Genomic DNA, 57,157 nt, shown 5'->3' with positions numbered 1-57,157 from the left:
AAATTAATTTCTGTTTGGTTAAAAACAAATCAAAACCCTGAAAATAGAATAAAATTTCAACATTTGAGTCATGTCACACCAATACGTTGGAAAAACTACAACCATATACGTAAGATCCATGTGTCTATTTTGTTAACGGTAGACCTATTTTTTCTTAAACCTAAAAGTTGTATTCCAATATGAGTTCAAACAAATCGACCTTAATGATTGTCGCCTTAGCTGTTTTGGGCGGAATCATCTTTTCGCAGGTAGCAATCTCTCCTGCTTTAAGTTTTGTTCTGGGTGTTTTTGCTTCCGCTTTTATTCTTAAACTTTCCAACACCAATATTGAGCAAGACCAATCAAACGATCCATCAACTAAAACACTTTATGTAGGTAACTTGCCTTATAAGGCCAATGAATCTCACGTGAAAGAGCTGTTTGCCAAACACGGTGAAGTTTTTGCTGTTCGCTTAATGAAAGATAAACGAACAGGTAAAAGACGAGGATTTGGTTTTGTTGTGATGGCCGCTGCGGATGCGCAACCTGCAATAGAGGCACTTAATGAAAAGGATTATATGCAGCGCACATTGAAAGTTCGTATCGCTAACGATCCTAAATCTCAATCGGATAATATTGAACAGGGCTAAAATCAAGTTCATGTAATGCGATATTCAGCGCTCCCTCTTCCCATGGGGGAGCACTTGAGAAAATCTCTCTTGTTCCGCTCCCATCTAACCCTGCACTCACTTTATCTTTCAGCAAGTCCATCACTCGACGAGCAATCGCCTCTCCTGAATCCACCAGCGCCACATTGCCAGACAGCACCTGCTGTATTTCTTGTTTAATCAGGGGGAAATGGGTACAGCCTAATACAGCGACATCAACCTTGTTGTCGATCGGAGTAAGAATTTGCTTTAATTCCACGAGATCGATCGGTTTGCCACGCAGCTTTTCTTCAGCCATATCCACCAAACGAGTAGAACCTAGTAGCTCTACAGGTTTGCTTTGCGAGAAATCACGGATCAAGTCATGGGTATAAGGACGAGTTATCGTCGCCGGAGTGGCAATCAGTCCAACGGCTTTGTTAGCAAGACTCGATGCAGGCTTAATAGCAGGGACCACTCCAACAACGGGAACGGATAGCTTGGCACGCAGCGTGGGTAGAACAATGGTACTGGCAGTATTGCAGGCAATTACAACCAAATCGATTTGATGCTGCTCAACTAAAGAGGAAACCAACGTATTAACACGAGCAATAAGCGTCTCATGCTCTAGCTCACCATAAGGATAAGCGGCATTGTCAAAGATATAGAGGTAATCAAGCTGAGGTAATTTTGCCTGTATCTCTTTATAGACAGACAGACCACCGACACCAGAATCAAAGATTAAGATTTTTGCTTGTTGCTGGGACACTTGATTTGCTCATTACTTTACGACTTGGCAATGATACTCGCTGTGGCTATTTTGGCAAACATTGCGCTTGATAACGTTGATGAGTAAAACGCTCTCCTCGCTCCTGATGAGTTAGCTTTAGCTCAATCCTACCTTTATAGCTGCGAGTCTCTGTTACCAGTGTATGGAACTCTCCATCTTCACCGCAAAGGTCAACACCATTTGGTAAGCTATCGAGGAAGGATTGGCTATACCACTGGCCACAGTAGTCAGGCGTTAATCCATTACCATCTGTTGTCACAACCAAGGTTTTGATCCCTCGTTGTAGAATCTCTTGCGCTAAGTCTTCGCTTCGCTGCCCTAGTAGAGGAAACACACACTTCCACCCTGCAGGCTCGATAAAGCTACGACGATAGGCCTCAATACCATTACAGAACATATCGCCAAACGCGACACCATCAATCGCAAGGCCGCTCTCTTTTAGCGCCTTAATAATCGTCGATTGATAAACTTCATTGGGTGGAAAAGCTTGCGGCATTTCTATCTTGATCAAAGGTAACCCTAACAGCTCTGCCTGCATATCAAGCACAGGAACAGGAGTCGCTTGGAAAGGGACTTCATCTTTGACATAGGTCGTGTATAGACCCACCACTTGATACTCTTCGCTTTCAATCAACCTTTCTAAGGTCAAAGTCGAATCTTTACCGCTCGACCAGCTAATAATGACGTTCTTTTTCATAGTTTGCTTATATAGATAAATAAAAACCGCCCGAAGGCGGTTTGAGGTAATTAAAAGTGGTAAGCACCTGTTAACATTAATTTACGACCATCTCCTGGATAATAAGCTCCCCAGTGATTTGCATTTGCTGCATACTTTTTATCAAATGCATTATCAACACGTAAACTCGCTGACCAAGTATCTTTAGTATAGTTAATCGCAATATTATTCAGCCAGTATGCTGGTAGTTTATCCAAGCTATTTGATGTATCGCCATCTTTATATCTAGTGCCTGTGTACACGCCTTCAACAAAAATCTGCCAATCATAACTAATATCATAAGTGACAAATGCTCGACCTGTATTGCGCGCAACCCAAGGTAGTTGTTTACCTTTATTATCACCGCTAGAAAATTCCGCATTGATTAGACTGTATTCTACACCAAGTAGCAGATCTTCTAGTACGTAAAAATCACCACTTACACTCACTCCATTGCGTTCAGATTCGTCAGCATTCACATTAGCACCGTTAAAGCTGCCACCTATAGGTTTTGGAGCACTGCTATCAAATACAATCTCGTCTTCCAACTGTAGATTAAACACATCAACCTTTACGCTATAATCTGCCTCAGACAGCCCCCAACCCGCTTCAATTGATTTACCCTTTTGAGGTTTAAGCCCCATAACTCCAGGAGACGTGTAAGCTTGCTCATCAATTTTAGCAAACCTAAAGTTCGTCTCTCCTCTTAGGTAAATTCGTTGTGATTCATTAATTTTGTAATTTAAACCCAATTCATAGGCGTCTTGAGATTCAGATAGCTTCTCTGTGCCTGGGTAAGTAGCACGATCATAGAGCTTATCTTCTACAGTGCTGTATCGTGCACCTGTTGTTAGCGTTAACTTCTCAATCAATGGATAATTCAGTTGACCATATACACTGTAGTTACTCTGTTCATTCGATCTATCCGTTGAAGAAGACTTATAAGAATGGTCTTGATCAGCACCTTCAAGACCTAACAAGATGTTGCCTTGACCAACATCGTTAGAGAGTTCTCTCTCTATTTTAAGCGCACCAAATAGCTGCTTACTCTTTTTGGTTGTTGCGCTACCCCAAGCGGAGCCGGAGCCAGACGTATTATCATAGATAACATCAGCCCCAATAACCCAATCACTATTTAGGTTGCGCTTGTATCCTGTACGCAAAGCTTTTGTAATATCATGAGAGTAGTCGGTAGGATTTGGTGAACTTGCTTGCGTAGGGTCTTGATTGTACTGCTCTTCAGTTAGAGAGCCTGCATATTGACGGTTATTATCATAGTAGCTGGCTTCTGCAAAAAACTCAGTGTCATCCTGCATATAGTTTATACGACCTAACAGTACACCCGTTTCACGCTTATTGTGCTCGCGGTAGTTGTCGCTGTTATCTTGGCTTGCACTAAAGAATACACTCCACTGATCGTTGAGCTGCTTAGAAGCATCAAGGCTACCCACAACAGAGTCAAAACTACCCACGCTAACCGAAGCATTACCACCGTCTTGGCGACCACCTTTAGTGATGATGTTAATCACACCACCTACTGCTTGATCACCATAAAGCACACCAGCACTACCCGATAACACTTCTACACGTTCAATTTGAGAAACCAGAATAGAGCTTAACTGTGGAGAAGACAGATCCTGTTTATTCAAACGACGTCCATCAACTAGAATTAAGGTGTTATGAGCAGCTTGCCCGCTAGTAAATCCTCGCAGAGAAAAAACAGGCCCACTATTGGTATCAGAAATCTGAATTCCAGCTCTGGCACGTAACAAAGTATCTAGACTCTTGGCACCACTGGCAGCTATATCATCTGAAGTAATAACAGTAACGTTAGCCGGAATATCTTCAATTGAATTATTGAAATCGCTCTTAGCTAAAACCACCATAGTTTCATCAGAAGATGCTTCTTGGGCATAAGAAAAGGAGGCGTGCGGAAGTAGCGATGCCACAGCAATCGCTAGAATAGATCGGTTCATTTTTATAATCCTAAATCGCGTAAGTCCTACCGAGCATGGAGCGCTTGCTTCCAGTACCACTGCTCAGCTGCTGGCAGGTCTTCGGACTTAAGAGCTCGGCATTGCCACCTACTCACTCGACTTCCCACATAGTCCTCTATGCAGTGTCATTTGAGTTTTCGTTCTCTTTTACCGCTGCGCGTCAGTTCTGGATTTACACCAGATTCCCTTTTCAGCCATCTATACATCTAGAAAGCACCAGCTAGGCGCAGATGTTATTAAGCTATGGATTATTTGTCCAGAGCATAATTGGGATTTATATCTATATGATATAGCGAGTTGCACCGCCAAAGTGCGATTTACACACTATCTTTAAGGCATTGGTAGGACAAGACTGGACATAGCGCTGAGATTGAATAAAATCTGCGCTCTTAAATTAAATACAACCTCGACAGATACCAACCTAAGGCAATAATCATGGCGACTCTTGATGTAAACCCGCAACGCTACCAAGAACAACTGGCTGAGAAGATCGACCGTCTCAATGAGATGTTCGCGCCTTACCAAGTACCTGAGCTGGAAGTATTTGAATCTCCAGAACAACACTACCGTATGCGTGCAGAGTTTCGCGTTTGGCATGAAGGTGAAGACCTTTATTACATCATGTTCAACCAAGAGACTCGCGAGAAGTACCGTGTCGATCAGTTCCCGGCGGCAAGCCGTTTAATTAATGACTTAATGCCATTGCTTGTGGATGCAATGAAAGACAATGACTCATTGCGCCGTAAGCTTTTTCAAGTTGATTTTCTTTCGACGCTAAGCGGAGAAATCTTAGTGTCGCTGCTTTACCATCGTCAGCTTGATGAGGAATGGACTGACAATGCGAAAGCGCTAAAACAACGTTTGAATGATGAAGGCTTTAACCTCAACATCATCGGTCGCGCACGCAAGATGAAGATTGTTCTCGATCGTGACTACGTGATTGAAAAGCTCGATGTTAACGGTAAGCCATACATTTACCAGCAAGTAGAAAACAGCTTTACCCAACCAAATGGTAAGGTTGCAGAGAAGATGCTGGAGTGGGCAGTAGATTGTACTCAAGACAGCCCGGGTGACCTACTTGAGCTTTATTGTGGTAACGGAAACTTCTCGCTTGCTCTGGCGCAAAACTTTGATCGCGTACTCGCAACAGAGCTAGCTAAACCTTCCGTTGTTTCTGCGCAATACAATATCGCAGCCAACAAGATTGATAACGTGCAGATCCTACGCCTTTCAGCAGAAGAGTTTACTGAAGCTATTGAAGGCAAGCGCGAGTTCCGTCGTCTGCAGGATGCGGGTGTCGACCTTAAGAGCTACAACTGCAATACCATTTTCGTTGATCCACCACGTGCAGGTATGGATATCGATACCTGTAAGATGGTGCAAGGCTACGAGCGTATTATGTACATTTCGTGCAACCCAGAGACACTGAAAGAAAACTTAGATGTGCTGTGCGAGACTCACAAAGTGACGCGCTTTGCTCTATTCGATCAGTTCCCATACACCCACCATATGGAAGCAGGCGTACTACTGGAACGCAAAGTTTAACCATTTAGAACAAATAAAAACGAGCCATTAGGCTCGTTTTTTGTATCCATTAACTAAGCTGACATTACGACTCAGCTTTTGGTTTCGCTGGAGCTGTTAAGAAGCCGAGCTTTTTCGCTACCCAAAGCAGCAAACCAAGCGTAATAAAGATTGCTAGCATGTTAGAGCCCGAGTCTGGGTACTGAGCTTTAACAAATGCTGAGTGACCAAATGCACCGACGAAGAAACACGCCAGACCCACTAACGGGATATCTTCAGATACAGGGTTACTTAAGTACTCTCGGTAAAGTGCTTGCACTGACAGCACAAGCGCAATCAGTGGAAAAATTGAGAAAGGCACATCACTCATGGTTAGCCATGACAACATAGCATCACCACACATACCCGCAATTAGAGCCAGTACCAGTGTTTTCTTCTCAGAACCATGATTAACTTGGTTTGTTTCATTCGACATTAATCTATCCCACCTTTTAATCGGTTACGTTCACGTTCTTTGCGATACCAGAAAGCCCCTTTGGCTATCATTCGCAATTGCATAATTAGACGTTCGGCAAGTTCATCGCGTTCACGTCGATTTAAATCTAAAGCTTCCGCGCCAGAGCTGAATACCAATGTGACCGACGCCTCTGCTTGCGTGAAAGCTTCATCTCGGGCCATACCAGTACTGATCAGGTATTCTGTCATCTCGGCGACAAAGTGTTGCATCTCACGAGCAACGGCTGTACGAAATTCAAATGAGGTTCCCGAACGTTCACGTAATAATAGTCGGAAAACGTTGGGGCTACTTTCGATAAACTCCATAAAGGTCTCGACCGAAGTGCGGATCACACTGCCCTCCTTGACAATGCGTTGGCGAGCTTGACGCATTAGCTGACGCAGCAACAAGCCCCCTTCATCAACCATGGTCAAACCTAGCTCATCCATATCTTTAAAGTGACGATAGAATGAAGTTGGAGCGATACCCGCCTCTCGTGCGACTTCACGCAAGCTCAGGTTGGAAAAGCTTCGGTCAGCACTTAACTGACTGAATGCAGCGTCAATCAAAGAGCGACGCGTTTTCTCTTTCTGCTGAGCACGGATTCCCATGGATTTCATAGTTATTTTTCTATTTTTCTAACTTCGATAGCCATTAATATACAACGATTGCCTTAAGGAGATAAGCCATAATCTTGTGCTTTGCTGACCGAGTGGCAATTAAACCGAGTTGAGTTGAGAATTCAATCTTTTCCACCCTAATAAGAGACATACGACATACCCTTTAATCTATTTGCTTGATTCTCCGTGATCTCGCCGACTGTCTAGTATGCTTTAGGTGTACGCCCTAACGGAATCAGTTAAAATCTCGCTAAAGCAATGTTAAGAATCTATAACAAGGAAGAAACTATGGCCCAGAGCAACCACTTTGATGTAATCGTTATTGGTAGTGGCCCCGGAGGCGAAGGGGCAGCGATGGGATTAACCAAAGCGGGCTTAAATGTTGCCATTGTAGAAAAGGAAAGTAGTGTCGGTGGTGGCTGTACTCACTGGGGTACCATCCCTTCAAAGGCTTTACGTCATGCAGTAAGCCGAATCATTGAGTTCAATAACAACCCTCTGTTTTGTCACAACAACACTAGCCTACATTCGACGTTTTCCAACATTCTCGGTCATGCCAAATCGGTGATCGATAAGCAGACGAGACTTCGTCAAGGCTTCTATGATCGTAACCAGTGCTCGTTAATTTTTGGTACGGCTCGCTTTATCGATAAATATACCATTGCCGTGATGCAAAGTGATGGCACAGAAGAGACCTACAGCGCCGATCGTTTTGTTATCGCGACGGGCTCTCGCCCATACCAACCAGACAATGTCGACTTTATGCACGAACGTATTTATGACAGTGACTCGATTCTGAGTCTTAAGCACGACCCTCGTCATATCATCATTTACGGTGCAGGTGTTATCGGCTGTGAGTATGCATCAATTTTCCGTGGTTTAGGTGTCAAAACAGACCTAATCAATACCCGAGATCGCCTGCTTGCCTTCTTAGATAATGAAGTTTCAGATGCTTTGTCTTACCACTTCTGGAACAGTGGCGTTGTGATTCGCAACGATGAAACGTTTGAGAAAATTGAAGGAACAGAAGATGGTGTCATTGTTCATCTTGAATCCGGTAAGAAAATGCGTGCCGACTGTATCCTTTACGCCAATGGCCGTACAGGTAACACAGACAAGCTTAACCTCACTGCGGTTGGATTAGAGGCAGACTCTCGCGGACAGCTAAAGGTCGATGGTAACTATCAAACCGAAGTTGAACATGTTTATGCTGTTGGTGACGTGATTGGCTACCCAAGCCTAGCAAGTGCCGCTTACGACCAAGGGCGTTTTGTTGCACAGGCGATCACCAAAGGCAAAGCAGACGGCAACCTTATTGAAGATATTCCAACGGGCATCTACACCATTCCAGAGATCAGTTCTGTGGGTAAAACAGAGCAAGAGTTAACAGCCGCAAAAGTGCCGTATGAAGTTGGGCGCTCTTCTTTCAAACACTTAGCTCGCGCTCAAATCGCGGGGAAAGATATTGGTAGTTTGAAGATTCTTTTCCACCGCGAAACGAAAGAGATCCTTGGTATTCATTGTTTTGGTGAGCGCGCAGCGGAAATCATCCACATCGGCCAAGCCATTATGGAACAGAAAGGGGAAGCGAATACCATCGAGTATTTCGTCAACACCACTTTCAACTACCCAACTATGGCCGAGGCTTATCGCGTAGCAGCACTTAATGGTCTTAACCGTTTGTTTTAAATAAGCCACCAGCTAAATATAGCAAAGCCGCAACTCAATTAAGTTGCGGCTTTTTAGTTTCATCAATTATTGATTCAGGTACGTGGCATGAAACTCAAGATGCTGATCAATAAAGCTCGAAATGAAATAGTAGCTGTGGTCATAACCTGACTGCATTCTAACTTCAACGTCAGAGTCATGGGTTTGCGCTGCGGCAATCAATGCTTGTGGCTTTAGTTGCTCAACCAGAAAGTTATCCGCATCGCCTTGGTCGACTAAAATCGGCAGCTTTGCTTGCGCCTGCTTTAATAACTCACTGGCGTCATACTCTCGCCAAGCCTCAAAGTCATTACCTAGGTAGGAATTAAACGCTTTTTGCCCCCAAGGACACTGCATAGGATTAGTGATCGGACTAAAGGCAGAAATCGAACGATACTGCTGCGAATTTTTCAGCCCTATAGTCAGCGCGCCGTGTCCGCCCATACTATGCCCTGCAATAGACTTAATCGACGAAACTGGGAAGTTAGCTTCAATCAAAGATGGCAGCTCTTGAGTGACATAGTCATACATATGATAGTGACGAGACCAAGGTTCTTGGACTGCATTAAGATAAAACCCCGCCCCCTGTCCTAGATCGTAACCTTCATCATCTGCGACATCTTCACCTCTAGGGCTAGTATCTGGCGCAACGATGGCAATACCTAATTCAGCAGCCCGGCGAAACGCCCCTGCCTTTTGCATAAAGTTTTCGTCGGTGCAAGTTAGGCCAGATAACCAGTATAGCACAGGAACGGGTTTGGCTTTGGTTGCGTTAGGTGGCAAAAAGATTGCGAAACGCATGTTGCAGTTTAGAACGTCAGAGTCATGCATGTACTGTTTGTGCCAACCACCAAATACTTTGGCTTGGCTTACGTTTTCAATGGTCATAACCACCCCAGATTAAAAATTCAGAAGACAACAACGCCCTTGTATCAGGGCGTTGTGTTTATCTATTTAGCTCAATTACTTATCCATATGAAGAACGGTACGGATTGATTCACCTTTGTGCATCAACTCAAACGCTTCATTTACGTCTTGCAGACCCATGGTATGAGTAATGAATTCTTGTAGACCGAACTCACCTGCCATGTAGCGATTTACGATTTCTGGAAGCTCAGAACGACCTTTAACACCACCGAAAGCGCTACCACGCCATACACGACCAGTTACGAGTTGGAATGGACGGGTTGAGATCTCTTGGCCTGCGCCGGCAACACCAATAATCACTGATTCACCCCAACCTTTATGACAACACTCAAGTGCTTGACGCATCACATTAACGTTACCGATACACTCAAATGAGTAATCTACGCCGCCGTCTGTCATTTCAACGATAACCTCTTGGATTGGCTTATCGAATTTCTGTGGGTTAATAACATCTGTAGCCCCCAGTTGTTTGGCTAGGTCAAATTTACTCTCGTTGATATCAATACCGATTATACGGCTTGCACCCGCCATACGCGCACCAATAATGGCAGATAGGCCGATACCACCTAGACCAAATACCGCAACGGTGTCGCCTTGTTCTACTTTTGCCGTGTTAAGCACTGCGCCCATGCCTGTTGTCACACCACAACCTAGAAGACAAACTTCTTCAAGCGGAGCTTCTTTATTTACTTTAGCTAGTGAGATCTCTGGAAGAACCGTGTACTCAGAGAAAGTAGAACAGCCCATGTAGTGGAAGATGGTCTCACCGTTAATAGAAAAGCGGCTTGTGCCGTCTGGCATTAGACCTTTACCTTGGGTTTCGCGAACGGCCTGACATAGGTTAGTTTTACCCGACTTACAGAACTTACATTCGCCACATTCTGCCGTATAAAGTGGGATCACGTGATCGCCAACTTCAACGCTAGTGACACCTTCGCCAACCATTTCAACGATACCGCCACCTTCATGACCCAGAATTGAAGGGAAGATACCTTCTGGGTCATCGCCAGATAGGGTGAATGCGTCAGTGTGACAAACACCAGTAGCTACGATGCGTACTAGCACTTCTCCTGCTTTAGGAAGTTGTACATCAACTTCTTCCATTTTCAGCGGTTCACCAGCAGCCCACGCCACCATTGCTTTTGATTTAATGTGAGTTTGACCAGGATTGATTTCAAGCGCCATTGGATGCTTCCTTTATATTTTATGTATATAGGGACGTCATAAGCGTAGTTGAGGAACTCACACTGCGCTGCGTCGTTTTGTTGCTGAGTATTTTAGGCACTAATAGAGATTTGATAATCCCATCATTTTGAAAATCATTTTTACGCATGCGTAATAATGTTAATAAAGATAGAAAAAAGCCGAGTACGGAGACTCGGCTGGTATCTTTTACTTAGGCGAGAAAAGTGTTTCTCCGCCACTGGAGGGTTAAGATTATCGCTAGGGTTAACCCGCGCATGGCCATGAAACTCAACATTGCTAGCCACAGAGCGTGATTACCTAAATCCATCGATAAGTAGAAAATCGCAAAAAAAGCACAGGTTGATAAGAACATGCTGTTACGCATCTCTTTACCTTTTGTTGCACCAACGAAGATGCCATCGAATAAAAAGCACCACATCGACACTAGCGGCATGGCAATCAACCAAGGCAAATACTCCATCGCCAATGCATGAACTGCCTCAATATCAGTGATCAATCCGATCAGATTCGATCCCATCAGACCAAATGCTAAGGTCAGTAATCCACAAATGACCAAGCTCCAGAAAAAAGTACCAATCAGCGATTGATTGAGCTGCTCTCGGTCTTTCGCGCCAATGGCTTTACCGACCATGGCTTCCATCGCGTAAGCGAATCCATCCATGCCGTAAGAAATCATCATCAGAAAGCTCATCAGCACAGCATTCGCAGCAACGATTTCGTCGCCGAAACTCGCTCCTTGAAAGGTCATAAAGGTAAATGTGGCTTGCAAGCAAAGTGAACGTAGAAAGATATCTCGATTGAGCTTAACAAAGCGACTCAATCCGTTGGTGGTGTCTTTAATCAAGTTCAACACTGACGGTAGGCTATCCCGGGTCCATTTACGCCATACGCAAATAAGACCAAAGCTCATTCCGGTGTAATCAGCAATCACAGAAGCCAATGCCGCGCCCTCGACTTTCCAACCTAATCCGAGCACAAATAGTACGTCGAGAACGATGTTGGTCACGTTAGCGATGATCACCATCCACATCGGTGCTTTGGCGTTTTGCGTACCTAATAACCAACCGAGCAAGACGAAATTAGCCAAGGCGGCAGGCGCACTCCAAGCTCGGATAGCGAAGTACTGCGCGCCATAGTGCTTTACCTGTTCACTGGCGTCACTAAAGCTAAATACCAACTGCGCAATAGATTGATGGAAGAGAAGAAAAACGGCAGCAAAACCAAGCGCCATTGTCATGCCTTGGGTGAAGACCAACCCAAGTTGATGTTTGCTCTCTGCGCCATAAGATTGGGCAGCAAGCCCAGTGGTCGACATACGCAAAAAGCCTAGCAGCCAAAATGTCACGCTGATCATAGTACTGCCCAACGCAACACCGCCGAGATACCACGCATGTTCGAGGTGACCGATGACTGCTGCATCCACCAGTCCAAGTAATGGCACTGTGATGTTGGAAAGCACCATAGGAATAGCAAGCAACAAGACTTGCTTATGCACGGTGCGGTTAGAAAGGGTTTGAAGAATTTGCACGTTGTCACTCTGACTAGAATTGAGTGACAAGTGTAACGAGATTACCAGCGAAGCTGAACCAATACCGGCGTTAATCTTTGCTTTAAAAAGTTCATCTTAGTCAGCCAGCGTTGCCATAGTTTCCAGCGACCACAATCGCGATCAAGCGGAGAATAGGTTTTCGCCCAGCGTGCCCAAGGCAAATAGCCTAACATAGCATCGCCCGGTGCGCTGTACCCGTGAGCATATTGCCCCGCGCCCATTTTCTGCCCTAGCTTGGAATGGCTGAGATCGCCTGCTAATACAACGCAAGCTCGTGCTGAGTCAAAGTGGCAACCTAGCGCTTGAATGAATTTGGCCACTTGCTGCTGACTACAATCAAGCAAAGCGTGTTCACACACTATCATCACAGGCGTTTTTTCTGGAATAGGTAACTGCTCTAACCAACTGACATCATCAACGCTACCGCAAACATGGTGATAACGCTCACTACTGTGAAACAGTTTCTGACGCCAGAGCAAATTTTCTGTCACATCGAGCTCTAACCAGTTGCATCGGCCGTTATCAACACGATAAAAACGCGTATCCAACCCTGCACCAACATTGACGATCCAACCATCTGGATTACGTTTGATAAAAGCAGAAACCTGCTGATCGCACAGCTGAGTAAGCGTAACGTGAAGGAGTTGTTTTTGGTCAATATCACCAGAAAGACATTCTGGTGCTAAATGGCAGCGCTGACAGGCACGCGCTGCAATCGGGTCGTAGACTAATCCATTATCAACTAAACTTTCTCGGCTACGAAGCCATAATGGTTGCAATAAATTAGCAGGGATTTGATAGCGATGTTTAGCTGATGTGTGATCGACGGCCATTATCATCTTCCTTCCGTAGCCAGAGCAAAGATGATAATGAATATCAGTTACAAAATCAACAAGTGAGAATGAATCTCAAACAGAGTCGGTTACATCCAATCTGTGTTGCGAATAATGCCTACCGCTAGACCTTCAATCGCTAGGTGCTGACTAGTCAGATCCACTTTAATTGGCTCAAACTCTTCGTTCTCAGCATGAAGCAGTACTGTCGAACCTTTACGCTCTAGACGTTTAACCGTTACGTCATCGTCAACACGTGCAACGACAACCTGACCATCACGTACATCTTGAGTTTTATGCACTGCAAGCAAGTCGCCATCCATAATACCGATGTCTTTCATACTTTCGCCATTTACACGCAGTAAGAAGTCAGCTTGAGGCTTGAACATACCCGGGTCAACTTGGTAATGAGTCTCGACATGCTCCTGAGCAAGGATTGGCTCACCCGCCGCAACTTGGCCGATAAGAGGCAGTCCTTCATCATCATTGGCAGCATCTTCAAGTAGAATACGGATTCCACGAGAGGCACCAGGAATAATTTCAATCGCTTGCTTACGTGCAAGGGCTTTAAGGTGTTCTTCAGCAGCATTTGCTGAACGGAAGCCAAGTTCGCGTGCAATCTCAGCACGTGTTGGTGGCATACCAGTATCTTCGATTTTGCTTTTGATCAGATCAAAAACTTGTTGTTGGCGGGGCGTTAACGGCTTCATAAGTCACCTGTCTTTTTATACAGTTAACTGTGAGTATATCCAGTAATTGTTCAAATGAAAAGCCAATTGCTTGTTTTTTAGCGAGTTAGCAATTTACACATCGATCGCGTTAAAAAAACAGGATCTCTAGCCAGATATAACCGGTTAATAGCATGGTCACCATTACAGCAGCCGAGCCAATATCTTTCGCCCGTCCGGCAAGTTCGTGGTGCTCCGTTCCAACTCGGTCAACGACCGCTTCAATCGCACTATTAAACAGTTCAGCGATCAATACCAACACTACTGTCGCGATCAGCAATATTCTCTCCCACTGACTGTCACCAATAAATAAAGCCGCCGGAATCATGAGCGCGGCTAACACGACTTCTTCTTGAAAGGCCGGCTCGTGTTTAAATGCAGCCTTGATACCTTGGCAGGAGTACTGCGTTGCGTTTTTAATCCGTTTAAATCCGTGGAGTGTTTTGTCTGGCAAGTTAATTTCTCTTTATTAATTATCTCGATAGCTTGATGACTTAAAAATTGACGTTTTCCTAATCAATAATAAGTAAAAGGTTCGACCAGTTTCTGTTATCCTTGCCCGCTATAAAAATACACGCTTGGACGCATTCCCAGTTCTATAGTTAGAGAAATGGAAATGTGCTTATGCAAACCATCTATTTTTGAGGCTAAGAACCTTATGTCTTCTGGACGAATGTTATCGCGCACCTTACTAAAACTGCCTATGTCAGTGTTAGTTAAAGGGACCACAATTCCTTCAAATCCTATTGAAGATCATAGTATTGATGTAAACAAGCCTATTATTTACGCTCTGCCATATCGCTCAGCTGTTGATCTCCTCGCGCTGCAAAAACAAGTCATTGCACTTGGTTTACCCGACCCGCTAGAGCCAGTCGAAATCAACGGCAAAGCATTTAACCGCTACGTATTTACCTCTGCTCGCCAAACCGTAATGGACAGCGATCAAGATGTACCTAGCACATCAGTGACGCTTTTCTCTGATCTGCTTGAACTGCACAAGTTTGATTCAGAACTCGATGTGCAAATGATCCCTGCAACGGTCCTTTGGGGACGTAAGCCAGGTAAAGAATCGCAGCAAAAACCCTACCTACAGTCTTTAAACGGTCCACAAAAAGCCAAAGCTGTTTTGCTCTCTGGTCGTGACTGCTTAGTGCGTATTAGCCCTGTGGTTTCTTTGCGTTACATGGCGGATTCACATGGCACAGATGCTTCAATTGCTCATAAGTTGGCGCGCGTGGCACGTATCCACTTTTCTCGTCAGAAACTAGCTGCTTCAGGGCCTAACTTGCCAAGTCGACAAGCACTATTTAATCGTCTGATGAAATCAAAAGCGATTGAAAAAGTTATCGAAGACGAAGCAAAGTCTAAAGGTGTACCAATTGAGAAAGTGCGCAAAGAAGCGCATGCCATCATGGATGAGATTGCCGCAAACTTCTCTTACTCCTTGATAAAAAATGGCGAACGCCTACTCGGCTGGTTGTGGAATCGTATTTACCAAGGCTTGAACATCACCAATGCCGCTACGGTACGTAAACTTGCGCAAGATGGTCACGAGATCGTCTACGTGCCTTGTCACCGCAGCCATATGGACTATTTGCTGCTTTCTTACGTGCTTTACCGAGAAGGCATGGTTCCTCCACACATTGCGGCAGGTATTAACCTTAACTTCTTCCCTGCGGGACCTATCTTCCGCCGTGGTGGCGCGTTCTTTATTCGCCGTAGCTTTAAAGGCAATAAACTGTACTCGACTATCTTCCGTGAGTACCTAGCAGAGCTGTTTGCTAAAGGCTACTCAGTAGAGTACTTCAGTGAAGGCGGACGTTCGCGCACCGGCCGCTTACTACAAGCGAAAACAGGCATGCTGGCTATGACAGTCCAAGCTATGCTACGTGGTCTAAATCGCCCAGTGACACTGGTTCCGGTTTACATCGGCTATGAGCATGTTATGGAGGTAGGGACTTACGCTAAAGAACTACGTGGTAAGCGCAAAGAAAAAGAAAATGCCGGCCTAGTGCTGCGCACGATTCGCAAGCTACGCAACTTTGGCCAAGGGTACGTTAACTTCGGTGAGCCAATTCCGCTTAACCAATATCTGAACGAGCATGCGCCGGAGTGGACTAAAGATATCGACCCTATGGGTGCAACCAAACCTCAGTGGCTCAACCCAGTTGTGAATGGTTTAGCCACCAAGATGATGACACACATTAACGATGCGGCTGCGACTAACGCACTCACATTATGTGCAACCGCCCTACTCGCTTCACGCCAACGTGCACTGTCCCGCGATAGCTTAGTCAATCAGATCGATTGTTACTTATCGATCCTTAAGAATGTGCCTTACTCTTCAACCTACACGGTGCCTGAAGATGATGCCCAAGCGTTAGTTAAACATGCCGAGACACTGGATAAGTTCCTTATCGAGACAGACAGCATGGGTGAAATCGTGTCGCTGGATCGCAATCAGTCGATTCTGATGACCTACTACCGCAACAACATCATCCATTTATTGGCGCTGCCGTCGTTAATCGCTCAAATGTTGGTTCGCCATCAGCACTTGTCATTAGAGCAGATCAAGCAAAATGTGGCTCTCGTTTATCCATTCTTAAAACAAGAGCTGTTCTTAAGTATTGAGGAAGGGAAGCTCGGTGAACTGACTGAGGCGTACATCGAAGAGATCGCTCACCAAGGATTAGTGACCATCGATAGCGAGCAAAATGTGGCGATTAACCAAGCGAACAACCAAGTCTTAGTTCTGCTTGGTCGCACCATTACCGAAACACTGCAACGCTATGCGATTGCACTTAACCTGTTAGTGGCAAACCCAGAGCTGGGTAAAGCCGACTTAGAGCTTAAGAGCCAAGATATCGCGCAACGCTTAGGTCGTTTACATGGCATTAATGCCCCAGAGTTCTTTGATAAGGGCGTTTTCTCTGCACTGTTTACGACATTGAAACAACAAGCTTACCTCGACAATGACGGTAACTGCGATAGTGACAAGAGCACAGAATTAGCCAACCTGCTTTACTCTATGCTCTACCCAGAAGTTCGCCTAACCATCAAAGAAAGTATCTGTCAGGCGACAGGGACTAAATAGAACCAATTAAGTACGAAAAAGGGCATCCAGTGGATGCCCTTTTTGTTTACCAGAAAGCAATAAACAAGCCTATGGTGACAATCATGCCGACATAGTTGTTATTGAGAAATGCCTTGAAGCACAAGTCTCGCTCTCGATGTCGGATAAGATGCTGCTGAAACACAAATAAAGCGCCAGCAATCAGCAAGCTCCAGTAGTAGCTTGCACCAAGCTCAAACCAAATCCCGACGTACATCAACATGGCAAGAGTGGCGAGCTGCAAGACACCAATCACCATTTTATCTAACCGACCAAACAAGATTGCCGTCGATTTAATGCCAATTTTCAGGTCATCATCCCTATCTACCATGGCATATTGGGTGTCGTAGGCGATAGTCCATAGGGCATTAATAGTAAAGATAAACCATGTCATCATGGTGACTTCGTTCGCCTCGGCAGCCCAAGCCATAGGAATTGACCAACTAAAAGCGAGACCAAGAAACAGCTGTGGCAGATGAGTATAGCGCTTCATAAATGGGTAAATGAACGCGAGGAAGATGCCAACAAATGAGAGCTGAATGGTTAACGCATTCATACTCAGCACAAGTAGGAACGAACTGATCGCTAAGACTAAAAACAGCCCGATAGCTTCTTTAGAGGTCACTCTTCCTGATGGTAACGGGCGTAGCTTAGTGCGCTTTACATGACCATCAACTTTACGGTCGGCAAAATCATTGATTACGCATCCAGCCGCTCGCATAAAGATAACGCCAAGAACAAAAACAAATAAAACTTTTAAACTCGGTACACCCTCAGCTGCAATAATCAACGCCCATAATGTCGGCCAAAGCAATAATAAGGTCCCAATCGGCTTATCCATACGCATTAACTGCCAGTAAGCGACTGCTTTATCTGCCGTCATTTTAAACGCTCTCCTTTGCATAAATTGGCGCGGTCGGCAGAAAAAGCTCTGCCACTAACATAGGTTTACGATTCATCCATAGTCGAGAACGACGCGCAAGCAGCTGCTTGCCATCCAACTCAACCAGACCAACTTGCAAAGCATCGCGTTTAACATCATTGGCACTGAACACCGTCAAGCCTAACGGTATTTCACCTTGGCGAGCTAAATCATACTCTTGGCCTTGCATTGAAGAATGCGGAATTAAGGTTCGACCCAATACCCACGGCTCTCCATCTCCTTTCAGCACCACCTTTCTCAACAAGCATTCTTCTAGTGCCAGCAGTTCTATTTCCTGCGTATTTAGCTTTTCAGCTCGAATCACTTTATTATGCAGAAGGTCGACACTTAACGTTTGGCAATAAGACTCTAATAAACGTGACAACGAGCCCTGTTCTAGCAGCCATTTTTTTGCACTTTGCGTAGGAAAGCTAAAATGCTCTGGTTGTTGCCATTCAACTTGGCGAAGAGCAGATAAATAAAGCGCAGTTGGTTGATTCATACTAATATTCAATAAGTAGCCTTATCAGCGTACAATAAAGCTTCAATCTCAAAAGTTAACCACTACAATGAGTGCTTAACGCATTTTTATTACAAATAGATGCTCTATTGTAACAAGACTCAGGCGATTCGAGTATCGTGATTGGAAGAAAGAAAAGTTATAAATATGATTAAACGTTACCTAGCCCAAATATTTATCGCTTTGGGTTTACTTATCAGCCTACCTGTTTTAGCCGAAGAAGAAGGTGCTCCGAAACTTGCCTACTTTACGCTAGAGCCAGATCTCACCACCAACTTCTATACCAAAGGCAAGAAACTTGGCTATATCCAAGTTCGAATCGATATTATGGTTGCTAATGAAGCGGACCTTGGCGTGATCGAACTGCACCAGCCATTAATTCGCGACGCTGTGATTGAACTGCTTGGTAAACAGTCAGAAGATACCATTACCTCCCTGGCGGGGCGTGAAGATTTACGTAAGACCTTAGTTGAGCAGCTCAACGCGACGCTGTTACCCGAAACAGGCAAAACCATTATCGCTGACTTACTGTTTACCAAATACTTGTATCAGTAATGTGTACTAGCTAATCAAACGGCGCTTATCGCGCCGTTTTTTTATTGCTACTTTTTCGCTCGGCTTGCATCGAACAAACCCAGAGCCACACCAGATAACAGACCAACTAAATGGGCTGTATTGGCAATCGCCATATACGGCTGAACAAAACCAAGCACCAACCACACCAGCATAAAACCTATCATAGGTTTAGGCATACTGAGTCCAAGTTGTGGCGCTTTGTAGCCCAACATCCATAAGTAGCCAACCAGTGCATAAACCACACCAGATAAGCCGCCAAAGTTAGCGCCTTCAACCCAGTATTGCCCCGCCCCTGAGAGCGCAGCAGAAACTACAAACAACTGCAGTAATTTGCCCGAGCCGAGCCTTTGCTCAATATCACCACCAAGCTGCCACCACCAGAGTAAGTTAAAGGCGATATGCATGACAGAAAAGTGAAGAACGGCATGGCTTACCCAGCGCCAAAGTTGCCATTCTTGTCCTGCAAATGCTGGGAAGTGCAAAGCGGCAAACACCCCTTTACCAGAGCCAAGTTGCTGCATGGTAAAAATCACCAAACAGATCACCATGACAGATAATGTTATCGGCCCAGCTTTGGCCTTAATCATGGCTAACATACTTGGCGATTGATAGGTAAAGTGATTCTTGCGGCTTTCGGCCATATCCCATGACGCCGCTTGATATTTGTTGGCATTCGGGTCGGATAAAAACTGCTGCAGCTCTGACTCCGCCTCTATTTGATGCTGGCTATCGGTCAACCACAATGCAAACTGCCCTTCTCCCTCCGGCATCATCTGAATATCTATCTGGCGCGAGGCCATATAGTCGATAAATGCTTGTGCCATACGTGGATTATTGAGGGAGATGAGTCGATACATAAAGCTATCCTAAGTTGGATTCTGTCGGAAGTTCGGCTCTTTGCCATGCTTCAAAGCCGCCATCAACACTATACACCTGCTCAAAGCCTTGGTTAACCAAATACTGTGCTGCACCTTGGCTGCTAATGCCGTGATAACACATCACCAACACAGGTTGTTCAAACTCCACGTCGTCCATAAAGGTGACGATCGTATCGTTGGTCAAATGGAAGGCATCTTTGGCGTGAGACACAGCAAAGGATTGAGGGTCGCGAATATCCACCATTCGTGCTTCTCCTTGCTCAAGAAGATTTTGCGCACTACTCACATCAATATGCTTAAACTGATCCATGAACTTTCTCTTTTATATCGTAATTATCTAACGCCATTGTAACCTATCCAGTGGTCAACAAGTACACGAGGGTAGTAAGGTTATCCACCAGCGATCATAAATCCACCAACTGTGGATAAATCTGTGGATTGCGTTGATAAAGTATCTCGATGATTTTTGATCCACTATATGTAGTGATGATCATTATTTTATTGTGTGTAAAAGCAAAACTATCCCCACGGGATAATGGGTCGAGATGCCTTTATCTACCCCGCTTTCTGACAGATAGCAAAGAAATTTACCACAGAGTTACCCACAGGCAAGGTGAGACAAACTCGATCTATAATCATCCAAATAACTCAATAAATGATCAGCAATAAAAAAGCCGAGATCATATGATCTCGGCTTGGTAGATTCGTTTAAAAAGTCAGAGGTTAGAATTCACCAACCGCCGCTTTCAATTTCTTCATCGCGTTCTTTTCTAGCTGACGAATTCGCTCTGCAGATACGCTATAGGTTTCAGCCAGTTCTTGCAGCGTCGACTTGTTATCATCTAACCAACGTGAACGAACAATGTGCTGGCTACGCTCATCTAAGCTCTTGAGTGCTAAGCTCAAACGGTTGTTAGTGTGCGCTTCCCAGTTTGCTGCTTCAACATTATCGGCAACATCAGAAGACTTATCTTCTAGGTACACCATAGGTGCAGTGTAAGAAGCATTTGAGTCATCATCATCGGTTGGCATTTCAAATGTCGCATCTTGCGCAGCCAAACGAGATTCCATTTCACGAACTTCTGAAGGCTCTACACCTAACTCACGCGCAACAGTTTCAACTTCACCGTTGTTAAACCAACCTAGGCGCTTTTTCGACTTACGCAGATTGAAGAACAATTTACGTTGCGCTTTGGTGGTCGCAATTTTCACAATACGCCAGTTACGCAGAACGTACTCATGAATCTCTGCTTTGATCCAATGCACTGCAAATGAAACCAAACGAACACCAACTTCAGGGTTGAAGCGCTTCACAGCCTTCATCAAGCCAATGTTACCTTCTTGAACAAGGTCAGCCATTGGTAGACCGTAACCTGAATAACCACGAGCAACGTGTACAACGAAACGCAGGTGCGAAAGGATTAAGCCTTTTGCAGCCTCAATTTCACCGTCGTAATGCAGACGCTCTGCAAGTCCACGCTCCTCTTCAGGAGTTAGCATTGGATAGCTGTTCACTGAACGAATATAGCTGTCTAAGCTATCTTGTGTCACTACAGCCATTGGGTATGCTTGGTTAGTCATTCAAGTCCTCATCAATCTCTGATCTGGAGTATGTTTTAGCCCACCAATCTTGAACCTAAAATGAACAGGTTTCAAGCAGGGGAAGGTTATTATGCATAAACAATTCGTCTATACAAGAGGAAAAGTATACGGTAGCGTCTACTTTTTTCAATAGTATGACAACAACAAAATAATCCGGTTCAATTAAACGGGTTCAATTTCTTTGAGATGACGCTGCGCTGAAACCTTTGCCGCTAAACAGCCAAGGAAGGTTCCTAGCATCACCAGCAGTAAAGACTCATCCCAACTTAGACCCACCAATCTGAAGTGGCTATCATACAGAAGCGCCAACTTTTCTACGCTGCTATTAAGTAGAACTGTAATTACCGCTGTTAAAACCCAGGCTGTAATCGCACCTAGCAGACCAAACCACATACCAGAGTACAAATATGGGCGAAGAATATAGCTATTGGTCGCCCCTATAAGCTTCATAGTTTGTATCTCTTCTTTATTGGCTAACACGTTAAAGCGTAATGTGTTGCCGACAATTAAGAACACTGAACCTAGCATCAATACTGATAAGGTAATCACGATGCCACTGACCAGATTTTTGATCGCGTCGAGTCGCGTTAACCAATCTTCATCCAAGCGAACATCGGTAATACCTTCTTCATTAGCGACGCGCTCAGCGAGACGTTTAATCGCTTGTTTATCATCTTTACTCGGTGTAATCACCAATACGCCGGGCAATGCGTAATCGTCTAACAAGCTCAGTGCCTCTTCAAAGCCGGAGTATTGGCTGAGGTCATCGAGACCTTGCTGCGGGGAGATGTATTCAACTTTAGCCACATCAAGCGATGTTTCTAGTTCATCTTTGAGGACCATGATCCGTGCTTCAGGTGTGCGCTCTTCTATGTAAGCACTTACTTGCGACGGACTGGTTACATTGGTTGAAGCAGCAGAAATATTCTTACCCAATAGGTACAAAGCAGAAGGCATGGCTAATGCCATCGAGATAACCGCTAAAGTAAGAATATTACCCAGTGGCCGCTGCCAAAATTCAGCGAGAGAAAGTCTAGCTTGCTTGAAATGAACCGTGAAAAAGCTGTCTTTCTTGACGCGATTTTTAGCACGAGAGGCGTTGGCGTTTTTGTTACGCTTATTAGTGCCCATAATCTTCCACCTCACTCAAAAAACCTTGGTTTAGCTCTAGATGGCGGTATTGTGGGCGAGTGTTCACTAACCCAATATCGTGCGTTGCTAATAGGATGGTGACACCAGCACGGTTAAACTCTTCAAATAGCTTCAGTACCCGACTAGAGAGTTCTGGATCTAAATTTCCGGTAGGTTCATCCGCTAATAGTAAAGTTGGTCTATTAACCACAGCACGCGCGATACCGACACGCTGCTGTTCACCACCAGATAGTTGGCTTGGCAAGCATTTCGCTTTGTCCAACAGCCCCGTCTTATCCAGAGCCGCAGATACTCGACGCTTAATTTCGTTCTCAGAGATTGACTCTATTCGCATTGGCAAAGCGACGTTATCAAACACGCTTCGATCCATCAGCAAACGATGGTCCTGAAACACAATGCCAATATTACGACGTAGGAAGGGAATATCCTTGTTAGGAATTCGAGTGATATCGTGGTCATTAAAGCTGATTTTGCCATCCGTAGGTCGCTCAATGGCACAGATTAACTTTAGCAGGGTACTTTTCCCGGCACCTGAATGTCCGCCAAGAAAAGCCATTTCACCACGACGAAGATGAAAATCGACCTTCTGTAAGGCTTGTCGCCCACCACGATAAGCCTTACTCACTTGCTGAAATTTTATCACCCGAAATCCCTCTTATGAACTTCTCTATTGTATTTATCCCCTAAATAGTTGGAGTGCAGCTAGGCGACAAATCCATTCAGCCCTATGAGCAAAGGTGCTCTATTTGATTAGGGCGGAATTGATCCCGTCAACAACGCTGCAGCTTCAAATATGACGGGGATTAGTCTTCGCGGCTAAACAGCGCATCAATAAACTCTTGAGTTTCAAATGGGCGCAGATCATCAATCCCTTCACCCACACCAATGTATCGAATTGGAATTTGGAACTGATCGGCAAGTGCGAAGATCACGCCACCTTTCGCGGTACCGTCTAACTTAGTAAGGGTAATACCCGTTAGCGGCGCGACATCACTAAACAGTTTGGCTTGGCTGATAGCGTTTTGACCGGTACCTGCATCCAAAGTCAGCATAATTTCATGCGGTGCAGAACCATCGACCTTCTGCATTACACGAACGATCTTACGCAGTTCTTCCATCAAGTTCGCTTTGTTCTGCAGGCGGCCCGCAGTATCAGCGATAACCACATCAACGCCTTTCGCTTTGGCTGATTCAATTGCATCATAGATAACGGAAGCACTATCTGCGCCAGTATGCTGCGCGACAACAGGGACGTTGTTTCGCTCCCCCCAAACTTGTAGCTGTTCAACCGCCGCGGCACGGAAAGTATCACCCGCAGCAAGCATGACTTTTTTGCCTTCAGCTTGGAACTTTTTCGCTAGCTTACCAATGGTTGTCGTTTTACCAACCCCGTTAACACCGACCATAAGAATCACGTAAGGGGTTTTAGAGGTATCGACTTCCAGTGGCTTCTCAACATTAGATAGGATCTCTGCCATCTCTTCTTTGAGCAAGCCGTATAGAGCTTCACCATCTTTAAGATCCTGTCGGGACGCTTTCTCGGTCAGGTTATCGATGATCTTGAGCGTGGTATCCATACCCACATCAGCAATAAGCAACTGCTCTTCCAACTCTTCAAATAGCTCATCGTCGATTTGCTTGTCTTTAAACAAGCCGAAGAAACCTGCGCCAATATTGGCTTTAGTACGAGCCAAGCTGCGTTTTAAGCGAGCGAAGAAGCTTTCTGTCGGTTTATCTTGTTCAACGACACGTGGCTCAGCTGGCTGCTCGACAACTTCAACTACCTCTTCTGCTTCTGCTTCTGCTTCTGCTTCTGCTTCTGCTTCTGCTTCTGCTTCTGCTTCTGCTTCTGCTTCTGCTTCTGCTTCTGCTTCTGCTTCTGCTTCTGCTTCTGCTTCTGCTTCTGCTTCTGCTAGTACAGTTTTAGGTTGTTCAACTTGCTCGTCAACAACTGGTGCCTCTTCGACAGCATCTTCAATGGTATTTTGTTGTTCTTCAGCGGGTTGCTTGGTTTGCTCTTCATCGCCGAAACCAAGCCAAGAAAGTAATCCGCGCTTCTTTTTTTCCGTCATCTGGGGCTATCCTAGATCGTCTTATTTTAACTCAGACTCTTTTCCGCCCGGATTATCCACGCGCAGAAAAGAAAAATGACAACACAGTGAAAAGTTTTTAACTACCTATGGGATGGTATACACTTTGTCATCAACAAATTTGGGCTGTATGTTAGCGCTCACAGCAGAGCGACTGGCTATAGTATCACTTTATTAGCGGTCAAAAAATCTATGGTAAGACGTCGCCAGCAAAACACATCACAAAAAAAGCCTTCAACTGGCTTTGTTCGTATTATTAGCGGCTTATGGAGAGGACGTAAACTCCCCGTTCATGATGCTGAAGGATTAAGACCGACAACCGATCGCGTAAAAGAGACGCTATTTAACTGGCTGGCACAGGACATTCCTCGTGCAAAATGCCTAGATTTGTTTGCCGGTTCAGGTGGGCTGGGCTTTGAAGCGGCCTCTCGCCAAGCTGAAATAGTGACTATGGTCGAGCTCAATACTAATGCATTCAATCAAATTAAGAAGAACATCGCGGCATTGAAAGCGACTAACCTTCAGGCCCACAACACTGATGCGCTAAGCTATTTAAAGCAACCTGGAACCCCGCATCATGTCGTGTTTATTGATCCCCCCTTTCGTAAAGGGTTACTTAACGAAACAATTTCCCTACTTGAGAAAAATGGCTGGTTAGCCGAAGATGCGATGATCTATGTTGAAACAGAGAAAGAGCTGAGCCTTGACGGAATCCCTGCCCACTGGCATTTACACAGAGAAAAGAACGCAGGTCAGGTCAGTTTCAGACTGTTTGAAAGACAACAAAGCGAATAAGGAACGTTTATTAATGAAAGCACTGATTATGTTAGCTAAAGCCGCGATTGGGTTCGTTTGGTTTATTCTTATTCTTAATTTTTTCATGCCTTTTCCAGGTAAAGCAGCCATTGCACTCTACATCATGACTGCATTCCTATTTATTATGCACGGACTACAAATGGCGATTTTCATTGGTGCCTTTGGCGACAAAATTAAGATGAGTAGATGGGAAAAGTGGTCAATTCTGATCTTTGGTATTTTTGCCTTACTCGATATCCGTCGTAAGTACATGACTTAAGAACACAAAAAATGCCGCTGTTTAAAGCGGCATTTTTTTCTCTGTCTATTCTAGCCTAGGTAGCCTTTAACGCCATCTAGGAACATCTGAGTCGAGATCATAATCAGTAGTAATCCCATCAAACGTTCTACCGCTTTTAAGCCCCTCTCTCCCAAAATACGGTGGAAGAAGTTATAGAACATTAAGATAAAGAAGGTTACCCCCCACGCCAGTAAAACCGCCGCTGATAACTCAATTAGATTATCTGGGTGTTGGCTAGAAAGCAGTAATAATGCAGCAATCACAGACGGACCAGCAATCATTGGAATTGCCATAGGCACAATAAACGGCTCTTCACCTGCTGCTAGGCCAGTAATACTACCGCCGCTTGGGAAAATCATCTTAATGGCGATGATAAACAGGATAATACCACCCGAGATACTTAACGTTTCTGGCTGGACATGTAAGAAATTGAGAATGCTCTTACCTGCGAACAAGAACAGCAGCAAGATGCCTAGCGCAAAGAATAACTCACGAACCAGGACTTTACGTCTACGTTTAGGATCTAAGTGTTTCAGGATAGATAGGACAATAGGAAGATTGCCAAGCGGATCCATGATTAAGAACAACATGGTCGCTGCGGAAAGTATGTCCATAAAAAGCCTCCAAAAAACGGGATAAATCTAAGCGCATAAAAAGTCGGCGAAGTATAGCAATCTCGTTCAAGGATTTGGAGGCATCAGTGCAATTTATCTTGCCAATAAAATGAGTATCGACATACGCAAGGAGTTGGCTAACCTAATGGCTACACACTCGCTCAGCATTAACACTCCAAATTCCATCCTTAACGATCACTTTTTCGCGCTCAATGAAGAACTCAAGCAAGGTATCAAGGTTGAAGCCATTGCACTTACAAGTACGAAAACGCGCTTGCTCACCAAATACTTCACTTACCGCCTGTTCGAGCTCAGGCTTAGACATCGGGCGTTCTCTTAGCAAGTTTAGAACGTTATGGGCATGAATTTCAGTTGACATGAACCATCCTCAATAATGTGTTTGCATTGAGGATACCTTCAATTAGAAAAGTTTCTTTGATTTTAGATAATCAGTGACGCAGTAATTAAAGAGTGCGCGAGTAGGTAGCTACCAGATATAAGATAACGGCCTTTAGCTATAGAGTGTCGGTAATCATGAATGGCTAACAAAGCGGCTGAGAACGTTAAGGTAATAGAACCAATAAACCCAGCAAGGCTAGCAAGACCACCATTAATTAACCACACTTCCCCTGCCGCCCAGTTTAGTTGCAGCAAGACAATGCCCATCATTACCACAGGAAAAATCAATCGGTCGATTTTAGGCAACAGTAAGAAAAAACTCACCACGCCTATACCGAGCAACATCGCTGGCAGCCACCAAACAATCTCGCCAGAAAGCTTGAACCAAAACGATGCGCTATAGCAAAGCTGCGCAGCAATAAAACCAGCAAAGCAGAGCTTAAGGTGTTTTTTAAAGATGTAGAGTCCATCAGCAAACATTGAAATGATAAGACCGAGTGATACCCACCAAGCGGCCGCTCCTACAAGCCCTTGTTGGCTCCAGAGCATCACGAGTAGCATCAGTAGCGACATAGTTTTAAACATCGCTGCTTGTCTTATGTGATTACTTTCATTAGCGGAAATACTGATATACCCAGAAAGGGCAACAGATAGCCAGCTCCACATTCGAACACCTCAATAAAAATGAGCTGCTAGTGTAGGCAGAGAGTCATAGATGTCTACCGCCAAAAGGCAAAACTTGGATCTCGATAATACTAATACCTCTCTAGAGCTAGCCCTAAGATATTCTAGCCAAGCACCAACTTAGACCAACCTGCTCATAATGACTTAGTGTTTAGAACCTAGCTCATATCTAACCAACTAAACTGGCAAAAAAACAAATATTCCAATCAACACCAACAAGAACAGAGCAATTACCCAAACAAAACAAACACTTAACACAAGCAAAAAGGTAAACAAAATCCTGTTTTGTATTTTTAATGTTAAGCCAAAGACACTAAGGCCACATTATTTATGCCTCGTTATTTAAAACAACGCCAGAATTAAGTCATAAGACTGTAAACTGACACCCAGCCAACCTAAGAAGATCCAAGCACTCAAAACTTACAAGATTAGTGCAGCAACAAGTTTGAAACACAAATAAAATCCAACAGAAACAACAAGTTATAATCATATCCAGGTGACTAATGTCTAGTTTTTACACACAAACTCAATCATTAAAAATCAAAATAGTGACGACAAATAGCCTCAATCAAAGTAAGAAAAGTTACTTTTTTAAGGCTTATCCATTAAATGGCTTGATCTAACCATCAAAAAGCTGCTATTCTTTAAAATATATCGTAAAACATCAAATTTAAGGAGCAGTGCTATGATTTCTTCTTCACAAAAACAAGGACTTGTAATGATCGCAGTAGTCGTTGGCCTAATGACACTGCCGATGATGTACTAAGAGAAATAGACAAAAACAAAAAGGGACGCGATTGCGTCCCTTTTTACTTTCTGGTGACTTGGCACTCATTTATCTATCAAAAGTTAGTCAACTGGTTAAAAAAATGGCACTTATGAAAAGTGCCATTTTTAAAGCTTAAGCTATAAATGCTTCGATAGAATATCCCAATGCGCATAATAAAAGAGTAATGCCGCCAAAGTTATTAGCGTCATCAAGGTAATTGCTGCTCTCCAAATAAATCGACTGCTTCTTGGTGTAAGCTCTTTTTCACATTCATCACACACAGTGAGAAAGTCTCGACGACTATCGAGCTTAAAATCCTCTTCGTGAACCACTTTGTTACGAATTGTCGCGATATATCTCAGCTTATCAATCACATCATGAGGCAAGCGCTCTTCACAACTAGTAATAAGCTGGTGCATTCCCTTACCGTCAGCATGATATTGCGTTCGGAGGAGCTTCTCGAGTCTACGTGTTCGAGTGACCACTTTTTCAATATCAGACATAGTTTCCCTCCATCGCTATTAAGTTTAGGGGGTGTTTGATCTTTCTTCTATCTACTGTCCCACTTTTTGTGCAAGTTTCAAGTAAATTTGTGTAAAAGAATCAATAGCTAAACAGAAACACGCGCTCATACAACTTATTGGCATGTGATATGCGTCGAAGATTCTTATGCTATTGATCACTTTGTTCATACAGCAAGAGCCGTGCCCAACACAATCTATAGAATGTCGATAAACTATAAAGGAGATGAGAGAAAGAGAGCCCACACCATGTCGCTACCATTATTGTTTGCTTTTATCGTGATCTTCGCTTTGGCGAGTGGCTGGGCGTTTGTTCATTTCTATCGCAAGCATATTCAAGGTGAAAACGCACCAGAACAAACCGCAGAAGTCACCGTTCTCGACAAGCAGTCAATTGCGGTCGAAGATGCCGAGCCAGGCCAAGATGACCAAGAGTATTGGATTTATGTCCAGAAAGGTCGTATTGGGCCAAAGCGCGAGTTTCAGGTAGGCATCCACTATTTCCACGCTCTAAACCCTGGCGATCAAGGCACGCTAACCTACCAAGGTGACAAGTTTCTTCACTTCGCCATGAAGCGCTAAGGCAATAACCAGCGCGTACGCGAAGATTGAGAAAGCAACCAACTTAAGGCCAATGCCCCCGCACCGCTTAACACTATCCATAGCGGAATGACCCAAGCCGGATGGCCTTGATGCCAACCAAGCTCTTTCATTGGCCAAAGAAAAATCGGATGCAGAATATAGATACCTAGGCTGTTTTTGCTGATAAATCCAATCACCTGATTAGACTTTTGTGAAAGCCCTTCGCCAAAGTAACGACAAAGCATAAAAATCATACTCGCCGCAAGAATAACATTCAGTGTCTTATACGAAAGCCATCGACCGACTGTGTACTCCTGCGCCGCGATACTGTCAGTGATCACCATATAGCCGGTAGTAAATAGTGCCGCTGCCCCAAGTAACGTGAATAGAGCAACATAAGACTTAGTGAGTGGCACTCGCTGATACAGCAAGTATCCAAGCGGAAGATAGCCACTGTATAGCCATAGTTCATGACTCCAAGGCCCATCTACTCTTAGTAAAAACAGTAAGCTCGTCGCTAACCAAATAGCGACAAAGGCATATAGAGCGCTATCGCCATATTGCCTAACCACATATTGGAAAAACGGAATCACAAAATAGAGTGGGATAAAATAATAGAAGAACCCTAGGTGGTAATAAGTCGCATGGGTCGCACTATCAGCAAGTACCTGTTTAGCCTCCAAAGCATCAAAGCCGTTGATACTCCAGCCTGATAGATAAGCGTAGAACAATGACCAAACTAAGAATGGAACAAGGACTTTGCCCAAGCGCCTTTTGACATAATATTTGCCATCGAAGGGGCGTGTATCACTGAGCATCAAAGCGCCTGTAATAAGGATAAAGACTGGCACCGCCCAACGGCTGACGCTATTCACGCCGACAGCAGTGGCCCACTCGCCAAAAGGGATCTGCCCAAGTTCGTGGCGGTACGGAGCAAGAACGTGAATCGCAATCACCGCAACCGCAGCTACGCATCGCAGTAAGTCAAAAAACAGAACTCTTTCTCTCATGCCACTCCCCTTGTACTAATAACCTATTGAATATAGCAATAAAAAAGCTGACCTAAGTATTACCTTGGTCAGCTTTTAGTCATGAAACAGTAGGAAATTTCTACGCTGTCGCGATTTGTTTAATCTTAGGTAGCTTAATCGAAATGATGGTCGTCAAAGCAAGGAAAGCAAAAGAGACCCATAAGCACGCAGCTAAACCGGCCATCTGGAACACAAACCCTGAAAGGATAGTACCAATCAAACGCCCCATCGCATTAGCCATATAGTAGAAACCGACATCAAGCGATACACCATCGCCTTTTGCATAGCTGACGATCAGATAAGAGTGCAGCGAAGAGTTGACGGCAAAAATAGCACCGAAAACCATCAAGCCTCCAACAATCACTAATTGTGGCTGCCAACCAACTTGTACGGCATAGGCGATACCCGCCGTGACAATGGCAAGCCCACCTGCCCATAACATAGCGGCATGGCCATCCGGCACTTTACCTTGAGCCTTACCCGTGATCTTAGGGGCGATACCTTGGACAAAACCGTAGGCAATCGTCCAAACAGCAAGGAAACCACCTACCCATGAGTGATCCCAACCAAATACACTGCCAAGGTAGATGGGCAGAGCAATCACAAACCACACATCACGCGCACCAAATAGGAACATTCGTGCAGCGGAAAGGATATTGATCGACTCCGACTTGGAGAATATCTGCTTAAACTTAGGTTTGCTTTTCGCTTTACCTAAATCAGCCTCTAAGCTCAACACGCTGCCGATAAACACTAGCGTCAGCACCCCAGCCATAGTCAACACTGCATATTTGAATCCAATGGTGGAAAGCAGAAAACCACCGACAAAGAAGCCTGCACCTTTAAGAGCATTCTTAGAGCCCGTTAAGATCGCTATCCATTTGTACAACGCACCCTGCTGCTCATCCGGAACTAAGGTTTTGATTGAGCTCTTGGCGCTCATCTTGTTGAGATCTTTAGCGATACCAGACAGGGCTTGAGCGGTCATAACCCAAGGTATGGTCAGCCAAGCATGTGGCACTGCTAACATAGTCAACGCCACGATCTGCATTCCTAAACCGAGGTTCATGGTCTTATTGAGACCCAACCTCGCGCCAAGCCAGCCACCAATCAAATTGGTCACGACACCAAAAAATTCATAGAAAAGGAACAGTGAAGCGATCTCTAGCGAGCTATAACCTAAGTCATAGAAATACAGCACCACCAGCATACGCAGAGCACCGTCAGTAATGGTGAAGTTCCAGTAATTGAACGTCACCAGCATGTACTGACGGACACTTTTGCTGAGATTAGAGAACATAGGTGAAATCCTCGACTAGTTACAGCGGATAGAGCTTTTGGACACCTATGATCCAAAAGCTCTCGACCCAACTATTTGGCCGCTACTGCGGTGATGTACTCAACTTGGACTGGTTTAGTAAAGGCACCTGGGCGCAGCGCTTGAACTTCACGCACAATATCTTCCAGTTTCCACTGCTTCTCTAGCAATAGGTGAGCCGCAAAAAGCCCCGTACGACCTGAGCCACCCATACAGTGCATCGCTACTTTACCGCCGTTATCAACGATTTTGTGCAGCTCCGGGCTAGCGGCTTGCCACTTAGCGGCAAACTCAGCACCTGGAGCGCAATCATCTTCAATCTCAATTTGGAACCACTGCATACCCAGTTGCAGTGCTTTAGCCCCAAGCTCAGAGACATCTTTACTTGCAAGCTCTGCATCGTCTAAAGCGGTCACAATCGCTTCTACGCCTTGCTCTTTTAACTGCGCAAGAGAAGCCTCTAGTTCAACGCCTTTAGTACCAGGACACGGAGTAAGTACTAACGCACCATTTTCAACATCGAGTTGCCAGGTTGGATGTGTCATCGTCATCAATCTCTTAAAAAATTTTTAAAACCAATATTCAAACTAACTGGAGTTGCCGCTTCAGTATGAGGAGTATTATGCCAAGCCAACGGTACGGACTAACTCAGCCGTACGGGTTGCATAACCCATCTCGTTGTCATACCAAGCGTAGATTTTCACCATACGCTTACCCACCAACATGGTAGATAGTGCGTCTACAATCGTAGAGCGTTGGTCACCTTTGTAGTCAATCGACACTAATGGACGCTCTTCAAAGCCGAGAATGCCCTTCAGCTCACCTTGTGATGCTTCTTTAAGTAACGCGTTCACCTCTTCTGCGGTGGTATCTTGCTTCACTTCAAAGATGATGTCGGTAAGAGAAGCGTTCGCCAGAGGTACACGTACAGCATGGCCGTTAATGCGATTTTCGAGTTCAGGGAAAATCTCAACAATCGCTTTCGCACTGCCCGTCGTGGTTGGAATTAAGCTCATACCGCAAGCACGCGCACGACGTAGATCTTTATGCGGCGCATCAAGAATGGTTTGTGTATTGGTCAAATCATGAATGGTAGTGAACGAAGCGTTCTCAATACCTAGCTTCTCATTGATGACTTTAACCACCGGAGCGATACAGTTAGTGGTACAAGAGGCAGCAGTGACAATCTGGTGTACTGCTGGGTCGAATATCTCGTCATTTACGCCAACAACGATGTTCGCAATGCCTTGTTCTTTAACGGGTGCCGAAACAACGACGCGTTTAACGCCTTGAGCGAGATACTTGTTTAGGAATGAAGTTTTACGATGCACACCTGTCGCTTCAATCACTACGTCACAGCCAGACCAGTCAATCGCATCGATATCTTTCTCCTGCGTAGTCTTGATAACCTGACCATTGATTAAGATTTGGTTGCCTTCGGCTTTCACTTCATGGTGCCAGCGGCCTTGTACTGAGTCGAACTCTAACAGATGCGCGAGCGTCGCAGCATCACCCGCTACGTCATTAATCTGGACAAACTCTAGCTCTTGCCAATCAAAAGCTGCGCGAAGCGCTAAACGTCCGATACGACCGAAACCGTTAATACCTACTTTAATTGCCATAATTCTATCTCTTTTATTTCTTAATTACTGACAGCAAACAGGTCGAGCCTGAATTGCATGAAGTCGTTCAATATCTTGTTGGTACTCTGTTTTTAGGCAGTTAGAAGCAACAAGATCATCTATCAATTTTTTCATCCATCCCGGTAAATCAGCAGCTAAACGGTAGAACACCCATTGCCCCTGACGGACATCAACCAAAATGCCATTTGAGCGTAGCTGAGCCAGATGACGAGAAATTTTCGGTTGGCTCTCTTGCAGCGCTTCGGTCAATTCACCTACACACAAACACTCTTCGCGCATAATCAACATCAAGCAGCGAACTCGGGTTTCATCAGACAACAACTTAAAGAATTGGTGAGGTAACATAAAACATACTCATATATGGATATGCGTATATATTTATTTAAAAATGAGCTGAGATCAACCCTGACATATGCATTGTCATAAAAGCTTAATAAAGGAACTAAACGATGGTGTTGAGATCTTGGCTCCAGCGCTGAGCCTGAGAGATACGCGGCATAACTTCATTGAGTGATAGATTCAACTGATCACACGCGGCTTCCATCCCCTGCCAGTCGGCGCTTTCGTAGCACTCTTCCAACCTGAGAAGGTCACCAAAAGGACCTTGCCTCTCTAACAAAGCGACCTTGATTGCTGCCGCTAAAGGGAGTTGCTCCACTAGGTCTTTAAGGGACATATCCAACATAGAATCCAACAAAGACAGTAACCCAATCAGGAAAGCTTGTTCGCGGAATTGGTTGAAAGGATTGTCATTCGCCATCAGCAAGAAAAACTGGGCTCGCTGCAGACATAAGGTATAGATTTCTTTCGGCTTGTTGGCGGAAACGAACGAGGCCACCGCTAAAGAGACGAAGATTTTAAGCTTATCTTGACCAAGGTAGACCAAGGCCTGACGGAAAGAAGAGATAGGCACTTCAATGCGATTCGACATGGTATTAACGAAACGCAGTAGCTTGTACGACAGCGCAACATCACGAGCGACAATTCGCTCAACCTTTTCAAAATCCACTTCCGGCTGACACACCTCTTTAAACAGCTCCATCGCGATGGCGTGTTGAGGGCTGACGTAGCGTTGACGGACGATTTGTGGTTTGCTGAAAAAGTAGCCCTGAAAAAAGCTGAAACCCGCTGAGCGCGTGGCAATAAACTCTTCCTCAGTTTCGACTCGCTCTGCGAGGAACTTACGCTTTACTCCCTTGGCTAAACGTTCCTTAACCAAAGCACAAGACTCTTCCAGCCCCGTCGCCATAATATCGATTTTGACTATTTGCACATAGGGCAGAAATCGTTCCCACTCTGGCTTATAAACAAAATCATCCAATGCAATTAAGTAGCCATTAGCGTGGATCTGCTTGATTGCTGCAAACAACTCGTCATTTGGTGTGCAGGTTTCCAACACTTCAACGACGATTTGTTCTTTAGGCAAAGAGAGAGGCAACAGACGCACTAAACTAGAGTGAGGAAAGTTGATAAAACAGCGTGAGGTCGCCAAGGCTGGATTGGTGCCTATGGAAAGAAAGTTCTCAACAATCAGGCGGTATGTCGCCCGATTGGATTCAACATGCGCAGGGTATGCGTTGTTCTCACCGTCGCGAAAAAGCAACTCATACCCTAAGGTTTGCCGCTTGGCATTAAGTATAGGTTGGCGAGCCACATAGGTGTCTCTCATCCGTTTTTGCATGATGGTGAATTACGCCTTCGCTGCTGCCAATAGAGCACCACAACCCATAAACATAGAGCCAAAGACTTTGTTGATACGCGACATAATCTTATCTGAACGAATAAAACGTCCCATCTGCGCTGCGAGACTGGTGTAACCCAACATAACAAACGCATCAATGATCACGGTTGTCACTCCAAGCACGAGCAGCTGAGTTAACTGGTCTTTTGCAGGATCCAGAAACTGAGGAAACAGCGCGACCAAAAACACTATCGATTTAGGGTTAGTCAGGTTGATCAATACCGCTTTGCGCATCAAACTCATGCTCGATAGGTGCTGAGTCGCTTCCGTGGCTGCTAAGCTAGAGTGATCGCGCCACTTCTGAATACCAAGCCATACTAAGTAAGCGGCACCCACCCACTTAATCACACTAAAGGCGAATGCAGACTGAGCAACCAGTGCGCCAATACCCGCGCCAACGAGCATAATATGGATAGTCAGACCTATCTGTAGACCGGCAATCGCTGCCAACGAGCGTCGCGTACCATAACTCAAGCCATTACTGATTGAGTTCACCGTACCAGACCCCGGAGCTAAGCTAAAAACAATCGCTGTGACTACATAAGCAAGCCAAACATGCATATCCATCGTATTTCCCCTCGACTAAATGCAGCTAGAGACACATAATCTAAATCTGTCGCAAAAATGAAATCGTAATCAGGCGCTTAACAACCATGAATGATTCAAGCTTCAACATTACTCCTTCTTATACTCAAGAGTCCAATTTTGAGCAAGCAATCAATAGCAATATTGCTAAATTATGGGAGTCTAGAGAGGAAGGCTATATAAAATCGTTCGACAAAACCGCTCTGTACTGGATTAAACTCAGCGCGCCAGAACACACCAAAGCGATTGTTGTGGTCAACGGACGCATTGAGTGCTGCGCAAAGTATCAAGAACTGTTTTACGACCTGTTCCGCCAAGGTTACGATATTTATTCTTACGATCATCGCGGCCAAGGTTTGTCTGACCGCCTGATTGAAGACAAGCAGATGGGCTATGTGGAAGAGTTCGATGACTACGTCAAAGACTTAGACAAACTGCTGCACCATTTCAATTTGGACCAATACCAAAAGCGTTATCTGTTGGGTCACTCCATGGGCGGCAATATTGCCACGCGCTACCTTCAAAGTTATGACTACCCTTTTGATGCGGTTTCGCTCAGTGCGCCTATGTATGGCGTCGATCTCCCTTGGCACCTAAAACCGATTGCAACAATTTTAGGCCAGCTGTTAACGGCTATTTATCCCAAACCAACATTTGCTCCCGGCCAAGTGGCTTATTTTCCTAAACCGTTTGAAGGTAACTTTCTCAGCCAAAGTGATGTTCGCTATCATTGGTTCCGCGATCTCTATGAGCAACAACCTGAGCTCAAAATTGGTGGCGCAAGTACGCGCTGGGTATGGCAAGGACTGATGGCCTGTAAGCAATGCTATCTAATGACTCGCCATGTAAAAGTCCCTTTAGTGGTCATGCAGGCGGGCGAAGATCAGATCGTGTCTAACCAAGCTCAAACCCAATTTATTAAGAAGCTTGCGCGGACCAACACTCAATGTGCCTTTAAAATAGTGCATGGCGCGAAACATGAGCTGCTGTTTGAAAAAGATGAGTACCGCAACCAAGCTCTAGATACCACACTGACCTTTTTCGAGCAGTACTAAAATAGGAAATACTAGAGGGTGATCTTTACCCTCTTTTTCCCCTTTATGTTCAAGTAAACTGAGCCCTCTACCTTATTAGGTAATTCATGTTGTACATACGAGGGTGATATGACCGAAGCACGTAAAGATACTCCTTTTCACATTGTAGCCTCCGATCTCGATGGCACTTTACTCGCACCAAACCACCAGCTGAGCGAGTTTTCAAAACAAACCCTGAAAGCGCTGCATGAAAAAGGCTTCACCTTTGTCTTTGCGACGGGTCGTCACCACATCGACGTTGCAGGTATCCGTGAGATTGCTGGTATTCCTGCTTACATGATTACCTCTAATGGCGCGCGTGTTCATGACCAAAATGATCAACTGATGTACAGCAACAATGTCCCACAAGAGTTAGTGCAGCCAGTGATCGATGTGATCAGCGAAGATCCAAGTATTTTTATCCACATGTATCAAAACGAAGATTGGTTACTCGATCGAGAGGATGAAATGCTAGCTAAATTCCACAGTGAATCTGGCTTTAGCTACAAACGCTTTAACGCAGCTTCAGCGCCAAATGATGGCATTGCTAAAATTTTCTTCACTCACCCAGAGCAAGACCATGACCATCTTGTGACGTTCGAAAACAAACTACGTGAAAAGTTTGGTGATCAACTCAACATTGCTTTCTCAACACCTTGGTGCCTTGAAGTCATGGCTGCTGAAGTGTCAAAAGGTCACGCGCTTGAAGCCGTTGCAAGATCGTTAGATCTGAACCTAGAAAACTGTATCGCCTTTGGTGACGGGATGAATGATGCCGAGATGCTAGAAATGGCCGGCAAAGGGTTGGTGATGGGTACCTCGCATCACAAGGTGAAAGAAGCGCTACCAAACAATGAAGTGATTGGTAGTAATGAAGATGATGCTGTGGCTCACTATCTGCACGATAATCTTTTTTAGATAGCGGCTATCGCAATCAATTCAATCCAGGCTGCATTACGCAGCCTGTTTTGTTACCGCAGTTACCTTTGGCTAGGTAGTTTTTCTTTATCTAAAATCGCAGCCCACTCTTGCTCAGTGACTGGCATAATTGACAGCCGATTACCTCTTTTCACCAGAGGCATATTTTCTAGTTCTGGCATCGCTTTCAGTACTGATAATGGGATCAAACGATCTGTCTTACGCACAAATTCGATATCAACCATAAACCAGCGCGGGTTATCCGGCGTTGATTTCGGGTCGTAATAGTCACTTTCAGGATCAAATGAGAAATGGTCGGGGTATGACTCCTTGACCACTTTCGCAATCCCTGCCACTCCTACCTTCTTACAAGATGAGTGATAGATAAGCACCAAGTCACCGAGTTTGACCTGATCACGCATCATGTTACGTGCCTGATAATTACGTACTCCTTCCCAGCATGAGGTATTTTGTGTTCGGAGAGTGTCAATAGAAAAGGTGTCTGGTTCAGTTTTGAATAGCCAATATGCCATAATAGGCTCCGCCAGTTTCTTAATAGGGAAGATATAGCATGAAGGCGCTCCGAAACCCAGCGGCTGTGATCATTTTACTCGCGTTACAAGCCTGTTCGACGTCAACGACCATCAAAGACAGCGAATCTAAACCCGTTGTGCAAGCGAGCTTAGACAAGCCTGATACGATAAAGCCTCAGACTTTTGTTATGCGCGGAGAAGTCGTGCTTGGCCATGAAGTGCGCTCTATTACACCCTGTGGAAGTAATCAACAGTATTGGCTCGATATCTCTGACGATCGCTTTCATCAAGCGCTAAAGTTAGTTCGCTCTCCTTATGCTCCTCTTTATGGTGAAGTTATCGGTCACCTTGAAACAGGCCAAGCGGATGGTTTTGTTGCTGATTACAGTGCACGCTTTGTCGTCGACTCAATTAACCTACTTAGTGCAGAGAATCCAAAGCGTTGTGATCAAGCGCTGAAACCTACCCGAGCTTTTGGCAATGAGCCATTCTGGTCGATTGATTTCGCCAGCAACGCGCTGACCTTTCAGAAAATCGGAAAAGATAAACGCCAATTAGAACTCTCATCTAGCCGTATAGAATCTGATCGACGTCGTTACCAGTTTGAAGGCGGTTCACTAGAGCTTAACCAACGTAGCTGTGTTGATGGGATGAGCGATTCACTTTATGGTTGGAGTGCAACACTTGAGCTTGAAGGCAACAGCTACCAAGGGTGTGCTACCCTGTCTAATCAAGACGCCACTCAGGATTGGACTGGTCTCTATCAAGCGGCCTCAACCAAATCGAGTGACTTTAGTGTCGCATTAAAAATCTATCCGGATCACTCAGCGACAACCACCTACAGCTACACGACAGGAGAAGCAGATTCGGTTGAGAGTGGCTACTGGCAGCAGCTTAACAAAGACCAGATTCAAGTGGTGATGACTCGTCATCAACAGCAAGCATTATTGTCAGAGCGAATCTTCACTCGTGATGGCTACCAACTCAGCGCTAGCCAAGAGAAGGTCGGCAGTCTTATCTATCCGATTGCCGATGGTGGATTAACTCTGTTTAAAGCGCAGCAAGACACGCAAAGCGCCACTTCGAAGGTGACTTCAGATCCGAAAGCCATCCCTTCCAGCACCGAGTTCAACCCTAAAGTCGACAATGCCATACGTGAGTATTTTAAATCGGACAACATCGACCCAGCAGATACTAAGTATCGTTGGTTGGAGTACGATTTAAATGGTGATGGCAATAAAGAACTCTTGGTTCAGCTGAACTGGTGTGGCTCTGGCGGCTGTACCGTACTGCTGTTTGAAAATCAGCAACAGCAATGGCAGTTTAACTCTCGCATTACTCTAGTGAGAACGCCGATTAACTTAGGTCTAGAGCAAACCGATGGATGGCAAGATTTAATCCTATTTGTTAGTGGTGGAGGCGCGACACCTAACCAACATGTTTTAAAGTATCAGGGGGACAGCTATCCGCTTAACCCAAGCTCTGCGCCTATCGCTAACTACGATCAGATTAGCCCTATCCAGCTATTTTCTGACGGGCAGACACCCCACCAGCAAGGCGTAGTAATGTGAGCCAAGTGAATTCCACTGAGGGCAATCGCTGCCCTCAGTGCAAGTTGCAGTATCAATGTGTATGCCACAAGCTACCGAGCATCAACACTCGCTTCCATCTTGCACTGGTAAACCATGAAAATGAGATTAATCGCGAGACCAATACTGGCCAGTGGTTAGATAAAAGCCTGTCTGCGACGAGCGTGCATATTTGGCAACGCACTCAGCCTTGTGACAAGTTAATGGCCTTAATACAAAGTGAGGATTATCAAGCCTACTTGCTGTTTCCTGATGACGGAAGTATTCCAGTGTCGCAGGCAATAGATGAGACAGCAGTGAGCGAGAAACGACCTTTGTTTATCATCCTTGACGGTACATGGCAGGAAGCGAAAAAGATGCTGCGTAAAAGCCCTTGGCTCAAGCAACTGCCTTTAGTACACATCACTCCAACGCAAGCATCACGTTATCAATTACGCCGCAACCAGGAGCAAGGTCATCTATGTACGTTAGAAGTTGGCTGCGAAGTGCTAAAACAAGCTAAGCAAGTACAGCAAGCAGAGCAACTTTTGCAGTTTTTTGACCGCTATATGCTGGCTTTCAAAGCCGACAAAAGCGGTCACGTTTTAAAGACTAAAACAGGCGACTAGGCTCTGCGAGGTAAAAGCCTTGCAGATAGTCGACACCAATACTTTCCGCGATATTGCACACTTCTTGGTTGTGAACAAACTCAGCGACGGTTTTTGCATTGAGTACTTGGCATAGTTTGACCAACTGACCGGTAATCTGACGCTGTTTTGGATCCTTATCGATAGTCTTTATTAAACTGCCATCGAGTTTAATCACATCCGGCTCTAGGCGAATAATTTCATCGATATTGGAGTAACCGGAACCAAAATCATCCACCAGCAAACGAACGCCAAGCTGCTTAAAGTGAGCGCAAATCTCAGCCATGCGGCCAAAATCCTTAATCCGTTCAGATTCCAAGACCTCAATGCCTAAGCGATATGGGTCATTCATCTTCGCAACCGACTGCTCAAGGAGATAAAGCGTCTTGTCACTGAGCATGTCTTGTGGAGATAAATTAACTGAGAATGACGCTTGCTTGTCGGCCATATGCGCTATGGTTGATGTCAGCATATGGCGACTTAAACGAGTGTAAAGATGCGTACCCTCAACGATGGGTAGAAAACGCCCTGGCGCGATTATCTCACCATCATCTTCAATACGAACTAAGCACTCTTGGGATACCTGCTCACGGGTATGAGCGGCAAAAATCGGCTGACTATAGGTAAGAATCCGTTTATTCAGAATGGCGCGACTGACGACCCCCATCAAATCAAGCTTGTCTCTTTGCTCCAACTCACTAATAGAATAATCTTTGGCATTAATAAAATGAGTATTGCGGGCTTTACCAATTCGACGCGCATCGATCGACTTAAGCAACAGTTCATCACCAGATATCGAAGGGAAATCGCGCTTACTGGCGATGCCACCTGAAATAGATACCGATAAATAATCTACTTCAGGTAATCCGTAAGGCTCAAAATTAATATGTTCAACGTTATCAGCGAATTGCGATAGTTCTTGTTGGAGCACATTAGTCGCTACATCCGATGAAAACACCAAAGCCCATTCTGCTGTGCCGATATAGTAGAGCTGTTGAACAAACGGTGCCCAATCCAGATCAGAAAGGTTCTCCGTAAAGTAATCACTTAAATCACGGATCAGTTCATCTGCAACTTGATAGCCATACTTTTCATTAATCTGATGAAAATTAGACAGTTTCAATGTCGCGACATGCTCATCCGTGTTAACGACTTTGAGCCTTTCTTGCAAAGCAACACGATTTTTGAGCCCAGTATGCTTGTCTAGGCGGTAGCTATTAATCAGCTTCTCGGTTTGCTCGGCAAGTTTTAGCTCCATACTCTTCTGCGTTTGATTCAGGTTATCAATCGTATAGCTAATTAAATGAAACAAAGGAGAAACCGGAAACTCGGCTTTTTCGTTAAAAGTCAGCGCCGGACGAGCAGAGTCTTCACTGTAAGCAACGTAAGTCATGCTGTGATGAAGCGATTGCTGCGAATCACCTCGATAAAACTCCCCCAGACAGAAAGATCCACAGCAGCTTTCGAATTCATCGAACAGCTGGATTTCACTGACGCCTTCAATAAATTCCAAACGCGATTCGCAGTTGTAAATGAAGATAGACTCTGGGTTATGTTGGGCTAAACCAATCACATCATGCCTGACTTGCTCTAAGGTCAACGAAGGGTGGTTATAGCAGATTCGCACTTCATCACCGATGTTAACCGCATTATCGACCTCAATACTGCCATCGGGGTAGAGCTCTCTAGGGCAACTGACCACGCCAGAGCTGCTCTTGAGGGGAAAGCTCAACATCTGCTCTAATGTCAGAGTCCGGCCTTCAGAGAGGCGGGTCTGATAGAGTTCATAAGCAGGTTGGTAATCCAACGAACGTAATTGAGTCCCATCTGCATCGGTTACCCGAAGTGGCCCGCCTATTGGTGTCCACTCGGAGAAGGCACTACGCCAAACCTGTAGCTTGTCCCCATGTAGAGCTGCTGACACCGTCATTTTCTGGAATGTCTGGTTGCCACATAGAACCCACTCATCTCTGTCGTCAACATTGGCCGCAACACCACCACTGATCGGTACATCGGTGAGAGAGCCTAACGCTTGGTAGAGATTAAAATCGAGTGAGCTGACATGCTGTGAGAAGCTAATAATAGACTTAGTTTGGTGGGTTAACGCTAACCCATTAACGATCTCTTTCGCTTCAGAGAGCGGATTATTGGTTATGGGAACACAAGTAGATGTAATGATAGAGTGTTCAAAGCAGGAAACTGACACCAAACTACCGCGATGGACAATCTGACCATCAAAAATAGTATGGCGAGTACTATGACCTATGATGTGGCATCCAGGAATATGCTCGAGAATTTGGTTCGCATAATCGCATGCGACCTGTTCCGGATCCGTAGACAGAAGCTGAACAAGAAACGAAGAATATTTCTCCGTCGGTATATCCCTTAGATGCGCTTGTAATTGCTGATTGTTATTAACCAGCGCTGAATATGTGCGCATTCAAAAGCCTAAGACGTTGTTTATTTTGATTTATGTTTTGCTATACCGTAATCCAACTAAACCAATATGAAAAGTGTTGTTTTGGTCAGATGTTATTTACATCTCACTCAATAACAATAAGTCATGCAAACGATTCACTTCAACGTCTGGTAACACGCGGGCTTTATTGACGTGGTAAATATTCATACCTTGGTCATTATACCAACAGGCTTGAAAGCCACTTTGCTTTGCACCAACCACATCAGAAATTAAGTGATCTCCGACATGCAGAATATTCTCTGTAGGCATTGCTAAGAAAGATTGAGCCTTGTCGAACAACTGGGAGTGAGGCTTTGCATAGCCATCCGGCCCTGCTTTTAATACTAAAGAAAAATAGTCAGACAAACCGATCTTCTCGACATCTACATTACCATTGGTTATCGCAACTAATGGTAATCGCTTAGCGAGTTCTGTCAGTACTTCATGTGATCCCTGCGGGACAGTAAAGTCACTACGCAGGCGAAGCACCTCATCAATAGCCTCGTTCGCCGCTTGTTCTGCCTGCTGAGGTTGATAACCAAGAATATACAAGCCCTTCTCAATCTGCTTAAAACGCCACAGCGTGACGTCATTGAGCAGCCAAGGATCATCCTCCGCCAATGAGCGCTTTAAGTCATACCACCAGCGCAATGTCTTAGTGGCAGAAATAGGGTGATGCTTATGCAGCCAAGCCGCCATTTTTGCCTCAACCTGACGAATCACCGGGCGATTATCATAAAGGGTATCGTCAAGGTCGAACGTCATCGCTTGGATCGGTTGCAAATGGCGGAAAAACTGCATTACTCACTATCCTTCTTCTTCGCTCTTGGATGAGCCTGATCGTACACTTCGGCAAGATGCTGAAAATCTAAGTGGGTGTAGATTTGCGTGGTCGAGATATTCTCGTGTCCGAGCAACTCCTGCACCGCACGCAGATTGTTACTCGATTCCAGCATATGAGTGGCAAATGAGTGGCGCAATTTATGTGGGCTAATATGACTGGCTACCGACTGCTTTTGTCCCCACTCTGCCATTCGTTTCTGCACATTGCGATGTGAGATTCTTACGCCTAACTTAGAGACAAATAAACCATTCTCATCGCTATTGGCTACGCTAGCTCTTAGCTTCAACCATTTGGCGACCCACTCTGCCGCCATGCCGGAAAAAGGCACTTTCCGCTCTTTGTCACCTTTACCGACAACCCTAAGTTCGCCAGCGGAGAAGTTGACATCTTTAACATTGATACTGACCAGTTCAGCCAAGCGTAAACCCGCCCCATACATCAGCTCCATCATGGCTCTATCGCGTACCGCTAATGGATCGTCTTCGTTCACTTCAAGTAGTTGACCCACTTCATCCACATCTAGGTTTTTGGGCAGTGGACGTTTCTTACGTGGTGCTGAGACACCTTTAGCAGGATTTGCCGTCATTTCTCCACGCAAGATCAGGAAATCAAAGAAGCTACGCAGCGAAGATAAGCGAGTCGCCAAGCTGCTGGCTTTCATACCTTCTCGCATACCTTTACTGGCTAATTGACGCACCCAACCCGCATCAACCTGTTGCCACTCTTTAAGCCCCAAATGAGCCAGATGCTGCGCCATGGTTTCAAGTTGTTGTTTGTAGTTACGTTGAGTATGTAAGCTCAGCCCCTTTTCACTACGCAAATATTCGTAGAAACGTTCAAGGGGCCGTTGGAGACCATTAGGCAGAGGTGCTAGTGATTCGCTCATGGTCTTCGCTTTGCCAAGGTAGGCTGTCGACTAGGTGGGAAAGAACTAAGGCTAGATGGCGCAAGAATAAAGTATCCATATGCGGTTGGAAGTGTCCGCCATCGCTGCTCGAAAAGACCAGAACACCTTGTAGGGATTTCTTCTGTAGTGGTAACACCACGTAGGAGCCCATTTCCGGAGCACGTTGATTGTCACCAAACAACAATTCGCGATCCACTTTACGCATACGGCCTAGGTAAGCGCCCTTGCCATTGAGATGGTTGGTCGCAAAGCGTTGGTAATTTTCTTTGCTTAATGAATAGTAACTTGATTCGTTATCCAACAGACGAACATAAGCAATGAGATCGAGTGATTTAGCCATTTCTTCAATCGCTTTCACCACCGAAAGCAATGAATCGCACTTAAGGATTTGTTCCTGGAGCTGCATAAACTCATGGAACGTACGATCATTACTCTTTGCCAATGACATTAAAGCGGTGATCTCTTCTTCCAACTCTTCAATACGCTGACGTTGGCGGTTCATTTGTACATGTACCAATGAAACCGCACCTTGCTCTTGATGAGGTAACGCCAGTCTATCGACTAAATCTCGACGATGATGAAAAAAGTCCGGATTGTCACGTAAGTATTCGGCAACCACTTCTGCCGTAAGCGCATCCGCTTCAATTTGAGACACGTCTGATCCTTATTGTTTCTTATTATCTACCCAAAATAGTTGGGGCTATTAGCAGCTTAGTTGACCATCAAACACATGGGTAGCAGGCCCTGTCATATAGAGAGGTTTACCCTCGCCCTGCCATGCAATTTTAAGCGAGCCACCCGGCAAGTTAACCGTGACTTTCTCATCCAGTAATCCCTGAACAATGCCAACGGCAACCGCACCACATGCACCACTGCCACAAGCCTGAGTTTCTCCTGCACCGCGCTCATACACTCGTAAATTCACTTCATTGCGACTGACGACCTGCATAAAGCCAGCGTTAACGCGTTCAGGGAAACGTTCATGAGATTCCAATAGTGGTCCCAGTGTATCAACATCCGCCGTCGCGACATCATCAACCACAGTCACCACATGAGGGTTCCCCATACTGACTGCGCCGCAGAAAAGCGTCTTGTCTTCTGCACGAAGGATGTAGGTCTTCTCCGTTTGCTTAGCTTTAAATGGAATCTTACTCGGTTCGAATTCAGGCACACCCATATTAACCGTGACCTGATCATCTTCCTCGATGTTAAGAACCATTTTGCCTTTCTTAGTGCTGACACTGATGCTGTACTTATTGGTCAGCCCTTTCATGCGCACAAAACGAGCAAAACAGCGCGCGCCATTTCCACACTGTTCGACTTCACTGCCATCGGCATTAAAAATCCGATAGTGGAAGTCTGTTTCTGGATCATATGGCGCTTCAACCACGAGTAGTTGGTCAAAACCCACCCCAGTATGACGATCCGCTAAGCGGCGGATCAGATCAGGGGAAAAGAAAATGTTCTGGGTAATGCAATCAACAACCATGAAATCATTACCCAGACCGTGCATTTTAGAAAAATGGAAATGCATAAGACTCCAATTACTCCGGAAGTACGTTTTCAAGCGCCCACAGGCTAGATAGTTCTTCGCGCTGGCGAACTAGGTGTGCTTGCTTACCATCAACCATCACTTCTGCCGCTCGGCAGCGCGTGTTGTAGTTCGATGACATCACAAAGCCATAGGCTCCAGCAGATCGCACTGCCAAGAGATCGTTCTCTTGTAGCACTAATGCGCGGTCTTTACCTAGGAAGTCGCCCGTCTCACAGATAGGTCCTACTAGGTCATAAGTCACGGCTTCGCCTTCACGCGGCACAACTGGCACAATATCTTGCCAAGCTTGGTACAAAGCAGGACGCATCAAGTCATTCATCGCAGCATCAATGATGGCGAAGTTTTTATGCTCGGTATGCTTAAGGAATTCAACCTTAGTCAGCAGCAGCCCAGCATTTGCGGCGATGGCTCGGCCTGGCTCAAAAATCAATTCAAGGTCTTGATGGTTGTCTAAACGACCAAGCAGTGCTTTAGCATAATCTGAAGGCTCTGGTGGCAGTTCATCACGATAGACAACGCCTAAGCCACCACCCACATCAAGGTGCTTAATAGTAATGCCTTGTGCTTTAAGATCATCAATTAGCGCAAGCAATCGATCGGTCGCATCAATGAAAGGCTCGATGTCGGTTAGCTGTGAACCGATATGGCAATCAATACCTTGAACATTGAGGTTTTCTAGACTTTGCGCAAACTTGTAAACCGCAGGTGCACGGTCAAACGCGATACCAAATTTGTTATCACGTAAACCTGTCGAAATATAAGGGTGTGTATTCGCATCAACGTCTGGGTTAATACGCAGTGAAATTGGCGCTTTCACACCAAGCTCGCCAGCTACTTTGTTCAGGCGCTCTAACTCTGGCTCAGACTCAACATTGAAGCACTTAATGCCTAGCTCTAGCGCACGCTTCATTTCCGCTGCGGTTTTACCCACACCGGAGAACACTACTTTGCTTGGCTCACCACCAGCAGCAATCACACGCTCTAACTCTCCACCTGAGACGATGTCAAAGCCAGAACCCAAACGTGCTAAAGCATTTAATACACCAATGTTAGAGTTCGCTTTGACTGCGTAACAGACAAGGTGCGGGTGTTCGCCGACTGACTTATCAAAAGCATGCCAATGACGCTCTAGAGTCGCGCGCGAGTATACATAAAGTGGTGTACCAAACTGCTGCGCCAGTTCAGTTAATGAGACGTCTTCGGCCCATAGCTGGCCATCATCCTGATAGTTGAAGTAATCCAAAGTACTTTCCCTTATATTCTGATTATCGTTTTATTGTGAAGGTTGCTCTTTTTGTGGAGCGTCTTCAGGCATGTATAGAGGTCCAGTTTGACCACAGCCAGCTAAGCCAAGGACTGAAAAGATAAATAGCGCTAAGATTGATTTTTTCATGGGTTCTATCGTGATTATTCTGTCAATGCCCCCTATAATCGCACCACACTCAAGAAAAGCAATAGGATAGATTAGATGAACGATACTGAATTTCATCAGTTAGTAGATGTTCAAATGCAAATCATCGAGGAAATGATTGATGATTCAGGTGCGGACATCGACTACGAGACTTCTGGAAACGTAATGACACTGGAGTTTGAAGACCGTAGTCAAATCATTATCAACCGCCAAGAGCCAATGAAAGAGATCTGGCTAGCCTCTAAATCCGGCGGTTTCCACTTTGCGCTCGTTGAAGAGCAGTGGACTTGCTCGAAAACAGGTCTTGAGCTGATTGCCATGGTTAAGCAAGAGTGTGAAAAGCACAGCGATGAAGACATTGAGTGGGAATAGTCGCCCATTAAGAACAATAAAAAAGAGCATCTGTGGATGCTCTTTTTTTGTATCTAGGCGTTAACAATTTTGCTCGGTCTTGAGTAACTTGCTCCATCATTACGATACGGAACAATGTAAGACTCATCATCTTCAGGGTGAACAATCTGATAATACTGCGGTAGGTTGAAATTGATCAGCTTAGAAGACAACGGATTTTCATCTTGTACCGAGGTGTAGAAACTATTCACGCTCGCGATCATCTCGTCTTTCTCACCTTTGAACTGATGGTAGACTTCAACGCGATTCGCTTCATCCAGTACATAGATATTAAAGCCTTGCTCACTGTCTTCGAAGAAGAACTGGATCAGACCCTCACTGGCAAACCCATCAACAATTTCAGGTAGCTGGTAATCTTGCTCTTTATCAAGCATTAACAGCGGTGAACCCTTCAACTTATTGGTTGAGATACTGCGATAGAAGTCGACCGAGTTTTCCAGCATTTGTACCGAAACACCGCGACGCTCAAAGAACAAACCATAAGTTTGTTGACCAATACGCAACGCTTTAAAGCGACGGCGCTTTTCTTGTTCAACAGGTTTTAAGCGTAAATCGATACACTCAGCAAGAAGCTGATACACCATATTACGCATCACACCACGCAGGTTTTTGCTGTAACAGAACACATCAACTGACTCTGGTGGAATCGCATCTTGGTGCATTTTACCTAATACCGTTTTCAAGGCATCCAGCATGGCGGTTTCGCCTTTAAAATGCAGAGTACGCACTTCATGCCAAGAGTTACGATAAACCAAGTCGACACTGCCGACTAAACACTTCTGCTCAGAACCAAAACTAAAAATATCGGTCGTTTTAGGATCAAGCTTAAGTGATTTGCCGCTTAGCTCTGACGTTGGATCATTTTCGAAGTTGATAAACATCGCTAACTGGCTAATCTCACACGGGCTAGCTAGTGCCTGCATCGTCGGGCGACGCTTACGTAGTGAGAATGTATTACGCAAATCACTCACCATCTGATAAAACTTGTCGATATCAAGATGCGCATCGCGGATAACAGAATGTAATCGAGTCGATTCAGTGATTAGGCCGTTAAAGAAAGACCAAGCAACAAGCTTACTGAGATACTCGTTGTGCTCTAATGGCGCCTGACCAAGAATACGGTGTGGCGTAAGAGGTTGCTTATACAAGTACCAGCCAGACTGGTTAGTACGCCCTGGTCTCACTTCAATAAAAGTTAAGTCTGACTCGTGCAAATCAGGTGAAATCTGCGGGTTGAGCAGCGTCACCTTGCCAGGCAGGACTTCAAATGCCGCATATAACTTACGCGCAAGAATACTGATGTCTTGCGGACTGATCGCCGAAGTAATGTCATTGCGACGCGCAAACTGAATCAAGTTACGGTAGCTCTGCATCAAGGCATCAAGCAACGCATGATGTACCACTTTTACTTGCTCCACCTTCCAATTACGGCGGTCATCAAGTTCAGCGATCACTGAGCTATCCCAATCCCACTTCTGCACCATGTCAGAGAGTGCTTCACGTCGCCAAGCAACAGAGCCGACACTTGGCTCACGAGAGAGCTTTTCGTGCGTTTTAAGATAAAAACAACGACGCACAAGATCTAAACGAGTGGTATCACCAATACGCTCTAAATAGCGGGTGACTTTTTCTAGCATCAGATAATACGCATCCATACCATAAAGGTCGGGCTCATGCGCAAAGAAGCGGCGCTTAGTATCTAGGCTAAGGAGTTGAGTGTTAGGGTACTCCCACGAATAAGCTTCAAGCAATATGGCTTTTAAAACTGACTTATATGGCGAGTCGATACTCTTATATAACTGCCATAAGTTAGAGCCAAAATATTCCTCTGCAGGGATTCGATTAAGCTGACCGAAGTCGATCCATTTCGAACAATCGATATAACCTTTGCCACAGAGGTCTTTCACGTATTCGTCGTAGCACTCTTCCATTTCAGGAGGAACAATTTGCCACAGTAGACGTTGACCGGCGAGACGCACTGCGCTGCGATAGAACTCATCAAGCAGCAGTAAGTGTTGAGAAGAACCACAGTTATCACCCGTCATCTGTTCTGAGTGATTTGAACGGAATCGCTCTTCATCCATTAAGAAGAAGTTAGCTTCCACACCCTGCGTTTGAGCCCAATCGGTGATCAGCAAACATTTGTTAGTAAGACTTTCACGTTCGTCACAACTCATGCTTGGCGAAACGCACACCCAGATATCTAGATCACTGGAAGTACTTTGACCAATCGAGGAAGTACTGCCCATAGTGTACAGACCCAAGATCGCTGGGTTGTCACTGGTAGTAAGCGGCTGACCAATCGTTAACTGAGTATCTTCAACAAATTGTTGCTGGATGTCATTCAATTCAAACTCGCGAACACCAAATGGTACTTGCGCGTCGAAGTAACCAGGGATAACTGGATGATTGAAATGAAGCAGTGTTGGGATCAGATGGAACACACGCTGACTTGGCAAATCCATAAGAGCCAGCGCACGCTCAACACGTTGCTGGTTTAGGTTATCAAGTCTTTTAATTAGCGTCTTGGTGTAAGCCTGCAAGGGGGTTTCCTTGGTTCATATCCTAGATGGCACTTTGACTATTAATTGTTCTAAAGCACCAACAAAACGTGATCAATCTATCACTTTTCTTTGAGTTGGTAAAGAAATGTACGATCGATTCGACACAATTTTGCCCATCCGAAGTTGTCGCTCTTAGTGTGGTACGTAACTTCTATTAATAATAATAGCCTATTTTACAAACGAGACCTTAGTCACACTCTTTTAATCATTTTGTGCTAGCAAACACCTAAGCCTCATGCGGTCGAATAAGCAATAATACTTTTCTAGCTGACAATGGTAGGATTAAGCCATTATTTTGTTATCTGCAGAACACTATGACTCAACAAACTCCAATTCGAATTGCGACGCGCAAAAGCCCTCTTGCCCTTTGGCAAGCTCACTATGTTAAAGACGCTTTAATGGCTGCTCACCCTGGTTTAGAAGTTGAGCTAGTGACGATGGTAACCAAAGGCGACATCATTCTAGATACACCTTTAGCGAAGGTGGGTGGTAAAGGCTTGTTCGTTAAAGAGCTAGAAGTGGCTATGTTAGAAGGACGCGCCGACCTTGCCGTTCATTCAATGAAAGATGTCCCTGTCGATTTCCCTGAAGGTCTTGGTCTGGTGACGATCTGTGAACGTGAAGATCCTCGCGACGCTTTCGTTTCAAATACCTATAACAATATTGATGAGCTGCCTCAGGGTGCCGTAGTAGGTACTTGCAGCTTACGCCGTCAATGCCAGTTAAAAGAATCTCGCCCAGATTTAGTGATCAAAGAGCTACGCGGCAATGTAGGCACTCGCCTAGGTAAACTAGACGCAGGCGAATACGATGCCATCATTCTCGCTGCAGCTGGCTTGAAACGCCTTGAACTAGAAGAGCGCATCAAGAGCTTTATCGAACCAGAACAATCTCTACCGGCGGTAGGACAAGGCGCTGTAGGTATTGAATGTCGTCTTGATGACGAACGCCTAATTAAGTTACTAGAACCACTCAACCACAAAGAAACCGCCGATCGCGTACTGTGTGAGCGTGCGATGAACCTCACTCTAGAGGGCGGCTGTCAAGTACCAATTGGTAGTTACTCTCTAATTGATGGCGACAACATATGGTTACGTGCCCTAGTCGGCGAACCTGATGGTTCAAAGATCGTTCGTGGTGAGATTCGTGGCTCTCGTACTGATGCTGAAGCTCTTGGCATTACGCTTGCCAACCAGCTACTCGACCAAGGTGCGAAAGAGATCTTAACCAAGCTATACGCTGAGCACGAGTAACTCCTTATGGCAGTACTGGTCACTCGGCCGGGACAACAAGGCCGCTCGCTATGTAACAAGCTGTCAGAGGTTGGTATTGAAAGCCATCACCAACCTTTGATAGACATTCAGCCCGGAGAGCAACTCGAAGGGCTGGAAACATCCATTTCTCATTTCGATATTATCATCGCCGTCAGTCAGCATGCGGTGACATCTACCGATAGATACCTGCAAAAACTTGAGCAAAGTTGGCCCAATAGCACGACCTACCTTGCCGTTGGTCAAAAAACTGCACACGTTTTAAGCAAAGCAACCCGACAAACAGTACACTACCCAGAAGTCAGTGATAGTGAACATCTGCTACTACAAGACGCCTTACTCTCTATCGCCAACAAAAAGATCCTGATTCTACGAGGCAATGGAGGGCGAGAGTTGATATTCGATACTCTAGTCGCCCGTGGCGCTCAAGTTGAATATTGCGAGGTGTATAAACGAGAAAACCTAGCTTTCCGCTCAGATTTGCTCGTACCTATCTGGCAAAATGAAAAAATAACTCAATTAGTCATCACCAGTTCAGGTCAGCTTAGTTACTTTGTTTCTCAACTAACTGATGAGCATAAGGCCTGGCTGTTTACGCTCCATCTGTATGTACCCAGTGAGCGAATAGCGCAACAAGCACAAGAAGTCGGTTTTAAAGTTGTTACCAACACCTTCAGTGCCTCTAATAAAGTATTACTGGCTGCTCTCCGGCCAAGTGAAACAGGACAATAAGTAATGACCAAAAAAAATAACAACGATAACAATACCCCTGACCAAGAAAAAAAATCGGCAGAGGAAATAAGCAAAGCAACAAACGCGTCTGATACTACTGAAACAAAAGCGGAACAACCGGCCGTTGAACAAGCCTCTCAGCCTGAAGCCAAGTCTGCCGCAACTAAACAACCTGAGTTTGAAGAGAAGCAAGGTAAGCGCGGCGTAAAACTTGGCACTATCGCCATTGTCATCTCTTTATTGATAGGCGGTGGTCTCACTTTCCAAATGCAGCAAAAGAATGCTCAATATCAAGCGCAGATAGATGCTCTTCAAGCTCAACTAAAGCAAACTCAAACCAGTGTTCAGTCAGAACTCGATTCAACCAAGCAACAAGCTATTGCCAAAGCGACAGAAATTACCCACCGTGCTGAAACCGTTCTTGAGCAGCAGCAAAAAAGCATCGAAAGCCTACAAGTTGCGGTAGCTGACGTGAAAGGTCGCCGACCAAATGACTGGCTGCTCGCAGAAGCCGATTACTTAGTTAAACTAGCGGGTAGAAAACTGTTCTTAGAGCACGATGCCGTTAGTGCGACCAAACTGATGGAAAGTGCAGACCAAAGAATTGCGGCGCTTAATGACCCAAGCCTAGTGCCTTTGCGTAAATCTATGGCTAACGACATCACCAAACTAAAAACGGTTCCCCTGGTCGACAGAGAAGGCTTAGTGCTGCGCATCACGTCACTGCAACAACAAGTGGATAACCTGCCATTAGCCAATGCACTATTACCAGAAGCACAACAAGTTGAAAAACAGGTTGTTTCTGAAGATGTAAACGACTGGCAAAATAACTTAATGACGTCTCTAAAAGATTTCTCAGAGAACTTCATTACGTTTAGAACTCGTGATGGCAATGTCATTCCACTACTTTCTCCACAGCAACACTTTTATTTAAAAGAGAACATTAAAGCTAAGCTAGAGACCGCAATTAAAGCTGTTTACGTCGAGCAGCAAGATATCTACAGCACAGCATTAACGACTGCGGATAAATGGTCAGCGACCTTCTTTAACCAAAATTCTAATGAAGTGAAAGAGTTCAATAAGGCGCTTGAACTGTTAAGCAAACAGACGGTGCAGGTTGAATACCCAGTCAAACTGGAAACACAGCAGCAGCTCTCAGATGTGATTCGTGACCGCTTACGCCGAGAAGTCACCACCCTAGTGACGGAGGAAAACTAATGTTTCGAATTATTTTCCTCTTTGTCGTTCTTGGCTTAGGTTTGTTTGCCGGGACTCAATACGCAGGCCAGCAAGGTTACGTGCTAATCTCTGTAGCAAATAAAACCATTGAGATGAGCGTTACTACTCTGGTTATCTTTGTTATCGCCGCCCTCGCCGCCCTATTTGGTCTAGAGTTCTTGATTAAACGAGCACTTAGCGCGAGTTCAGCAACATGGAACTGGTTCAGCGTACGTAAAATGCGCCGCTCACGCCGCTATACCAATGAAGGCATAATCAAGTTGTTAGAGGGTGACTTCAAACTGGCAGAGAAGAAAGTCACGCGCTGGGCAAATCATCATGATATGCCGCTGCTCTGCTACCTGGTCGCTTCAGAAGCGGCACAGGGTATGGGTAACAACCAGCAACGTGACCGTTACCTAGAGTTAGCCTCCCAGCAGGAAAATTCGCAGCTAGCAGTGGAGCTTACCCGAGCTAAGCAGCAGATCCGTGATGCCAACTATAACGATGCGTTCGATACGCTCTCGAACATAAAGGGCAGCTATCCCAATAACGCTATCGTCTTGAATCTACTCAAACAAGTTTATATAGAGCTAAAGCTATGGCAGCCACTGTTAGATCTTCTGCCTAAATTAGTCAAAAACAAAATTGTCTCTAAAGAAGAGCAAGAGCCTTTGATGCAACGCGCCCAATGCGGACTGCTTAGCGATGTAGCAGAGCAGAAAGGCAGTGAAGGCCTCATTGCCCATTGGAATAGTCTACCGCGTAAGGCGAAAGTAGATGCTCACCTTGTTGAGTGTTTTGCTAAGCAGCTGATCTCGCGCCAAGCAGACAATGAAGCGTTTACTTTGATCAAAGAGACACTTAAAAAGCACCCTAACTCTGACCTCTACGCTCTATTGCCAGAGCTTAAGCTTGCCGATAATCACCCAGTAGTGACTTTCCTAGAAGGCGCTCTACGTAAAGACGCGAATAATGCAGAAGCACACAGCGCCATCGCTCAGTTCCATTTACGCAATGAAGAATGGAGTGAGGCTCAGCAGCACCTAGAGAAGGCACTATCTGTACGCTCTAATGTTTCCGACTACGGTTACCTGTCTGACGCACTAGAGAAGCAGAACCTAACTAAAGCAGCTCATGAGGTGTCTAAGAAAGCACTTACGCTTATCAAAGAACCTGCTGCTTAGTGGGTGAATAAGAGCTAAGTAAGCTTTGAAATAACAACGACCCTCAATTATCGCATCAGCCGATATTGAGGGTCTTTTTTTATCTGTACTATTTGTTCAGCTTGAGTTAATAAAGAATGCCATACCATTAAGCCATCATAATTATGAGGTTTAATCATATGAACAAATTAGCTCTTATTCCGCTGCTATCAATCTCTGCCATTTCTTTCGCACACGCTAACACCATCGATATAGAGAAAGGCGAGAATAACTATAAAACCCTGTGTATCTCATGCCATGGTGAAAAAGGACATGGTGATGGTATAGCTGGAAAAGCATTAGCAGAGCAGCCTTCCAACATCTATGCAGGCCTGAATTCATGGTTTGAAACAGAGGCCGAGCTGATTGACACCGTTCTGAATGGTAATGAAGGCATGCCAGCATGGAGCGCAGTTTTGACAGAGCAAGATGTAAAAGGGATCTTCGCCTACATCAATAAGGTCAACGATTAAGCGAGTTCGGTAGCGAGTCTCGAATGCTGTCTAGAAGCACGAGCAGATTGTCGAGGCTTGGCAACATCTTTCTATGGATGATGGATACGGGAACGGACTTCGTCCTACGGAAAACTGGAAAACTGGAAAACTGGAAAACTGGAAAACTGGAAAACTGGAAAACTGGAAAACTGGAAAACTGGAAAACTGGAAAACTGGAAAACTGGAAAACTGGAAAACTGGAAAACTGGAAAACTGGAAAACTGGAAAACTGGAAAACTGGAAAACTGGAGGATTGTGTCTTCTAGGAGACAAGTTCTGTCAACACCTTCAAACCCTTCTACTCTACCAACTTAATATCAACACTCACCTCTCGCACTCTCGCATCTCAAGCGAAGCGTTCCCGAGGACGCAGTCCGTTCCATCCCTTGCCCTTAAACGCAAGAAGCCCGTTGCGTCAGCAACGGGCTTCTAAAACGACAAAACCCAGTCCGAAGACTGGGTTTTTAAATAAGTGGCGGAGCGGACGGGACTCGAACCCGCGACCCCCGGCGTGACAGGCCGGTATTCTAACCAACTGAACTACCGCTCCGCACTGGTTAGACTCTAAGTCTAAATTTAAAGCCTGGCGATGTCCTACTCTCACATGGGGAAGCCCCACACTACCATCGGCGCTAATTCGTTTCACTTCTGAGTTCGGCATGGAATCAGGTGGGTCCAAATCGCTATGGTCGCCAAGCAAATTCTTAATTCGGAAAGCTGTTATTGTGTTCTCTACACATTCAATTCTGTTCTTGCTTTGAGTCCATCAAAACCCTTTGGGTGTTGTATGGTTAAGCCTCACGGGCAATTAGTACAGGTTAGCTCAACGCCTCACAACGCTTACACACCCTGCCTATCAACGTTCTAGTCTCGAACAACCCTTTAGGACCCTCAAGGGGTCAGGGAAGACTCATCTCAGGGCTCGCTTCCCGCTTAGATGCTTTCAGCGGTTATCGATTCCGAACTTAGCTACCGGGCAATGCGTCTGGCGACACAACCCGAACACCAGAGGTTCGTCCACTCCGGTCCTCTCGTACTAGGAGCAGCCCCCTTCAATCTTCCAACGCCCACGGCAGATAGGGACCGAACTGTCTCACGACGTTCTAAACCCAGCTCGCGTACCACTTTAAATGGCGAACAGCCATACCCTTGGGACCGACTTCAGCCCCAGGATGTGATGAGCCGACATCGAGGTGCCAAACACCGCCGTCGATATGAACTCTTGGGCGGTATCAGCCTGTTATCCCCGGAGTACCTTTTATCCGTTGAGCGATGGCCCTTCCATACAGAACCACCGGATCACTATGACCTGCTTTCGCACCTGCTCGAATTGTCATTCTCGCAGTCAAGCGGGCTTATGCCATTGCACTAACCTCACGATGTCCAACCGTGATTAGCCCACCTTCGTGCTCCTCCGTTACTCTTTGGGAGGAGACCGCCCCAGTCAAACTACCCACCAGGCACTGTCCTCAACCCGGATAACGGGTCTAAGTTAGAACATCAACACTACAAGGGTGGTATTTCAAGGACGGCTCCGCCGATACTGGCGTACCGGTTTCAAAGCCTCCCACCTATCCTACACATGTAGGGTCAATGTTCAGTGCCAAGCTGTAGTAAAGGTTCACGGGGTCTTTCCGTCTAGCCGCGGGTACACTGCATCTTCACAGCGATTTCAATTTCACTGAGTCTCGGGTGGAGACAGCGTGGCCATCATTACGCCATTCGTGCAGGTCGGAACTTACCCGACAAGGAATTTCGCTACCTTAGGACCGTTATAGTTACGGCCGCCGTTTAC

At 45.3% G+C, this 57,157-nt stretch carries 58 protein-coding genes, 1 tRNA gene, 2 rRNA genes and 1 riboswitch; of the genes, 19 read left to right on the top strand and 42 right to left on the bottom strand.

All coding sequences use genetic code 11. From position 1 onward, the window contains the following. Positions 1–179 precede the first annotated feature (179 nt). Entirely contained in the window at positions 180–629 is a 450-nt protein-coding gene (locus AC6R00_RS05640) for an RNA recognition motif domain-containing protein (protein ID WP_004745067.1), read from the top strand. Here AC6R00_RS05640 and murI read toward each other — a convergent pair. The 3 genes from murI to AC6R00_RS05625 are packed head-to-tail and all read right to left on the bottom strand — an operon-like array spanning position 595 to position 4,107. Next, positions 595–1,395, bottom strand: coding sequence for a glutamate racemase (gene murI / locus AC6R00_RS05635; protein WP_500639612.1), 801 nt, complete (start codon positions 1,393–1,395; stop codon positions 595–597). The genes AC6R00_RS05640 and murI overlap by 35 nt on opposite strands. A 46-nt stretch (positions 1,396–1,441) precedes the next feature. Then, on the bottom strand, positions 1,442–2,113 hold the full coding sequence (locus tag AC6R00_RS05630) for a Dph6-related ATP pyrophosphatase (protein WP_500639611.1): 672 nt from the start codon (positions 2,111–2,113) through the stop codon (positions 1,442–1,444). A gap of 50 nt (positions 2,114–2,163) precedes the next feature. Then, the gene (locus tag AC6R00_RS05625; protein WP_500639610.1) at positions 2,164–4,107 is read right to left on the bottom strand and encodes a TonB-dependent receptor; all 1,944 of its coding nucleotides are present in this window, start codon (positions 4,105–4,107) and stop codon (positions 2,164–2,166) included. Between the two features lie 55 nt (positions 4,108–4,162). Next, a riboswitch (cobalamin riboswitch) is annotated at positions 4,163–4,364 on the bottom strand. Between the two features lie 199 nt (positions 4,365–4,563). On the opposite strand from AC6R00_RS05625, the gene trmA reads away from it, so the two are divergent. Continuing rightward, entirely contained in the window at positions 4,564–5,673 is a 1,110-nt protein-coding gene (gene trmA / locus AC6R00_RS05620) for a tRNA (uridine(54)-C5)-methyltransferase TrmA (protein ID WP_500639609.1), read from the top strand. Between the two features lie 64 nt (positions 5,674–5,737). Here the strand turns inward: trmA and AC6R00_RS05615 are convergent, their stop codons facing one another. Together AC6R00_RS05615 and fabR are read right to left on the bottom strand one after the other, a co-directional pair. Next, entirely contained in the window at positions 5,738–6,127 is a 390-nt protein-coding gene (locus AC6R00_RS05615) for a YijD family membrane protein (RefSeq protein WP_500639608.1), read from the bottom strand. After that, positions 6,127–6,768: an HTH-type transcriptional repressor FabR gene (gene fabR, locus AC6R00_RS05610; protein WP_004745061.1), complete on the bottom strand. Its 642-nt coding sequence runs from the start codon at positions 6,766–6,768 to the stop codon at positions 6,127–6,129. The genes AC6R00_RS05615 and fabR overlap by 1 nt, the downstream gene beginning before the upstream one ends. Before the next feature lie 258 nt (positions 6,769–7,026). On the opposite strand from fabR, the gene sthA reads away from it, so the two are divergent. Continuing rightward, entirely contained in the window at positions 7,027–8,457 is a 1,431-nt protein-coding gene (sthA, locus tag AC6R00_RS05605; RefSeq protein ID WP_071881303.1) for a Si-specific NAD(P)(+) transhydrogenase, read from the top strand. Positions 8,458–8,523: 66 nt separating this feature from the next. On the opposite strand, the gene fghA is transcribed toward sthA, so the two are convergent. The 6 genes from fghA to AC6R00_RS05575 all read right to left on the bottom strand — a co-directional run bounded on the left by fghA (position 8,524) and on the right by AC6R00_RS05575 (position 14,172). Then, positions 8,524–9,363, bottom strand: coding sequence for an S-formylglutathione hydrolase (gene fghA, locus AC6R00_RS05600; protein WP_500639607.1), 840 nt, complete (start codon positions 9,361–9,363; stop codon positions 8,524–8,526). 75 nt (positions 9,364–9,438) lie between these two features. Beyond that, on the bottom strand, positions 9,439–10,587 hold the full coding sequence (locus tag AC6R00_RS05595; protein ID WP_494506225.1) for an S-(hydroxymethyl)glutathione dehydrogenase/class III alcohol dehydrogenase: 1,149 nt from the start codon (positions 10,585–10,587) through the stop codon (positions 9,439–9,441). A gap of 211 nt (positions 10,588–10,798) precedes the next feature. Next, the gene (gene dinF, locus AC6R00_RS05590; protein ID WP_500639606.1) at positions 10,799–12,136 is read right to left on the bottom strand and encodes an MATE family efflux transporter DinF; all 1,338 of its coding nucleotides are present in this window, start codon (positions 12,134–12,136) and stop codon (positions 10,799–10,801) included. 41 nt (positions 12,137–12,177) lie between these two features. Further along, entirely contained in the window at positions 12,178–12,990 is an 813-nt protein-coding gene (locus tag AC6R00_RS05585) for a class I SAM-dependent methyltransferase (RefSeq protein ID WP_069668093.1), read from the bottom strand. Between the two features lie 89 nt (positions 12,991–13,079). Beyond that, a complete protein-coding gene (lexA, locus tag AC6R00_RS05580) occupies positions 13,080–13,700 on the bottom strand; it encodes a transcriptional repressor LexA (protein ID WP_004745055.1) in 621 nt (206 codons plus the stop codon). A gap of 109 nt (positions 13,701–13,809) precedes the next feature. Further along, the gene (locus AC6R00_RS05575) at positions 13,810–14,172 is read right to left on the bottom strand and encodes a diacylglycerol kinase (protein WP_500639605.1); all 363 of its coding nucleotides are present in this window, start codon (positions 14,170–14,172) and stop codon (positions 13,810–13,812) included. 204 nt (positions 14,173–14,376) lie between these two features. Here AC6R00_RS05575 and plsB point away from each other — a divergent pair, with 204 nt between their 5' ends. Continuing rightward, on the top strand, positions 14,377–16,812 hold the full coding sequence (gene plsB / locus AC6R00_RS05570; protein WP_500639604.1) for a glycerol-3-phosphate 1-O-acyltransferase PlsB: 2,436 nt from the start codon (positions 14,377–14,379) through the stop codon (positions 16,810–16,812). Between the two features lie 46 nt (positions 16,813–16,858). Here the strand turns inward: plsB and ubiA are convergent, their stop codons facing one another. Further along, a complete protein-coding gene (gene ubiA / locus AC6R00_RS05565; protein ID WP_004745052.1) occupies positions 16,859–17,713 on the bottom strand; it encodes a 4-hydroxybenzoate octaprenyltransferase in 855 nt (284 codons plus the stop codon). Position 17,714: 1 nt separating this feature from the next. After that, positions 17,715–18,254, bottom strand: coding sequence for a chorismate lyase (locus AC6R00_RS05560; RefSeq protein ID WP_500639603.1), 540 nt, complete (start codon positions 18,252–18,254; stop codon positions 17,715–17,717). A gap of 165 nt (positions 18,255–18,419) precedes the next feature. Between AC6R00_RS05560 and AC6R00_RS05555 the strand changes: the two genes are divergently transcribed. Continuing rightward, positions 18,420–18,827, top strand: a complete 408-nt coding sequence (locus AC6R00_RS05555) for a flagellar basal body-associated protein FliL (RefSeq protein ID WP_004745050.1) — start codon at positions 18,420–18,422, stop codon at positions 18,825–18,827. A gap of 47 nt (positions 18,828–18,874) precedes the next feature. Here AC6R00_RS05555 and glpG read toward each other — a convergent pair whose 3' ends face one another. The 6 genes from glpG to ftsY all read right to left on the bottom strand — a co-directional run bounded on the left by glpG (position 18,875) and on the right by ftsY (position 24,552). Continuing rightward, entirely contained in the window at positions 18,875–19,705 is an 831-nt protein-coding gene (gene glpG, locus AC6R00_RS05550; RefSeq protein ID WP_500639602.1) for a rhomboid family intramembrane serine protease GlpG, read from the bottom strand. A 4-nt stretch (positions 19,706–19,709) separates the two neighbouring features. Further along, on the bottom strand, positions 19,710–20,036 hold the full coding sequence (glpE, locus tag AC6R00_RS05545) for a thiosulfate sulfurtransferase GlpE (protein WP_500639601.1): 327 nt from the start codon (positions 20,034–20,036) through the stop codon (positions 19,710–19,712). Between the two features lie 413 nt (positions 20,037–20,449). Then, a complete protein-coding gene (rpoH, locus tag AC6R00_RS05540) occupies positions 20,450–21,307 on the bottom strand; it encodes an RNA polymerase sigma factor RpoH (RefSeq protein WP_004745047.1) in 858 nt (285 codons plus the stop codon). Positions 21,308–21,490: 183 nt separating this feature from the next. Further along, on the bottom strand, positions 21,491–22,459 hold the full coding sequence (gene ftsX / locus AC6R00_RS05535) for a permease-like cell division protein FtsX (protein WP_500639600.1): 969 nt from the start codon (positions 22,457–22,459) through the stop codon (positions 21,491–21,493). Further along, positions 22,449–23,123, bottom strand: a complete 675-nt coding sequence (gene ftsE / locus AC6R00_RS05530) for a cell division ATP-binding protein FtsE (RefSeq protein ID WP_004745045.1) — start codon at positions 23,121–23,123, stop codon at positions 22,449–22,451. Before ftsE ends, ftsX begins: the two co-directional genes overlap by 11 nt. A 160-nt stretch (positions 23,124–23,283) precedes the next feature. After that, the gene (gene ftsY / locus AC6R00_RS05525) at positions 23,284–24,552 is read right to left on the bottom strand and encodes a signal recognition particle-docking protein FtsY (RefSeq protein ID WP_500639599.1); all 1,269 of its coding nucleotides are present in this window, start codon (positions 24,550–24,552) and stop codon (positions 23,284–23,286) included. Between the two features lie 210 nt (positions 24,553–24,762). Here ftsY and rsmD point away from each other — a divergent pair, with 210 nt between their 5' ends. Together rsmD and AC6R00_RS05515 are read left to right on the top strand one after the other, a co-directional pair. Next, positions 24,763–25,365, top strand: coding sequence for a 16S rRNA (guanine(966)-N(2))-methyltransferase RsmD (rsmD, locus tag AC6R00_RS05520; RefSeq protein ID WP_500639598.1), 603 nt, complete (start codon positions 24,763–24,765; stop codon positions 25,363–25,365). Between the two features lie 13 nt (positions 25,366–25,378). Further along, positions 25,379–25,645, top strand: a complete 267-nt coding sequence (locus AC6R00_RS05515; protein ID WP_500639597.1) for a DUF1145 domain-containing protein — start codon at positions 25,379–25,381, stop codon at positions 25,643–25,645. A gap of 50 nt (positions 25,646–25,695) precedes the next feature. On the opposite strand, the gene AC6R00_RS05510 is transcribed toward AC6R00_RS05515, so the two are convergent. The 4 genes from AC6R00_RS05510 to AC6R00_RS05495 form a co-directional block, all read right to left on the bottom strand. Beyond that, positions 25,696–26,280 (bottom strand): YhgN family NAAT transporter, encoded by a 585-nt coding sequence (locus AC6R00_RS05510; RefSeq protein WP_500639596.1) that lies wholly within the window; start codon positions 26,278–26,280, stop codon positions 25,696–25,698. A 142-nt stretch (positions 26,281–26,422) separates the two neighbouring features. Next, entirely contained in the window at positions 26,423–26,659 is a 237-nt protein-coding gene (locus AC6R00_RS05505) for a YecH family metal-binding protein (protein ID WP_171325770.1), read from the bottom strand. Between the two features lie 62 nt (positions 26,660–26,721). Beyond that, on the bottom strand, positions 26,722–27,345 hold the full coding sequence (locus AC6R00_RS05500; RefSeq protein WP_171325772.1) for a lysoplasmalogenase: 624 nt from the start codon (positions 27,343–27,345) through the stop codon (positions 26,722–26,724). A 924-nt stretch (positions 27,346–28,269) separates the two neighbouring features. Beyond that, complete coding sequence (locus tag AC6R00_RS05495; protein WP_004745038.1) at positions 28,270–28,635, bottom strand: hypothetical protein; 366 nt, start codon at positions 28,633–28,635, stop codon at positions 28,270–28,272. 267 nt (positions 28,636–28,902) lie between these two features. Here AC6R00_RS05495 and AC6R00_RS05490 point away from each other — a divergent pair, with 267 nt between their 5' ends. After that, the gene (locus AC6R00_RS05490; protein WP_004745037.1) at positions 28,903–29,235 is read left to right on the top strand and encodes a DUF2500 domain-containing protein; all 333 of its coding nucleotides are present in this window, start codon (positions 28,903–28,905) and stop codon (positions 29,233–29,235) included. Here the strand turns inward: AC6R00_RS05490 and AC6R00_RS05485 are convergent. The 7 genes from AC6R00_RS05485 to rhtB form a co-directional block, all read right to left on the bottom strand. Further along, the gene (locus AC6R00_RS05485; protein ID WP_500639595.1) at positions 29,232–30,245 is read right to left on the bottom strand and encodes an acyltransferase; all 1,014 of its coding nucleotides are present in this window, start codon (positions 30,243–30,245) and stop codon (positions 29,232–29,234) included. The two genes, AC6R00_RS05490 and AC6R00_RS05485, sit on opposite strands and share 4 nt — an antisense overlap. Before the next feature lie 100 nt (positions 30,246–30,345). Further along, positions 30,346–31,566 (bottom strand): organoarsenical effux MFS transporter ArsJ, encoded by a 1,221-nt coding sequence (gene arsJ, locus AC6R00_RS05480; RefSeq protein WP_500639594.1) that lies wholly within the window; start codon positions 31,564–31,566, stop codon positions 30,346–30,348. Between the two features lie 71 nt (positions 31,567–31,637). Then, positions 31,638–32,135 (bottom strand): cyclin-dependent kinase inhibitor 3 family protein, encoded by a 498-nt coding sequence (locus AC6R00_RS05475; protein WP_500639593.1) that lies wholly within the window; start codon positions 32,133–32,135, stop codon positions 31,638–31,640. A gap of 69 nt (positions 32,136–32,204) precedes the next feature. Then, a complete protein-coding gene (locus AC6R00_RS05470; RefSeq protein WP_500639592.1) occupies positions 32,205–33,206 on the bottom strand; it encodes an ArsJ-associated glyceraldehyde-3-phosphate dehydrogenase in 1,002 nt (333 codons plus the stop codon). A gap of 24 nt (positions 33,207–33,230) precedes the next feature. Beyond that, entirely contained in the window at positions 33,231–33,572 is a 342-nt protein-coding gene (locus AC6R00_RS05465; RefSeq protein WP_004745032.1) for a metalloregulator ArsR/SmtB family transcription factor, read from the bottom strand. Positions 33,573–33,669: 97 nt separating this feature from the next. Next, a complete protein-coding gene (locus tag AC6R00_RS05460) occupies positions 33,670–34,896 on the bottom strand; it encodes an EAL and HDOD domain-containing protein (protein ID WP_272787176.1) in 1,227 nt (408 codons plus the stop codon). Positions 34,897–34,917: 21 nt separating this feature from the next. Continuing rightward, on the bottom strand, positions 34,918–35,535 hold the full coding sequence (gene rhtB, locus AC6R00_RS05455; protein WP_004745030.1) for a homoserine/homoserine lactone efflux protein: 618 nt from the start codon (positions 35,533–35,535) through the stop codon (positions 34,918–34,920). Between the two features lie 86 nt (positions 35,536–35,621). Between rhtB and AC6R00_RS05450 the strand changes: the two genes are divergently transcribed. Both AC6R00_RS05450 and AC6R00_RS05445 read left to right on the top strand, forming a co-directional pair. After that, entirely contained in the window at positions 35,622–36,608 is a 987-nt protein-coding gene (locus tag AC6R00_RS05450) for an alpha/beta fold hydrolase (RefSeq protein WP_500639591.1), read from the top strand. Between the two features lie 108 nt (positions 36,609–36,716). Continuing rightward, positions 36,717–37,544 carry a Cof-type HAD-IIB family hydrolase gene (locus AC6R00_RS05445; RefSeq protein WP_500639590.1) on the top strand — a complete coding sequence of 276 codons (828 nt, stop codon included), beginning with the start codon at positions 36,717–36,719 and terminating at the stop codon, positions 37,542–37,544. A 62-nt stretch (positions 37,545–37,606) separates the two neighbouring features. Here AC6R00_RS05445 and AC6R00_RS05440 read toward each other — a convergent pair whose 3' ends face one another. Continuing rightward, the gene (locus AC6R00_RS05440) at positions 37,607–38,077 is read right to left on the bottom strand and encodes an EVE domain-containing protein (protein WP_239854313.1); all 471 of its coding nucleotides are present in this window, start codon (positions 38,075–38,077) and stop codon (positions 37,607–37,609) included. Positions 38,078–38,115: 38 nt separating this feature from the next. Here AC6R00_RS05440 and AC6R00_RS05435 point away from each other — a divergent pair, with 38 nt between their 5' ends. Both AC6R00_RS05435 and AC6R00_RS05430 read left to right on the top strand, forming a co-directional pair. Continuing rightward, positions 38,116–39,648, top strand: a complete 1,533-nt coding sequence (locus tag AC6R00_RS05435; protein WP_500639589.1) for a COG3650 family protein — start codon at positions 38,116–38,118, stop codon at positions 39,646–39,648. Next, positions 39,645–40,274 (top strand): tRNA-uridine aminocarboxypropyltransferase, encoded by a 630-nt coding sequence (locus AC6R00_RS05430; RefSeq protein WP_500639588.1) that lies wholly within the window; start codon positions 39,645–39,647, stop codon positions 40,272–40,274. The genes AC6R00_RS05435 and AC6R00_RS05430 overlap by 4 nt, the downstream gene beginning before the upstream one ends. Here AC6R00_RS05430 and AC6R00_RS05425 read toward each other — a convergent pair. The 7 genes from AC6R00_RS05425 to lptM all read right to left on the bottom strand — a co-directional run bounded on the left by AC6R00_RS05425 (position 40,258) and on the right by lptM (position 47,449). After that, the gene (locus AC6R00_RS05425) at positions 40,258–42,732 is read right to left on the bottom strand and encodes a bifunctional diguanylate cyclase/phosphodiesterase (RefSeq protein WP_500639587.1); all 2,475 of its coding nucleotides are present in this window, start codon (positions 42,730–42,732) and stop codon (positions 40,258–40,260) included. The genes AC6R00_RS05430 and AC6R00_RS05425 overlap by 17 nt on opposite strands. A gap of 96 nt (positions 42,733–42,828) precedes the next feature. Next, entirely contained in the window at positions 42,829–43,551 is a 723-nt protein-coding gene (gene yigB / locus AC6R00_RS05420; RefSeq protein WP_500639586.1) for a 5-amino-6-(5-phospho-D-ribitylamino)uracil phosphatase YigB, read from the bottom strand. Beyond that, positions 43,551–44,480 (bottom strand): tyrosine recombinase XerC, encoded by a 930-nt coding sequence (xerC, locus tag AC6R00_RS05415; RefSeq protein WP_004745022.1) that lies wholly within the window; start codon positions 44,478–44,480, stop codon positions 43,551–43,553. Before xerC ends, yigB begins: the two co-directional genes overlap by 1 nt. Further along, positions 44,452–45,156, bottom strand: a complete 705-nt coding sequence (locus AC6R00_RS05410; RefSeq protein ID WP_004745021.1) for a DUF484 family protein — start codon at positions 45,154–45,156, stop codon at positions 44,452–44,454. Before AC6R00_RS05410 ends, xerC begins: the two co-directional genes overlap by 29 nt. Positions 45,157–45,204: 48 nt before the next feature. After that, positions 45,205–46,035 (bottom strand): diaminopimelate epimerase, encoded by an 831-nt coding sequence (gene dapF, locus AC6R00_RS05405; RefSeq protein WP_239854309.1) that lies wholly within the window; start codon positions 46,033–46,035, stop codon positions 45,205–45,207. 10 nt (positions 46,036–46,045) lie between these two features. Then, positions 46,046–47,299, bottom strand: a complete 1,254-nt coding sequence (gene lysA / locus AC6R00_RS05400) for a diaminopimelate decarboxylase (RefSeq protein ID WP_171325798.1) — start codon at positions 47,297–47,299, stop codon at positions 46,046–46,048. A 30-nt stretch (positions 47,300–47,329) separates the two neighbouring features. Beyond that, on the bottom strand, positions 47,330–47,449 hold the full coding sequence (gene lptM, locus AC6R00_RS05395) for an LPS translocon maturation chaperone LptM (protein WP_004745018.1): 120 nt from the start codon (positions 47,447–47,449) through the stop codon (positions 47,330–47,332). 75 nt (positions 47,450–47,524) lie between these two features. On the opposite strand from lptM, the gene cyaY reads away from it, so the two are divergent. Next, entirely contained in the window at positions 47,525–47,839 is a 315-nt protein-coding gene (cyaY, locus tag AC6R00_RS05390; protein ID WP_494506248.1) for an iron donor protein CyaY, read from the top strand. A 53-nt stretch (positions 47,840–47,892) separates the two neighbouring features. On the opposite strand, the gene AC6R00_RS05385 is transcribed toward cyaY, so the two are convergent. Beyond that, the gene (locus AC6R00_RS05385) at positions 47,893–50,421 is read right to left on the bottom strand and encodes a class I adenylate cyclase (protein ID WP_500639585.1); all 2,529 of its coding nucleotides are present in this window, start codon (positions 50,419–50,421) and stop codon (positions 47,893–47,895) included. A gap of 335 nt (positions 50,422–50,756) precedes the next feature. On the opposite strand from AC6R00_RS05385, the gene hemC reads away from it, so the two are divergent. From hemC to AC6R00_RS05355, 6 genes are all read left to right on the top strand, one after another. Beyond that, a complete protein-coding gene (hemC, locus tag AC6R00_RS05380) occupies positions 50,757–51,695 on the top strand; it encodes a hydroxymethylbilane synthase (protein WP_500639584.1) in 939 nt (312 codons plus the stop codon). A 6-nt stretch (positions 51,696–51,701) separates the two neighbouring features. Further along, positions 51,702–52,445: a uroporphyrinogen-III synthase gene (locus AC6R00_RS05375; RefSeq protein WP_500639583.1), complete on the top strand. Its 744-nt coding sequence runs from the start codon at positions 51,702–51,704 to the stop codon at positions 52,443–52,445. A 3-nt stretch (positions 52,446–52,448) separates the two neighbouring features. Further along, a complete protein-coding gene (locus AC6R00_RS05370; protein WP_500639582.1) occupies positions 52,449–53,663 on the top strand; it encodes a uroporphyrinogen-III C-methyltransferase in 1,215 nt (404 codons plus the stop codon). After that, positions 53,663–54,850 (top strand): heme biosynthesis HemY N-terminal domain-containing protein, encoded by a 1,188-nt coding sequence (locus AC6R00_RS05365; RefSeq protein WP_494506253.1) that lies wholly within the window; start codon positions 53,663–53,665, stop codon positions 54,848–54,850. Before AC6R00_RS05370 ends, AC6R00_RS05365 begins: the two co-directional genes overlap by 1 nt. A 158-nt stretch (positions 54,851–55,008) precedes the next feature. Further along, positions 55,009–55,341: a c-type cytochrome gene (locus AC6R00_RS05360; RefSeq protein WP_500639581.1), complete on the top strand. Its 333-nt coding sequence runs from the start codon at positions 55,009–55,011 to the stop codon at positions 55,339–55,341. Positions 55,342–55,414: 73 nt separating this feature from the next. Beyond that, complete coding sequence (locus tag AC6R00_RS05355) at positions 55,415–55,795, top strand: hypothetical protein (RefSeq protein ID WP_500639580.1); 381 nt, start codon at positions 55,415–55,417, stop codon at positions 55,793–55,795. 40 nt (positions 55,796–55,835) lie between these two features. On the opposite strand, the gene AC6R00_RS05350 is transcribed toward AC6R00_RS05355, so the two are convergent. The 3 genes from AC6R00_RS05350 to AC6R00_RS05340 form a co-directional block, all read right to left on the bottom strand. Further along, a tRNA-Asp gene (locus AC6R00_RS05350) sits at positions 55,836–55,912 on the bottom strand. A 31-nt stretch (positions 55,913–55,943) separates the two neighbouring features. Beyond that, positions 55,944–56,059: ribosomal RNA gene (gene rrf / locus AC6R00_RS05345) — 5S ribosomal RNA — on the bottom strand. 90 nt (positions 56,060–56,149) lie between these two features. Beyond that, positions 56,150–57,157 (bottom strand): 23S ribosomal RNA (locus tag AC6R00_RS05340); the annotation flags it as partial.

It is taken from the genome of Vibrio sp. R10-SF1-ISO8 (genome assembly GCF_059833805.1).
The sequence above is the reverse complement of the archived record's forward strand: the minus strand, read 5'-3'. Positions and strand labels throughout refer to the sequence as shown.

What these genes read in the sequence shown, in the direction of transcription:
- AC6R00_RS05640 (WP_004745067.1), top strand. Translation starts at nt 180, where the DNA reads ATGAGTTCAAACAAATCGACCTTAATGATTGTCGCCTTAGCTGTTTTG.
- AC6R00_RS05630 (WP_500639611.1), bottom strand. Translation starts at nt 2,113, where the DNA reads ATGAAAAAGAACGTCATTATTAGCTGGTCGAGCGGTAAAGATTCGACT.
- AC6R00_RS05625 (WP_500639610.1), bottom strand. Translation starts at nt 4,107, where the DNA reads ATGAACCGATCTATTCTAGCGATTGCTGTGGCATCGCTACTTCCGCAC.
- trmA (WP_500639609.1), top strand. Translation starts at nt 4,564, where the DNA reads ATGGCGACTCTTGATGTAAACCCGCAACGCTACCAAGAACAACTGGCT.
- AC6R00_RS05615 (WP_500639608.1), bottom strand. Translation starts at nt 6,127, where the DNA reads ATGTCGAATGAAACAAACCAAGTTAATCATGGTTCTGAGAAGAAAACA.
- fabR (WP_004745061.1), bottom strand. Translation starts at nt 6,768, where the DNA reads ATGAAATCCATGGGAATCCGTGCTCAGCAGAAAGAGAAAACGCGTCGC.
- sthA (WP_071881303.1), top strand. Translation starts at nt 7,027, where the DNA reads ATGTTAAGAATCTATAACAAGGAAGAAACTATGGCCCAGAGCAACCAC.
- fghA (WP_500639607.1), bottom strand. Translation starts at nt 9,363, where the DNA reads ATGACCATTGAAAACGTAAGCCAAGCCAAAGTATTTGGTGGTTGGCAC.
- AC6R00_RS05595 (WP_494506225.1), bottom strand. Translation starts at nt 10,587, where the DNA reads ATGGCGCTTGAAATCAATCCTGGTCAAACTCACATTAAATCAAAAGCA.
- AC6R00_RS05585 (WP_069668093.1), bottom strand. Translation starts at nt 12,990, where the DNA reads ATGGCCGTCGATCACACATCAGCTAAACATCGCTATCAAATCCCTGCT.
- lexA (WP_004745055.1), bottom strand. Translation starts at nt 13,700, where the DNA reads ATGAAGCCGTTAACGCCCCGCCAACAACAAGTTTTTGATCTGATCAAA.
- plsB (WP_500639604.1), top strand. Translation starts at nt 14,377, where the DNA reads ATGTCTTCTGGACGAATGTTATCGCGCACCTTACTAAAACTGCCTATG.
- ubiA (WP_004745052.1), bottom strand. Translation starts at nt 17,713, where the DNA reads ATGACGGCAGATAAAGCAGTCGCTTACTGGCAGTTAATGCGTATGGAT.
- AC6R00_RS05560 (WP_500639603.1), bottom strand. Translation starts at nt 18,254, where the DNA reads ATGAATCAACCAACTGCGCTTTATTTATCTGCTCTTCGCCAAGTTGAA.
- AC6R00_RS05555 (WP_004745050.1), top strand. Translation starts at nt 18,420, where the DNA reads ATGATTAAACGTTACCTAGCCCAAATATTTATCGCTTTGGGTTTACTT.
- glpG (WP_500639602.1), bottom strand. Translation starts at nt 19,705, where the DNA reads ATGTATCGACTCATCTCCCTCAATAATCCACGTATGGCACAAGCATTT.
- glpE (WP_500639601.1), bottom strand. Translation starts at nt 20,036, where the DNA reads ATGGATCAGTTTAAGCATATTGATGTGAGTAGTGCGCAAAATCTTCTT.
- rpoH (WP_004745047.1), bottom strand. Translation starts at nt 21,307, where the DNA reads ATGACTAACCAAGCATACCCAATGGCTGTAGTGACACAAGATAGCTTA.
- ftsX (WP_500639600.1), bottom strand. Translation starts at nt 22,459, where the DNA reads ATGGGCACTAATAAGCGTAACAAAAACGCCAACGCCTCTCGTGCTAAA.
- ftsY (WP_500639599.1), bottom strand. Translation starts at nt 24,552, where the DNA reads ATGACGGAAAAAAAGAAGCGCGGATTACTTTCTTGGCTTGGTTTCGGC.
- rsmD (WP_500639598.1), top strand. Translation starts at nt 24,763, where the DNA reads ATGGTAAGACGTCGCCAGCAAAACACATCACAAAAAAAGCCTTCAACT.
- AC6R00_RS05515 (WP_500639597.1), top strand. Translation starts at nt 25,379, where the DNA reads ATGAAAGCACTGATTATGTTAGCTAAAGCCGCGATTGGGTTCGTTTGG.
- AC6R00_RS05510 (WP_500639596.1), bottom strand. Translation starts at nt 26,280, where the DNA reads ATGGACATACTTTCCGCAGCGACCATGTTGTTCTTAATCATGGATCCG.
- AC6R00_RS05505 (WP_171325770.1), bottom strand. Translation starts at nt 26,659, where the DNA reads ATGTCAACTGAAATTCATGCCCATAACGTTCTAAACTTGCTAAGAGAA.
- AC6R00_RS05500 (WP_171325772.1), bottom strand. Translation starts at nt 27,345, where the DNA reads ATGTGGAGCTGGCTATCTGTTGCCCTTTCTGGGTATATCAGTATTTCC.
- AC6R00_RS05495 (WP_004745038.1), bottom strand. Translation starts at nt 28,635, where the DNA reads ATGTCTGATATTGAAAAAGTGGTCACTCGAACACGTAGACTCGAGAAG.
- AC6R00_RS05490 (WP_004745037.1), top strand. Translation starts at nt 28,903, where the DNA reads ATGTCGCTACCATTATTGTTTGCTTTTATCGTGATCTTCGCTTTGGCG.
- AC6R00_RS05485 (WP_500639595.1), bottom strand. Translation starts at nt 30,245, where the DNA reads ATGAGAGAAAGAGTTCTGTTTTTTGACTTACTGCGATGCGTAGCTGCG.
- arsJ (WP_500639594.1), bottom strand. Translation starts at nt 31,566, where the DNA reads ATGTTCTCTAATCTCAGCAAAAGTGTCCGTCAGTACATGCTGGTGACG.
- AC6R00_RS05475 (WP_500639593.1), bottom strand. Translation starts at nt 32,135, where the DNA reads ATGACGATGACACATCCAACCTGGCAACTCGATGTTGAAAATGGTGCG.
- AC6R00_RS05470 (WP_500639592.1), bottom strand. Translation starts at nt 33,206, where the DNA reads ATGGCAATTAAAGTAGGTATTAACGGTTTCGGTCGTATCGGACGTTTA.
- AC6R00_RS05465 (WP_004745032.1), bottom strand. Translation starts at nt 33,572, where the DNA reads ATGTTACCTCACCAATTCTTTAAGTTGTTGTCTGATGAAACCCGAGTT.
- AC6R00_RS05460 (WP_272787176.1), bottom strand. Translation starts at nt 34,896, where the DNA reads ATGAGAGACACCTATGTGGCTCGCCAACCTATACTTAATGCCAAGCGG.
- rhtB (WP_004745030.1), bottom strand. Translation starts at nt 35,535, where the DNA reads ATGGATATGCATGTTTGGCTTGCTTATGTAGTCACAGCGATTGTTTTT.
- AC6R00_RS05450 (WP_500639591.1), top strand. Translation starts at nt 35,622, where the DNA reads ATGAATGATTCAAGCTTCAACATTACTCCTTCTTATACTCAAGAGTCC.
- AC6R00_RS05445 (WP_500639590.1), top strand. Translation starts at nt 36,717, where the DNA reads ATGACCGAAGCACGTAAAGATACTCCTTTTCACATTGTAGCCTCCGAT.
- AC6R00_RS05440 (WP_239854313.1), bottom strand. Translation starts at nt 38,077, where the DNA reads ATGGCATATTGGCTATTCAAAACTGAACCAGACACCTTTTCTATTGAC.
- AC6R00_RS05435 (WP_500639589.1), top strand. Translation starts at nt 38,116, where the DNA reads ATGAAGGCGCTCCGAAACCCAGCGGCTGTGATCATTTTACTCGCGTTA.
- AC6R00_RS05425 (WP_500639587.1), bottom strand. Translation starts at nt 42,732, where the DNA reads ATGCGCACATATTCAGCGCTGGTTAATAACAATCAGCAATTACAAGCG.
- yigB (WP_500639586.1), bottom strand. Translation starts at nt 43,551, where the DNA reads ATGCAGTTTTTCCGCCATTTGCAACCGATCCAAGCGATGACGTTCGAC.
- xerC (WP_004745022.1), bottom strand. Translation starts at nt 44,480, where the DNA reads ATGAGCGAATCACTAGCACCTCTGCCTAATGGTCTCCAACGGCCCCTT.
- dapF (WP_239854309.1), bottom strand. Translation starts at nt 46,035, where the DNA reads ATGCATTTCCATTTTTCTAAAATGCACGGTCTGGGTAATGATTTCATG.
- lptM (WP_004745018.1), bottom strand. Translation starts at nt 47,449, where the DNA reads ATGAAAAAATCAATCTTAGCGCTATTTATCTTTTCAGTCCTTGGCTTA.
- cyaY (WP_494506248.1), top strand. Translation starts at nt 47,525, where the DNA reads ATGAACGATACTGAATTTCATCAGTTAGTAGATGTTCAAATGCAAATC.
- hemC (WP_500639584.1), top strand. Translation starts at nt 50,757, where the DNA reads ATGACTCAACAAACTCCAATTCGAATTGCGACGCGCAAAAGCCCTCTT.
- AC6R00_RS05375 (WP_500639583.1), top strand. Translation starts at nt 51,702, where the DNA reads ATGGCAGTACTGGTCACTCGGCCGGGACAACAAGGCCGCTCGCTATGT.
- AC6R00_RS05370 (WP_500639582.1), top strand. Translation starts at nt 52,449, where the DNA reads ATGACCAAAAAAAATAACAACGATAACAATACCCCTGACCAAGAAAAA.
- AC6R00_RS05365 (WP_494506253.1), top strand. Translation starts at nt 53,663, where the DNA reads ATGTTTCGAATTATTTTCCTCTTTGTCGTTCTTGGCTTAGGTTTGTTT.
- AC6R00_RS05360 (WP_500639581.1), top strand. Translation starts at nt 55,009, where the DNA reads ATGAACAAATTAGCTCTTATTCCGCTGCTATCAATCTCTGCCATTTCT.
- AC6R00_RS05355 (WP_500639580.1), top strand. Translation starts at nt 55,415, where the DNA reads ATGGATGATGGATACGGGAACGGACTTCGTCCTACGGAAAACTGGAAA.